We start from the raw sequence: 57,671 nt of genomic DNA, 5'->3' as shown, positions 1-57,671 counted from the left end.
CGGTCGAACTTATCTCTGGGTCGCACGAACCATCCGCAGTCGCAGCCGGTCCTACGGCGAGGTACCGCGCGAATTCGCCATCGGGCTCGGATGCGACCTCGATCAGGCCCCTAAACTGGTGTATTCACGTGGACTGGATCTCAGCCCGGACTCCGCGACCCCCATCGGTTCCGGCTGCCGCACCTGCCCCCGCGGGCATTGTCGGCAGAGAGCATTCCCCGCGACAGGACTCACCCTCGACATCGACGAACGCTATTCCCCCGATGAGCCCTACCGCGCCTTCACCCCCTCCGGAGAAAACCTGCGGAACTGCCGCCGCTGAGGAAGACCTGGGAAGTCAGCTCAGATCATCGTGAGCCACGAGCTGACGAGCCGCCTCCGTCACCGATCCGGAGAGCGTCGGGTACACCGAGAAGGTATTCGCGAGATCGTCGACCGTCAACCGATTGGTCACAGCAACCGCGATCGGCAGAATCAACTCAGACGCGGTCGGCGCGACGACGACACCACCAATGACGAGGCTGGAGTTCCTGCGGCAGAAGAGTTTGACGAAACCATGGCGTAGGGAACGCATCTTGGCCCGCGGGTTCGTCGTGAGCGGCAGCACGATGGTCCGGGCTGTGACCTCCCCGGATTCGATGTCACTCTGAGTGTGCCCGACCGCAGCGATCTCCGGACGGGTGAATACCGCGGTAGCCACTGTCTTCAGCCGGATCGGGCTCACTCCCTCACCGAGCGCGTGGTACATCGCCACACGCCCCTGCATGGCTGCGACTGAGGCCAACGGAAAAAGATCGGAGCAGTCACCCGCTGCGTAGATACCCGCCACGGAGGTGCGCGACACCCGATCAACGATGATGTGCCCAGACGGAGAGGTTTCGACACCGACGCTCTCCAACCCGAGATTCCGTGTGTTCGGCACAGAGCCAACGGTCATCAGAGCATGGGAACCGAAAATCTCGCGGCCGTCGGTTGTCCGCACGCAGACCCCACCGTCATCGGTGCGCGTCACGGACTCCACCCGGGCGTGCTTCTCCAGGGAGACACCGCGTTCAGCCAGCACGGTTTCCAGGACATCGGCAGCATCCGCGTCATCGTGCGGGAGAATCCGATCCCGGGAGGCAACCATGGTCACCTTCACCCCCAGCTCTGCAAAGGCGGAGACGAACTCGGCCCCCGTGACACCGGAGCCGACGACAATCAAGTGTTCCGGAAGCTCATCGATGTCATAGACCTGACGCCAGGTGAGGATCCGCTCCCCGTCAGGTTGAGCCCCCGGGAGAACACGCGGCGATGCACCTGTTGCGAGGAGAACGAGGTCACACTCGATAACCTGATCAGGGCCACCGTCATTCGGTGTGACAGCGATGTAGTGGGTGCTCTGCTTGGGCTTGTAATCATCGAAACGTGCACGCCCGTCAATCACCCGCACCCCGGCGGACACCATCTGCCTGCGCACGTCCGAAGACTGCGCTGACGCGAGGTTCTTCACACGTTCATTGATCTCGCTGACCTGGAGCAGGTTAAAGGTGTCCGTTCGCTCCAATCCCATGTCATCCGCACGACGGAGATCCGTCTGGATACCCGTCGCAGCGATGAAGGACTTCGAGGGAACACAGTCATGGATAACCGCGGACCCACCGAGCCCCTGGTCCTCGATCAGGGTGATGTCGGCGCCGTACTTCGAGCCTGCGAGCGCGGCTTCGTAGCCGGCGGGGCCACCGCCGATGATCACTATTCGTTTGGACACAGGTCTCCTCCAGATACGCTTCGGGTGTAGTCAGTGCGTCAGTTTCGGGCCACTCCACGTGCGCGCGGCAAAGCCGCCCCACGGGCTGTGTGGGCTGCCCTGGGAGCAGTGTAATGCACCGGCTGTGCAGGCTCCCCTGCACCCGCCCCTCTCGGGGTCACCTGGTGGGCAGAAAACCGTCCGGTCCGACAGGACGCTGGACGTCCTTGTTCATCTCGCGTGAATAACCATCCACAACGGCACCGAATAACCGCACCCCGACTCCGAGACACCGCTCATCCACCACGAAATCACCCTGGTGCAGATCGAACTGGCGGCCAGATCCGGACCAGCAGCCCAGTCTCGCCATCGATCCCGGAACATGTTCGAGGTACCAGGAGAAATCCTCACCACCCGACGACTGCGGAGCGGCAACGATGGAGTGGGCGTCGATACCGCGGGCGGCGTTCGCCATCAGCGCCGTCGCCACGTCATCATTGATCACCGGGGGCACACCCTTCGTGTAGACCACCTCATACGTGCACCCGGTCGGGGCGATGATCTGCCCGATCAGCTCCGTGATCAGTGGTTCCGCAGACCGCCATACCCCAATGTCCGCAGTCCGAAGAGTCCCGGAGATCCGGCCGTCCTCGGGGATCGCGTTCGCTGCATAACCGGCGTTGATCGAACCGAAAACGAGAACAGTCCCCGTTCGCGGATCAAGTCGACGGCTCAACAGCGCCGGAAGCTGGGTAACCACACTCGACAATGCGTAGACGACATCTGCGGTCATCTGTGGACGGGAGGTGTGCCCGCCCGGCCCGTGGACGTTAACCTCAAGGATATCCGCCGCCGAGGTAATCGCACCCGTGCGCAGACCGATCTTCCCGGTCCGCAACTTCGGCTCGACATGGACAGCGAAGATCGATGAGACGTCCTCAAGCCCGCCCCACTCGATCACATCCGGGGCGCCGCCGTCCATGACCTCCTCAGCGGGCTGAAAGATGATCCGGACCCCGTGATTGAGGTCGGCGGCATGCAGCGCGCACGCCGCCCCCATCACGATTGCAGTGTGCACGTCATGCCCGCAGGCATGCATGACACCGGTTGTCCTGGATGAGAAGGCTACCGGTGCCTTCTCCTCGATGGGGAGCGCATCAATGTCCGCACGTAGAGCGATCCGGTGCCCGGTGTCCGGCCCGATGTCGACCATGAGCCCGGTTCCCGGGAACAGCTTCGGTTCCATCCCGTATCCGGCAAGGGTCTCCGCGATCCACTCGGTGGTGCCATACTCCATGTGGCTCAGCTCGGGATACGTGTGCAGGTGCCTCCGCCACCGGGTCAGCTCATCGGTGTGCTCGGTCAGCCAACCGTCGACCTGTGCCCGGATACTCATCTGATCCTCTCACGCTTTCGGATATACGTAAATGTTCGACCACGCGGGCGAAACCCTGGAATGTGACGGAGTTACCACTCCCGTGGGAACCCTCCGTCGCACACTGCGGGAAACCGTCCGGCAGTTCCTCCGTAATTCTATATTTGACGGCTGAACCAGCCTGCACCGCCCCAACCACCCGGCGAACGGTGAACATCAGCGATGGCGCAGATGCCGTAAGGCACCGTACCTCGCCATGAGAACGGCCCACCCCCTCTGTTCGCGAGGTCACACCCCCGGCCGTGGTATCTCACTTGCACCAGGGGTCGGTACATCCTACAAGTGAATATTGCGCGGACCGTAGAGCCGATCCCCGGCGTCACCCAAGCCAGGGACGATGTAGGCGGCGGAGTTGAGATCCGGGTCGATGGTCGCGGTGACCAACCGGACCGGATACCCCGATTCCGCCAGCGCATCAACTCCGGGCTGTGCGGACACCATGCAAACGGCGGTGATGTCCGTTGCTCCGCGGTCACACAGGAGTTTCAGGGAATGCAGAAGAGACCCCCCGGTGGCAAGCATCGGATCGACGATGAACACCGTCTCCTCGGACATATCCTCGGGAAGAGCCTCCAGGTACGGCACCGGCTCGTGAGTCTCCTCATCTCGGGCGATGCCGATGAATCCCACTTGCGCGTCGGGGATCATTGAGAGCGCGGGGTCAATCATTCCGAGGCCCGCCCTGATCACCGGCACGATGATCGGAGGCTTACGGAGCCTGGTTCCGGTTGCGGTGGACACCGGGGTTTCGGTGTTGAACGTCTCCACCGCCAGATTCCGGGCTGCCTCGTAGATGAGCATCGCGCCCAAATCCCGCAGCGCCGCACGGAACACGGAGTTGTCGCTGCGGCGGTCCCGCATGATGGTCAGGCGGGCTGCCGCCAGAGGGTGGTCGACGATTGTGATGTCCATGAGCACAATCCTAAGCCACGCCAGGCACACCGGAAATCCGTCGGGAACCTCATTCACGCTACTTCCGGTCTCATGGTGCATGAACACTCTCAGACTCGATCCCGAACACGCCCGTGCTCTGGTGCGTGATCTTGCCCACCGTGCCGCCACAACCCCCAACTGCGAAACACGTGTTCCACCCCAGACTCCCGGGACCAGCGATCTGATCTCCGCGTTCACCGATGCATCCCGGACGCTGAACCGACGTCGAACCACCGTGACCGACCACATCCGTGCTCTCGTAGAGGTACACGGGGGTCCCGGTGGGCACATCGACGCAGCCGTGGAGGCAGACAGAGGGCTGGCGGCGGGGCTCAGGGCATGAACCCGATCCTCCCTACCCTCGACCCCCTGGCCGGTGTCTTCAGCGGACTGGACACCATCTCTTCACTACTGCCACCGGAACTCCACCCACCCGTACTCGATGTACCCGATGTTTCCTCGGCCTCCCCACTCGCCGAGATGTTCGGCACCGATGCGCAGCAGCTCGTGAGCGAAACCATGTCACTGACTGCGGACTGCGCTTCCTTCGCCACAACCACCGTCCGGGCGGCGGTGGTCCTCAATGCCGCCCGGCTGGACCTCACCGGGATCGCCACCGCGGCACTTCGTGACGTCCGACTCGTCGCGCCCCTCGTCCTCACCCCGAATCCGGCCACCGCCCTTTCTGCGGTAGTCCGCATCGCAACGATCACCGGGGCAGCGATCAGCGCGGCGGTGGCCCGAGTTCTCCGAATGGAGGCGGAACTTCGCCCGCATGTGTCCAGATTCCGTGAACTCGCTGCCACGGAAACACACCTGCCGCAGGTTGTCCCATCCGATGGTCCCGGATCCGCACCGGCCCCTGTGGGCAAAACGTTCCCCCTCCCACCGAACCCGGGCCGGGTTTCTCCCTCGGATTCGGGTGCAGGCCGACGTGCCGCAGAGGCGGCTCTCTCGATGGTGGGCACGCCCTACGTGTGGGGTGGATCTACCCCCGACGGTTTCGACTGTTCCGGTTTGACGAGCTGGGCATGGCGCCAGGCGGGAGTCGAGCTCCCACGTCTGGCCGAGCACCAGACCGTCGGCAGGCAGGTCAGCTCAGACGAGCTCACCGAAGGTGATCTGGTGGTGTGGAACGGGCACGTCGCGATGTACATCGGAAACGGAAGAATCGTTGAAGCCGGGAGCCCGGTAGAGATTTCACCGCTGCGCACCACCAACGGTGGGATGGATTTCTACGGATTCTGGCGGCCCACCGGGTGACGCATCCACTGCGGGGTGGGGTGGGTGACGGCGTAGGAAACGTCAGGCTAGGATTTACAGCCATGGCACTACAAGGCATCGTCCCGATCACCGTTTCCCTAACTGAGGGAGACTTCCTCACCCTCTGGGCTCCGAAGTGGAGGGAACACGGCCAGGAATGGCAGGCGTTCCTCGGCGACGGGGATGATGTCTATCTCTTCCGGTCCACGGGAGAACTCCTTGCATTCATCGAGTCCGACTCCCGGCACGATCTGCGGGATCACCCGAAGTGGTCCGCCTTCCAGCATGAGGATTCGACGCGGGTCGTTCCCGGCAAGCGGGGATACTGTGACATTATCGGCGTGCCCGAACTCCTCGCGGGGCGTCCTAGTCATGACAACGTCACCGGTGTCGAGCGCGCGTTCGCCGTTACACGTTCACTGGGCGATGTAACGGGCTCCACCACGATCGGTTCTTTCTTCTCCTCGTATTCGGTGCTCGCCAACGTCGAACGTGGTGCGGACCATTATGCGGTGGAGAACGGCGATTCTGAATGGTCCGCGGTCGGTCGTGCTGTTCTCAGCAACTGGGACCGGATCGTCGACGAACTTGACGGCTGCTACATCATCCCCGAGCAGGACTCCTCAGTGGTCGACGCCGCGCAGGCAAAAGTCGACGCCGCAGTGGAAGCCCGCGAACAGGCCCGCATCGAGGAAGAGTCGGCCGTCGAAAACGCAGCGGAGAAGGTCGATCCGTACGACGTCTCGTTGTGGGGTACAGCGGGCATCGACCCAGTGAAGATCGCCATCGAGGGACGGACACTCTACACCTTGCGCACCTACGTCGACGGGCAGCCAGTGTTCCTCGGACATTTCGGCCAGATCTATACCTTCAGCAATCGCAGGGCGATGCTTCGCTGGCTCGCAGAACACGACGAGCACGACCTGGCTGCGACCGCTACCTGGTCCGAGATCATGGACGGTGTCAATGGTGGAACACTTGACGTCACCGCACACGCCGACAACACCTATGTGTTCACCGGACTGACAGAAGACATCATGAAGGGGCCGAACGCGGTCGATACCGAGCAGATGCGCCAGGCCTACGAGCTCCTCGCGGACGCGGCGGACTGGGCCCGTGACGATGCCGTGAACTCCGTACTCGTAGCGAATCCCGCACTGCAGGAGTACATCTCCTACATGCTGGGGGGATCGTCCGGATACATCCCCTCAGCCCCGTACACTGCGGAAGCCGAAGGCTGGAGAAGCCTGGAAAACGGCCTCGTGGGCCGATTCAGCAGGTTCTGATCACCGCCCGCCGCTACGGGGGAGCGCTGACGATATCCTGCAGTGGCTCCGTGGCGGCGGTGGGTGGCACGGACGTCCTTCCCCGTGCCCAGCAAGTGACTAATCCAGATCTGTCGGGTCGATCCCGAGTTCCGCGAGCAGCCCGGGATCTATCCCCTCAAAAGCGGAAACAGAGCCGCTTCTCTCCGAGTCCATCGATCTGTCTGACTCCTCCTCATCACTGGCCGCATCGTCAATCGTCGTCTTCTCCCATCCCGGAACGATGAGTCCTTCAAGGATCTCCCGCCGTTGAAGTTCAGGGATGAAGGCCGAGGCGATCGCGGTGACGGTGAGGTCAAAGAGTTCGGGAATCCCATAGTCGAACGTCTCGACGAGTAACATCATCTCCTCCGTCATGGAGGTTCCGGAGACGAGTCTGTTGTCGGTGTTGACGGTGCAGGCGAATCCAAGTCCGTGCAGCAGGGGAAGTGGATGGTCCGTAATCTCGTCGATGACTCCCGTCTGGACATTGGAGCTCGGGCACAGCTCCAGGGCGATCCCACGGTCGCGAACATAGGATGAAACGCGGCCGGGATCTATACCGTCGATACCCGCGCTGAAATCCTCGAATAACCGTGCGCCGTGCCCGATCCGCCAGGTTCCCTGGGAAACTGCGTCCGCCAGTGAATCAATGCCTGCGGCTTCCCCGGCATGAATGGTGAAGGGAACGAGATCCTCCCGTAGTACGGCGAATGCTCCCGCGCAGCACGCGGGTGGGAAACCAGCTTCCGCTCCGGCGATGTCGAACCCGACGACGTACCCACGTCCGGGAGAGTCGGAACCTGTGTTGGAGGCGACAAGTTCGGCAATCTCCCGGGCCCGGTCCGCGTGCCGCATCGCGCACAGGATCACCCGTGCGTGAATCGTGTGCCCGGACAGATGGGAGGTCTTCTCCCCCTCCATGCACCCGTCGACGACTGCGTCAACGATCTCCTGCAGCCCGAGTCCCTGTTCCTGATGCTGTTCCGGGGCAAATCGCAGTTCCGCATAGACAACTCCATCTGCGGCGAGATCCTCCACTGCTTCCCGGGCCACCCGGTGCAGCGCAGCCGTGGTCTGCATCACCGCGCAGGTGTGTGCGAACGTCTCCAAATACGCGGGCAGTGACCCCGAGTCCGCGGAGTTGACGAACCAACGGGCGAGCTCCTCAGGATTCCCCGTGGGCAGACCTCTGTAATCACAGTCAGCGGCCAGGTCAATGACTGTGCCGGGACGTAGCCCTCCATCGAGATGATCGTGCAGAACGACCTTCGGTAGTGCGGCTATAGTCTCCCGACTGAGTCGCTTGTGCCGGGGGCTGTATTCGGGAGAACCTTGCGCGATCGAGTACATGGACACAATCTACCTGGCGTTCGGGGCGAGGAGTACTCGACCCGAACAGTGCCGTCCCCGGTTCGTGGGGAGTTTGAATCCGCATGGGAGCTGAACGGGACTATCGTGGCTAAGCATGTCTCCACATGTTCGCCGAGCTCCGGTCACCGTCGCCGTGACATCCTCGCTCCTGATCCTCGCCACCGGTTTCACAGGTGCAGCTCATGCGCAAGATGGCACCCTGGCGACACCGACCGCTCCTCCGCAGACCGCCCTCTCCGGACGTCTCACGGCACCGGTCACCGATGACTGCCCCTGGGCAACGACTCCGGCAGCACCAGTCGACGCCTCGGAAGTTCCCGCTGCAGGCGCTCCCCTACCGAGTCTCCTCCCGGTTCCCGCCACACACGCAGGCGGACCGCAGATGTCTGCATGCGGTGTCGTGGCGGCTCCGGCTTTCATCGTGCCGGAGGACCAGACTGCCACCTCCTGGATTGTGTTCGACCTCGATTCCGGCGATGTGCTCGCGGCCAAGGACCCGCACGGTCGCTATCGACCGGCATCAATCATCAAGGTTCTCCTTGCCCTCGTCGTTCTGGACCGCCTTGACCTGGACCGCGAAGTGACCATCGGACACGATTCCGCAGCGATGGAGGGCTCCCGCGTGGGAATCGTGGAAGGTGGCCGCTACACCGTCGAGCAACTCCTGCAGGGACTGCTCATGGCATCAGGAAATGATGCGGCACACGCCCTCGCTCAGGAGCTCGGTGGCGACGAGCGCACGCTAGAGCTCATCAATACGAAAACACTGGACCTGGGGACTCAGGACACCCGGGTCGCCACATATTCCGGTCTTGACGGACCCGGAATGTCGACCTCGGCGTTCGACATGGCTCTGGCTTATCGGGCTGCCTGGGAAAATGAGGTGTTCGCCCGCATTGTCCGCACCGATCATGTGGACTTCCCCGGAGCGCCCGACGGTGACAGCTACCAGGTGTGGAATGACAATCATCTGCTGCTCAACGATTCGGACTCCATCGGCGGAAAGACCGGTTTTACCGATGACGCCAGGCACACGTTCGTCGGTGCGATGGAGCGACACGGCCGACGTCTGGCGACGGTCGTGTTGGACACCACCACGGACAAGGGGCGCCCGTGGGAACAGGCACAGCGCCTTCTCAACGCCGGTTACGCCGTACCACCACAGCAGAGTGTCGGCGTCGTCGAGAAACTCGCCCCCGCTGCCCCGACGTCGACTGCCTCCACCATGACGTCACCGACACCGGAGCCCGCACCATCAACGTCCGGTGCGGAGACCGACCCCCGCACCGTGACCCTCCGACTTCCTGCATGGAAGGTGGCCGCGATGGCCGTCGGAGGTATCTTCCTCGGAGCTCTCCTGTTCGGGATCGCACTGAACCGTGTGCTATCAAAGAGGAACCGTGCACGCCGCACAGATCGTCGCCCTGGATCGGTGCCCCGGCGCTAAAATCGGAAAAGAGGCCGAAGGTCGCCATCACGCTGCACCTCCGCCCCGCCCCTAGGACGAACAGTGCCGGAAAACTATCGCCGCAGCATCTTCTTCACCACGGCAATTCCGACGGCACCGATCGCCGCACCGGCCCCCACCAGAGCAACGGACGCCTTTGTGTCCGGAATTGGGTCAACGTCGTTACGTACCCGGATGACCGCAGGTTCCGGGATCGGGGTCCGGGTCTTCTTCAGCGATTCCGCCGTCGTTGCTGCCCACGCCGAGCAGTAGAGCAGGATCCGCCAGACGAAGAACAGGAGGACCATCACGCCGATGATCGGACCGAAGGTAGCGCCTGCCGGGTTACTCAGTGCCTTGGAGAAAAACACCGAACCGATCTGTTTGAACGCCTCGAAGACCACGGCACCGATGAGCGCACCCTTGACCGCGGAAACCCTGGGGACGCCGGTGCGCGGCAGGAACTTGATGAGGCAGAAGAACACACAGAAGTTGGTGATCAGGCCCACGATGAGCGCGACGAGATAGACGATCACCGAGATACCGGGAATACCATCGAGATTCACTTTCTCCAAGAGCGTCACCGTTAGACCAGAAGCCCCCACCGCGGTCACACCGAACGCAAGGATCAGCGCCAGCAACAGCCCGATAAGCCCGGCGAGATCCCGTAGCTTGCGCTTCACGATGTTTCCTTCGGAAGGATCACACTTCCACATCTTGGAGACACCGTAGCGGAGGTGGTTCATCCAGTTCAGACCGGACCACAGTGCAGTCAGACCACCGATACCTGCGACAGTGGAGCGCTGACTAATGGCTGTCTCAAGGATCCGGTTCACGGGTTCTCCGACGTCACCGGACACCGACTCACTGATCCGTTGCTGCAATTGAACGACAGCATCCGGATTATTCGCCAGGATGAAACCGACCGTGGCAAAGAGAATCATCAGGATGGGAAACATCGAGAGCACCGAAAAATAGGTGATACCGGCGGCGTACTGGTTTCCGCCCATCTCCCCATACCGCTCCTGCATCCGCATGATGTGATCGAACCAGGGCCATTTGTCCCGGTACTGCTGTAGAAACCCTGGATCGTCCTGATTGACCCGCTCAATGCCAAACTCGTCGGTCTGCTTTGGAGCTGTCTTGGATGAGGCCACGGCGTATTGTCCTTCGCGGGGTTTTGGTTGTGGAGATGGAGCAACCCCAGCCTAGGCATAGGACCCGCTCAAGGAAAACCCGGGACTCACGGCCAACCATCAGATCGCACCGAACCCCTATATAGGGGAATACACAGGGGGGTCAGACAATGCACCCAGAACACAGCTCGCAACACTGAAGATAAACACCATCTAACCATGTAGCTAACAGTATTTCCATGGGATTAACGTGCCCTTTCAACGAGAGGAAGAGTGTATTCCGCCCCTAAATACTACTTTTATTCTATGTATAAGCGGGCATAATGACCACAATGACTCTGTCTCAGTTTCGTCTCCCTACCCAAGGACACTCACACATGCCACGGATCCCCCACCTCGCCACCGTTACAACTGTGTCTCTGGTCGGCAGCCTTCTACTCGCACCGGGTGCCTTCGCCGCGGAGAGCACGACCACAACGACAATCCCCCTCACATGCCAGGCAATCCCGAAGACCAGCCTCGCCGGAGCACAGGACTTCTCCACTGGTGCAGAAGGCGTGACCGTCGACATCATCGCCCCCGAATCCGTCGACATCGGGGAGGACTTCACGGCACAGATTTCTATCCGACCCGTACAGATCAACGTCAGCGGGCTCCCCGCGGGCGCCACGATCAACGAGCTCTCCCGCATCAAACTCGATGTAGCCATTCCCGATGGACTGACCTACCTGGACAACAGCCTGGACACCAGTGATTCCAACCTCACAGGCCTCCAGATCAAGCGGATCAACGAGCGGGGACGGGAGGACGAAAACGGACGGTTCCTTCGTGTAACCAGTGCAGACAACGCGACCATCGGTAATGGCCCCAACGCCAGCACAGATGCATCGGGTGGGGTCAAACATGTGGTGAAGAACGGCAAAATCGATATGAGGTTTCCCGTCGTAACGCTCAGGTTCCGCGCAGAGCAGGCCGGCACAGTACCCCTGGGGGTAAGGACTGCCGGAGCCGCACAAAATTATGGCTCCGACGAGAACTTCCTCACGATGCTCGCCAAGATCAATGTCCCAGTTCCCTTCGTAGGCGGCACCTTCTGGGCGCCGACACGCTGTACCCCGAGAGAGAACAAGGATGCCGCGATTGCACCCCAGGCTTCCGCGCTAGCGACAGTCCGGGTGGTCGACAGCGGACCCGCCGTCGACACGGGCCTGGCCGTATCCGCCTCCGAAGCCACGGCGGGCATTCCTACCACCGTCACCGCACAGGTGACTCCTGAACAGGCCAACGGAACAGTCACCTTCGCCATCGGAGGCTCCACGGTCCAGGCTCCGGTGGCGAACGGCACCGCCACCGCCGAGCTCACGTTCCCTTCCGTGGGCACCCATGAGCTCACCACCACATTCACCCCGGGCAAGCCCCGCCGGTTCAATCCCTCAACCTCCACCACACGGGTCCAGGTACAAGGACAGGACTCGAAACTCTCGATCGTGGCTCCCGATGCCGCCCGGGCGGACACCTCCATCACCGTGGCTGCCACAGTGGACCCCACCGCCAGCGGAACCATCGCCTTCCGCTTCGATGACAACGACGCGGTGACTGTCCCCGTGAAGAACGGCCGCGCCAGCACGTCACTGACTGTTCCGACTACGCCCGGTGAGAATGAACTCATCGCCACGTTCACCCCTGCCGAAGGATCACTGTTCGCAGAGGCAGAGATACGCTCGAACATCACCATCACCGACGCCACCTACACCGTCCTCACACTCGAAGGACCGGAGAGTACGGTCCGACCGGGCGAACAGACCACGATCATCGCGAAACTCCAGCCCGTCGACGGCACCACCACCGCAACCGGCACCGTCACCTTCACCGTTGACGGAACCAGCCGCAAGGTCGAGGTGAGCGACAACACCGCCACCTTCACCTTCACCCCGGACCGGGCGGATTCCTTCACCATCGCCGCGGCATTCGCTCCCGGCGACGACACGCAAACGGCAGCCACCTCGGAGTTCACGCTCACCGCGGCAGCGACGGAATCATCGTTCGCGCTTGAGGCACCGGATCTGGTCCGCCCCTTCGAGGAGGCATCATTCGGGGTCACCGTGACTCCCGCCGCCGACGGAACCCTCACCGCCACCCACGAGGGCCGCTCCACGTCCGTTCCGGTCACCGCCGGTACCGCGACGCTACCGCTGACGTTCACGCGCAGCGGTACCCAGCCGGTGTCTCTCAGCTTCACTCCGGCAGAAGGCTCCTCGACTAAGGGAGTCACGCAATCCATCACCGTCGAGGTCACGACGGTCAACTTCGAATCCGCCAGCGTCGGCATCGAGGCGCCATCGACGATCGAAGCCGACACCCCGCTCCCCCTCACCGTCACCGTCACCCCGGACAGCGGACCGGCGCAGGCGGTATCCGGTTCCCTCTCCTTCACGGTCGACGGTGAAGAGCTGGTCGACGGTGAGGGCCGGGCCATCACCATGCCGGTGTCCGGAGGGAAGTCCACGGTCAACCTGACCTTCGTCCACGGTGGTGAACGCACTGTCACGGTCACGTTCACCGGTGACAACGGTGTCACCGCGACCGGAACCCACACGGTCACCGTCACCGGAGGCACGCAGGCACCGGGCGGCAGCTCCGACATCACCATCAGCTCCGGGTCCCCCACCGGTGAGGAAGGGACGAACCCCTTCTCGGCGCTGCTCGCCCTCATCGCCCCCTTCTGGGCGTGGCTGCAGAGCCTCTTCGCGAAGCTCTTCGGCGGATCCTCCTAAAACACCCTCCATCATTCACACCACGCACTCCACGGGAGAACTGAGCAACAATGAACGCCATTATTCGCACCACCACAGCAGCGGGAGCTGCGCTGTGCCTGGTGCTGGGAATCAGTCAGGCCACGGCCGCAGCCGCCGAGCTCGAGAGCACCACGCGGCACACCGAGGTCACCTATTCCTGCGAGCATGATTTCGCCTTTTGGGGAAATAACAAGCAGGATGTGTCCCTGAGTCCTGAAATGATCAGCGCCACCTATCCGGAGATCGTCAAACCCGGAGAAACCTTCACCATCACACTGCAACCCGGGGAGTGGAGCACCGAGGAACAGCTCGGCCGCATCCGCTACGACATTGCGCTCCCCACCACCGGCACCATCCAGAAGGTGGAGCTTGCAGACCAGGGAAGCAATGTGCAGGGCACCAACGCCGAGATTTCCGTGATCCGGGTGAACCACAAGGGGGAGGAAACACCTGACGGCCGTTTCGCCCGCATCTCCGCCGGTAACCTCACCATCGACAACGGCCCCAAGGCGGACAACGGCAACAACGCGGCCACGGGACTCACCGCGGAGAAGGGCGCTCACTTCCGCCTGCCCGGCGTGATGATCACCATGACCGCCCCGGAGACCTCCGGTACAACCATCACCACGGGGCTCCGTAACGCGGGAGGCGGCGACAAGGTATCCACCCTCTCCCTGATCGAAGTCCGCCCGGGTTCGTGGTGGGGTTTCAACAATGACGGTATCAACTGCACGGCCGACGCCGCCGGTGCTGAGTTGGGCAACACGGTCGTCGGCCCAGTGGACTCCGCCGTTACCTTCATCAAGACCGATCCAATCGAACTTTTCTACGACAACCCCCACCTCATCTCAAATGACCTGTCTGTCAAGGTCAACCACCCGGACGGTTCAGCGATCTCACACGGTAAGGTGCGTTTCACCGTCGGCGATCAGAGTGAAGAGGTAGAGGTGGTTGACGGACGCGCCAGAATCACCGACATCCAACTCCCGGTCCCTGAAGGCAGGGAGCCTGCCGTTTATGAGGCAACGGCCACCTACCTCGGAGTGGATGGTATCTACCGCCCTTCCACCGCCTCTGAGACAGTCCCTGTCATTGTCGCTCCCAAAGCCCTGGATGAAGTTCAGGGCACCATCTCCCTCAACGCTGTTCCCGATTATGACGACCTGCTCATCTCGGACGTCACGAATATACCGGTAATACTCACTGCCACGGTCGGGTCCGATGACGGGTCTGCACTCCCTGATGGGCTCACCGTGAATTTCCGCATCGACGACATCAATCTCGGTAGTGTGAGAATCAACAATGGCACGGCTTCTTTCCTGGCGTTCGTGACCAACGAAGCGCACAGACATACCGTCTCCGCCACGGTCAACGACCACACGACAGACTCCGTACATTTCACGGGAGCCACCGCAGATACCCAGGTAGATATCGTCCCCGTCGCACAGGGTGACATCACGCTGAACCTTGAGCCAAAACAAGCATCACTCGGTGACACCGTGACGCTGCGGGCACAGTACACCGCGTTCGGAGGCACACCCGAGGGCGCCGAGGTGATCTTCCGCAGCAACGGTGTACGCATCGGGACCGCCACCACCGATGGAGACGGAATTGCCACGCTGACCCATCAGATCCGCCAGTCCGGTGACATCACCTTCACCGCTTTCTCCCCAGAACGTATCGCAGGGGACAACCGCCACTACAGCTCAGCGGAATCAGATGGTCGAACCCTGACCGTCGACGGCCCGGAAACCCGCACCTCCCAGACCACACTGACCCGCACCGTTCCCGTCGAGGGCAGCAAGCTCACCGCCGGTGACGAAGCAGAGTTCACGGCAACCGTCGACACCGGCAACGACACAATCAGCGGAACCGTGTCCTTCTACGCCGACGATGTCCTTCTCGGAACCGCAGATCTCGACCCCGCATCGAAAACCGCCGCCTTCCGGCATGTCTTCAGCAGCCCCGGCGACGTCACCGTCCATGCGCTATTCGGAGGTGGAGAGGTCCAGACCGATGGCATCACCACCGCGACCTACACGCCTTCTCAGTCTGAACCGCTGACCTTCACCGTGGAAGCCCGCAACGTCGTGGTCCCCGGGCCCGGCGCCCCCGGCGATCCCACCCTGCCCGGAGGATCCTCCGCCGGGGAATCAGGTTCCTTCCTTCAGAAACTGTTCGGTTTCCTGGGACTTGCATCGTTCACGGACACCCTCTCGAAGATCCTTGCCGCAATTCAGAGCTTCTTCGCCGGACTCGGTTTCGGAAAGGCTTGATACCTCTTCCTGACCGCTTCTCCGCTATGGCCCGGCACACATCGTGCCGGGCCATAGCTGTTGTTCCCACCGACATGAGACCCGATTCTCTCCCTTACACTGACCTCCATGAGAATCGCCGTGCTCTCCCCTGCCTTCGCCGTGCCCGCCGTGTTCCCCGACATCCATGAGCAGGCCATGTCCCGGATGCGAGGACTGGGCTGGGAACCCGTCGAGTACCCCACGACGAGGAGACTCAACGCAACGCCCGAGGACCGGGCCGCCGACATCCACGCGGCGTTCACCGATCCCTCGATCGACGCTATCTTCGCCACCATCGGCGGCAACGATCAGATCACCGTGATCCCGCATCTCGACGCCGACCTGATTGCGGCACACCCCACGCCGTTCTTCGGCTACAGCGACAACACCAACCTGCACAATTTCCTCCACAACCTGGGTATCCCCAGCATCTACGGTGGTTCCACACAGGTGCACCTGGGATCGGGCAGCGGTATCGACGACGCCCACCTCCGCACCCTGCGCGCCGCTCTTGCCGGGGAGAGCATCGAACTGACCGCCCCCTCGTGGGGAGCGAGCGTGGGGATCAGTTGGGAGGATCCCCGATCACTCACCGAGGACGGCCCACGCCACGCCCCGATCCCGTGGCAGTGGTCCGGCTCGGCGGAATGCGTCAGCGGCCGTACCTGGGGTGGGTGCATTGAGGTACTCAACCAGATCGCCATCGCCGGACGACTGCCAGAGCGTATCGACGGCACGGTGCTCCTGCTCGAGGCGTCCGAAGAGCTCACCCCCGCCGGGCGTATCAATGACATCGTGCGGGCGTTCGGCGAACGCGGTTTCCTCCGGCAGGTGGTGGGCGTCCTCGTTGCCGCGCCGCCCACCACCAATATCGAGGGGCACACTCTGGACCCGGACACCTGGCGCGATACCGTTCTCGGCACCATTGCCCACTATGCCCCGCACGCGGTGTGCTGCTTCGGGGTTCCCTTCGGGCACACCCTGCCACAACTGGTCGTACCCTACGGCGGGCGTATCACCCTCGACGGGCGACAACAGCGCATCTGGGCTCACTACGAGGTCGCCGGGAGCTAACCTCACTACGTGTCGACGGCCGCGAACCTCCGGGAGGCGCGGCCGTCGACACGTACAAACCGGGCTAGGTGCGGCGCAGGAACCCGATGTTCTCGTAGACGTCGGCGAGCGTGCGGGAGGCCACCTCACGCGCCCGATCTGCGCCCTGCGCAAGCACGCGCTCCAGCTCGGCGCGGTCCGACATGTACATGTCATACTTCGCGCGCAGCGGAGTGACGAACGCCTCCAGAGCCTCGGCGGTGTCCTTCTTCAACTCGCCATAGCCGGAGCCCTCGTAACCGGCGACGAGATCATCGATGCTCGTGCCCGTCAGACCAGACTGGATCACCAGGAGGTTGGACACGCCCGGCTTGTTCTCCTTGTCGAAGCGGATCTCCCCGTCATTGTCGGTGACGGCGCTGCGGATCCGCTTGGCGGAGACCTTCGGATCGTCGAGCAGATTGATCAGCCCCTTGGGATTGTCCCCTGACTTGCTCATCTTCGCGGTCGGTTCCTGCAGATCATAGATCTTCGACGCACCGGTGGGGATGAATCCCTCCGGCACGGGAAACGTCTTCTTGTACCTGCCGTTGAAGCGCTCCGCGAGGTTGCGGGTGAGCTCCAGGTGCTGCCGCTGATCCTCGCCCACGGGCACGAGCTGCGGACGGTAGAGCAGAATGTCAGCGGCCATGAGCATCGGGTAGGCGAACAGTCCTGCGGAGGTACGGTCCGCGCCACGTTTGGTGGACTTGTCCTTGAACTGCGTCATCCGCGACGCTTCACCGAATCCGGTGAGGCAGGTGAGCACCCAGGCGAGTTCGGCGTGCTCCGGTACGTGGGACTGAACGAAGAGTGCGGACTTCTCCGGGTCAATCCCGAGTGCGAGGAGCTGCGCGGCACCGCCGACAGTACGGGCGCGTAGTTCCTTCGGGTCCTGGTCGACGGTGATCGCGTGAAGATCAGGGATGAAATAGAACGCCTCGAACTCATCCTGCAGGTTGATCCACTGCTTCAGCGCACCCAGGTAATTACCCAGGTGGTAGGAGTCGGCGGTCGGCTGGATACCGGACAGCACGCGCTGCTTCTTCGTGGATCGGTTCTGCTCGGAAGGGTTCTGTTCACTCATGGACACCACTGTAGTCCGGGGCTGTTGGCGGAGTTCAACAGAAGGTGACCGCCAGTGTTCCCGCTGAGTCGAGGATCAGTTAGCCGTCACTTCGGGAGTAAGCCGGCGGCGCAGGGATGTGGTGAACCTCTGCGAGAGTTTGACCGACTGGGTCGGTAGCTGTCCATCGACTGATTTTGAGGCCACTAAGGTAGGGAACGATCACCACCCACCGCATCCACACGGAGCTGCACCACACATGACCACCACCATCGTCGCCTGGGGTTTCACCGGCCCGGCACTGCTCACCATCGGACGGGCCGCAGATGAACTGGCCCGGGAGCACGGTGTACGCCTGATCCGTGTGCCACTTGACGATGATCTTCCCCCGGAGGCCGACGTGGTGTGGGTCCAGGGTGCGATGAGCCCGATGCTCGGGGAGCGGGTTCTCGACGCCGTCGGTGAGCGCCCCCTCTTCTCTTCCCCGCCGGTGGCGCAGTCCCTCCAGATCGCCACGGCACACGGCACCGGGATGGGGCGTCCACCACGCGATCCTTCGCCGGAGGCGCGGATAGCGCTCGCGCTGCGTCTGGTCACACCGGGCCGACTGGTGTACGCGGGCCAATTGTCCGCGCTGGTCGCAGGCCACACTGATTTCGATCCGGGGTCGATGCCCGACGACATCCCACGCGGGCTCTTCGACACCGGTCGCGGGCCAGAGCACCCGGTGGGCACCTGCGGGATCATCGGAACCGGCTTGAACGTCGCCGCGGGTGACGACAGCTACCTGCGCACGGTCGCGGAAGCCCTGCACCGGCGGGGCGTCGGCACCCACACGTGGCTCGGCTCCCCGGAGGACATGCCGAAGGACATGAAGGACCGGGTAGACGTGTGGCTGAATCTCACCGGCTTCACCGCCTGCGGTAATCACGGGACACCCGCCACCGACAGAGGCGTGGCGCTCGCCGAGGAGACGGACGCACCGTTGCTCACCCCGGTCCCCCTGCAGCGTGGCACGCTATCGGACTGGCACGCGGACCCCGGGCCGGTCGGCTTGTGGCCCGCGGCGGTGAGCATGAACATCGCCGTGCCCGAGTTGGAGGGAGCCACCGTGCCGTGGGTGTTCATGGGCCGCGACGCAGACACGAACCACCTCACCCCGGACGACACGGCGGTCACGCGCCTGGCGGAACGGGTACGCCGCACTATCGACCTACGCCGGGCGCGGCCCGCCGACCGGAAGGTGTCGGTGACGATCTTCGGCTACGACGGCGACGGCACCATCGGCACCGCCGCGCAGCTCGACGTCTTCGCCTCCCTCCACGCATTCCTGCATCGCCTGAAGGACGAGGGCTACACCGTCGAGGTACCGGACACCATCGAGGAACTGACGGACATCCTCGTTGGCGACGGCGCAGGCGGAGCACGCTCGCAGGCCAGCGAACTCGCTCGCTGGCGGGCCACCGAGTACGCGAGGGTACTGGGTGAGCACGCCGCGCGCATCGACGCCCCCTGGGGACGGCTGCCCGGGACCGTGGACACCGACGGGCGTGACCTGATCATCCGAGGCGCCCGCTTCGGCAACGTCATCGTTGGCGTGCAGCCGCAGTTCGGGGACGTTTCCGACCCGGCTGAGCTGCTCATGGCGAACGACTCCACGCCGTCGCACAGTTTTGCCGCCTACTACCTGTGGTTGGAACACGTCTTCGGCCACGACGTGATGCTGCACTTCGGCACCCACGGCGCGCTCGAGTTCATGCCCGGCCGCCAGACCGGGCTCGCCGCCGCCGACTGGCCGGTCCTGCTCACCGGCTCCGTTCCGCACCACTACCTGTATGTGATGGCGAATCCGGGCGAGGGCACCATCGCGAAACGACGCGCCGCGGCGAGCCTCATCACCTACCTCACCCCGCCGCTGGCGGACGCCGGACTGTACGGCGCACTGGACGAACTGGCCGAACTTCTCGACACCCACCTGTACTCCAACACGGGACCGGGACCAGTGCCGCAGGAGATCATCGACGCCGCGCTCCGCGCCGACTTCACCGAGGACCAAGCACAGGATCCGGTCGCGCTGCGGCGCGAACTGGAACGGGTACGCCGCTCCCCCATCGCCCTCGGCCTGCACACCGTGGGTCGTCCGATGGAGCAGCGGCAGACGGCCCGCTCCCTGGAACTCGCCGCCACGTACCTCGCGGACACCGGCGAGGCGGAGCGCACCGCGATCCTCGCCGACCTGGAGGAGAAACTGCAGTCCAACACCGAACTGGACGCCCTGGTCCGGGCACTCGCGGGCGGCTACACCCCACCGGTCGTCGGCGGTGACCCGGCACGCCGCCCCGACGCCCTGCCCACGGGGCGGAACCTGCACGCCATCGACCCTGTCTCCGTCCCCTCCGCTTCCGCCATCGCGCGAGGCAGGAAGACCGCAGAGAAGCTCATCACAGCGCACGTCGACACACACGGGAGCTTTCCGGAGTCGGTGGCGATCGTGCTGTGGGGCATCGACAACATCAAGACCGGCGGCGAGGGCCTCGCCCAGGCCTTCGCGCTACTCGGCGTGGAACCGATCGCCGGACCCCGGGGCCGCGTGGACACCTTCCGCATCCTTTCCCCCGAGGAGCTGGGGCGCCCCCGCGTGGATGTGGTGTGCACCCTGTCCGGCGTGTGCCGCGACGTGCTGCCGCAGCCGGTGCAGCTCCTCGACGAGGCGGTGCGCGCCGTCGCGGCACTCGACGAACCCGATGAACTCAACCCCCTGGCCGCCCACGCCCGCGCCCACGCCGAGGAGATGGACACCACGGCGGTGGAGGCCGCGACCCGGATCTTCTCCGCGGCGGCCGGGTCCTACGGCACCGGGGTGAACAAGCTGGTGCAGGCCAGCGACTGGGACGGCGAGGAGGATCTCGCCGAGATGTACCTGACCCGCATGGGCCACGCCTGGGGCACCGGCGCCGACGGCGCGGACGCGGGCACTGTTCTGCGCAAGGTGCTCGGCACCGTCGACGCGACCTTCCAGAACATCGACTCGGCAGAGACTTCCATCGCCGGAATCGACCACTGCTTCGAGTTCCTCGGCGGGGTGACCAGTGCCATCACCCAACTCCGGGGCGACGCCCCAGCATCCTTCGTCTCCCAGTCGTGGGCAGCCGACGTCAACGTCGGCACGCTCCGGGACGCGATGCAGCTCGAGTCACGCACCCGGCTGCTCAACCCGAAGTGGGTCGAGGGGCAGCTCGCCCACGGCTACGCCGGTGTCGCACAGGTTCGGACCAGGCTCGAGAACACCTTCGGCATGCAGGCCACCACCGGCACCGTCGACGGCTGGGTCTTCGACCGCGCCGCCGAGAACCTCCTCCTCGACGAGGACGTGCGCGCGCGCATGCAGCAGGCCAACCCAGCGGCGGTGAACTCCATGACCAACCGCCTGCTCGAGGCCGCCGACCGGGGACTCTGGGACGCCGACCCGGACACCCTCGACCAGTTGGAGGACATCGCCGACCAGTTGGATGGGGTGCTGGAGGGTATCGAGGAGATGTGAGCGGGGACGGAGTGCCCCGGGACACGACGCTGGGAGACCGTCACGGCTTGGCGTCAAGTATCTCCCGCACCCTGGACCGGTAACTCAGGACCGTGTGCAGATCTCGGTTGAGTATCGCGGCCAGGCGCATGGTGTCCTCATGCGCCGCCTTCGCGTACACACGGATCCGCTGCCCCGGCAGGGGAAACCCGTTGATCAACGGCTCGTGGTGGGCGACCCTATTACGGAGTTCGTTGACCCTGCTGACAACGGCGAAGGCGTACTCCCGGTTCCAGCGTTGGTTCTCGGCCCCTCGCCAGGGAACGGCACCGAGAAAGCCTTGACGAGGACACCACGCCACAGCACCTCGTAGTCGCATTTGATCCGCCGTGGTTTCTTTCCCGTGTAGCTCCCTGCGTCGGACAATCCACGCCAGAAACCGAACATGCACTGTGCGACGAGCCTGTCCGCGGCCTTTTCCGTGATTCTCCGTCAGCGTACTGGGGGGTGTTCAGGGACCGGTCATCGAGTGGCATGTCTGGGTTCCTGTACCACTCACAGCCCCATCCATCCTTTCAGTCGGGCAGACATCGCGGTGCGCAACGCCACCTCGAGAATCGCGAGGTCCGCGAAGAAGGCCGCCGCCAGCTCACGGTCCCACAGATACAGTGCACGTACCCGATCACCGTCCCCCTGGGCGGCAGCCAGGTAGATTCCCATCCGCGCCGGTGTGATCGACCGTTCCCGCGCGGTACCCCGGGGACCGCGCCTGCGATTCTCATCCTCGCAGACCACGGACAGTACCCTGCAACGTCGGGTGCGCCGGGTACCGCATTCGCCGGAGCCACGGCCCCGGCAAGGTACCCTGATGCCGTACATTGCTGTCCCCCGACTAGGAGCCCCTGACCAGTGCCCACTTACCCGTTCACCGGAATCGTCGGCCAGGACGAGATGAAGTCCGCCCTGCTGCTGTGTGCCGTGGATCCACTGATCGGCGGCGTGCTAGCGCTCGGCGACCGGGGCACCGGGAAGACCACCACGGTGCGTGCCCTCGGTGCCCTTCTGGAAGGGGCGGGGCTGAGCACTCCGGTGGTGGACATGCCGCTGGGTGTGACGGAGGACCGGGTAATCGGTTCCCTCGACATCGATGCCGCCCTCGCCCGCGGGGAGACGAAGTTCCGCCCGGGGCTGTTGGCTGACGCGCACGGCGGTTTCCTCTACATCGACGAGATCAATCTGTTGGACGATCACCTGGTGGACGTGCTCCTCGATGTCGCGGCATCCGGGGTGAACATCGTGGAGCGTGAGGGCGTGTCGCACACCCACCCGGCGCGGTTCGTGCTCGTGGGGTCGGGTAACCCGGAGGAGGGTGATCTGCGGCCGCAGTTGCAGGACCGGTTCGGATTGGCGACGTGGGTCACCACCATCACCGATCCCGCGGTCCGCCTGGAAATCGTGCGCAACCGTCTGGCCTTCGACCGTGACCCGGATTCCTTCCTGGAGTCCGTGTCCACCCGGCAGGGTGACCTGGGTGAGCGGGTGGTGTCCGCCCGCGACCTGCTGCCCGAGGTGACACTCGATGACGGACTACTGGCACGGATCATCGAGGTTTGTGCCGCCGCGGGCACCGTCGGGCACCGGGCTGAACTCGTGGTCAGCCGGGCCGCCGCGGCGCACGCCGCACTCGATGCCAGGACCTCGGTCGAGGATCGGGACGTGCATGCCGTCGCGAAGCTGTGTCTGCGGCATCGTATCGCCCGCGAGGCCTTCGAGACGCCCGCGGACGTGGAGGAACGGCTGGATTCGGTGCTGGCGTGATCTCCTCCGAACTGCGCCGCTGGTTGGATGCCTGGGCTCGTGCACTGCGGGTGGGGCTGGTGGTCACCGGGGACCCGGCCCTCGTCGACGCTGCCTGGCCGACGCTCCGGGAACTGTCCGGGGGTGTGTCGATCACGCCCGGGATGGAGCTTCCGGAGATCAACCGGACCACCGGGTCCACGCCGACGGCGGTGGTGGCACACGGTGACGTGCTCGCTGCAGAGCAGGCCGCCGCGATCACGAGCCCCCGGGTGCTCGTCCGCGCCACCGACCTGAATGAGGTGCCAGGCGCGCTGCTGGACCGCTGCCACCTGATCCTTCCGTTGACGGACCACGCTGGCGATGAATCGGTCACGGTGCTCCGCTCGCTTCTCGACGGCCCCCCTACCCGCGGCGTCATCAGTAACAAAGCCGACACCACGACTCCCAGTGCGGAAGTCCCTGTCGAGCGGATCGTGGACCTTCTCACCGCCTCCGGCCTCGCGGCCCACTGCCTCGACGTCCCCGCCGCACGTTTCGCCACGGCACTCGCCCGGACCGGTGCCGGTGCCGATGAAATCCTCGCCGCGGTGCACGCGCTGATCATCGCACCCCGGGTGCCGGACTCCCCACCACCAGCACAGCAACCGCCGCCACCTGACGAGCCCACAGAGGAACCGGAGCCTCCGGAGGACACAGAGCCGGGTCAGGAACCGGAAGAGAAACCGGAACCGCCGCGTCCCCGGGACGTGGAGGAACCGCCACAGGACGCCGACGGGGAGGAGTCCCCTCCCCAGCCACCGCGACTCGGCCGGGGGCGGGCCCGTGGGCCACGCTGGCCGGGCGACGGGGGCGCACTCGAGCCTTCCCGAACACGCGGGCGACCGCGCCGCTCCGTGGCGATGCGGAACCCGGGTGAATCACTCGCACTGTTGCCGACGCTCGCGACCGCGGCCCCCTGGCAGCCGGTCCGGCGACGCGCGAACCCGGACGATCCCCGCGGTGTACTCCTGGAACGGGACGATCTGCGCACCCAGGTGCGCCTGTCCCGGGGCGGCGAGCTGGTCGTCATCGTCGTCGACGCCTCTGGCTCGATGGGCGTCGGGGCGATCCGCACGGCGAAGGCCGTGGCACTGGGAGTACTCGAACAGGGCTACCGTCAGCGGAACCGGGTGGCGATCGTCATCGCCCGCGGCCGGGAGGCCTACGTCGGGCTCCCGCCGACGAAGTCCGTTTCCCGTGCCCGTGACTGCGTGCGTTCCCTGCCCACCGGCGGCGGTACACCACTGGCCTCGGCGCTGCTGCTGGCGGCCCAGATCGCCGGAAGGCAGGATCCCGGACGGGTCCGCGGACTGATCCTCACGGACGGCGCCGCGAACGTCGGTCTCCACGCCACGGGAAAAGAGGCCGCCCGCGCCGATGCCGTGCGGGCCATGCGTCAACTCTCATCGAACGTCCACAGCGTGGATGTCGTTCCACTGAACGCGGGCCGGGGACGAGGTCGGCGACGCGGCCCGGGGCACCGTGGCCGTCCGGGAGGAGATGTCGACTGGCTCCGGACTGCGGCGATGTGATGAGGCGGAACAGTTGGTCGAGACGGTGACGGAGATTCATCCCGGCGCTCCCGACCAACGGATACCGCATCAGTTCCCGGGGTCGTGATCAGATACCTGTGACGTCGGTGATCCACTGACGTTCTGCGTCCGAGATGGACATGAACGTGTTGGTGTTTGAGTTCGGCCAGTACGCGACGGTCACACCTGACAGCACACCGTTGCAGATGAGAGATCCCCCGGAGTCACCTGTGTTGAGGAATCCACCGTTCTGCCCTTTTCCACGGAGCTGGGAAGCGTTCGCACTCGTGATGTTGGTGTGTGCTCTGGTGATCCGGAAGTTCAGTCCACGCTGGTGCTTTGCGTACGCCCCGTCTGCGTAGAAGTCATCTTGCCAGAGCCCGTATCCGTAGGCGGTGCAGTTGGCGTTCTGCAGTCCTTCGGCTTGTCCACCCCACCGCAGGTTGTATCTGGGTGCCCACCATTGGTCCAGTCCGGGGACATGGACCAGTGCGAGGTCCTTCTTCGGGTCGGGACTGGTCACGATCTCATCGACCGAGGAACTCGGTCCGGAGTAGTAATCGGTGTCCCAGTTGATGTTGGGGTTGCCCCACACGACCTGCGTGGAATCCGTGTTGACTCCAATGTCGTCCACGCAGTGTTTCGCGGTGAGTACCCACCCCTGGCCGATATGGCTGCCGCTGCACAACAGATCAGCGGCCTTGTATCCGTAGGCCCATAGCTTCACGGTGGCGGCCTGATTCGAGTTGAATCCACCGACAACCGCTTGTGCTGGAATAACGGAAGACACGAGGACCGCAGTTCCGACTGCGGTGGACAGGGCGGCACGTCGGAACTTCTTCAGGAAACTGCTCATGGTGGGCTTCCCTTCACAAAGATATAGGGGCGAAGTCACAGTGAATAATGACTTATAACGCAGATCACTCTGGATAGTACAGCGATGCCCATTGCTTTGTTATGCCTAGTTGACACTTACCGATGTCCCCGCCCGGAACATCCGAAAGACCGGGGTGGGCCGACCGTAGGAATCTGGTGGTTCACACGCTCCGGACACCTACCCCCTCCCCGCGCGATGGAGTCTCCCGGCCCTCCGGATAACCGAATCCCTACGGCGTATAATTGTTTCTGCGCCCAGTTGGATCATCGGACTTGTTTCTTGCATGCGGTTGAGACAGGTCCCACCATCTCCGGGTGCCCCGCCCGACAACCCGGGCGATATGTGGACCTGTCCGGATCACACCTGGTGATCCAGAAAGTTGGAAAGAAACCATGACACACAGAATGATCTTCAACCAGACGTCCTACTTCGGGCGTGGCGCGATCTCGAATCTCGTTCCCGAGCTGCGTTCCCGCAATCTGAACAAGGTTCTGCTGATCACAGACGCCATTCTCCTGGAGACGGGTGTCACGGCAAAGATCACAGATCTGCTCGACGAGGCCGGATTCCCCTACGAGATCTTCAGTGACGTCCGCCCCAATCCTCCGGTGGAGAACGTCAAGGCCGCGGTCGAGGTGTTCAAGCAGTGCGGTGCCGACGCCTTAATCGGTCTCGGTGGTGGTTCCCCGCAGGACACCGCGAAAGCGGTCGGTATCATCGCGGCGAACCCTGAGTTCTCCGATGTTCTTTCCCTTGAGGGCGTGGCGGACACGAAGAATCCGTCCATCCCGATCATCGGTATCCCGACCACGGCAGGTACCGCTTCGGAGACGACGATCAACTACGTCATCACCGACACGGAGAATCAGCGGAAGTTCGTGTGCGTTGACCCTCACGATATTCCGGTCCTCGCCATCGTCGACCCGGACCTGACCGATTCGATGCCCCGTGGCCTCAAGGCAGCCACCGGCCTCGACGCCCTTACGCACGCCATCGAGGGGTACATCACCAAGGGGGCCTGGGAGTTGTCCGACTCCGTCCATATGACCGCCATCCGGATGGTTGCGGCAAATCTGGAGAAGTCTCTCGACGGCGATGCTGAGGCCGGCGAGAAGATGGCCTACGCCAGTTACATCGCAGGTATGGGATACTCCAACGTCGGGCTCGGACTCGTCCACGGCATGGCACATCCACTCGGCGGGCGCTATCACGCACCGCACGGGGTGGCCAACGGAATTCTTCTCGCTCCGGTCATGCGGTACAACGCGGAGTACACCGGAGAAAAGTACCGGGACATCGCGGACGCATTCGGTGTGAAGAACGCCTACGACATGCCTCTCGACGAGGCACGCACTGCTGCATGCGACGCGGTGGCTGATCTAACCGTTCGGGTCGGCAATCCGACCACGGTCTCCGCGGTCGGGGTCGACGAAACAGGTCTCGACGCGCTCGCTGACGACGCCTTTGCTGACGTCTGCACCCCCGGCAATCCGCGGGAAGCCACCCGGGATGAGATCCGGGAGATCTACGCGTCGCTGCTCTGATCCCAATTCTCTTCATCCGCTGACGGAGGAAGTAAAACGAAGGACCGCCCCGGGACATGAACCCGGGGCGGTCCTTCGTTTTAAACATTTTACGGCAACCGCTCCCTCAGTCGCTTCGAGGGAACGCACCGTTAACTCCTACAGCTTCGGAAGGTTGAAGTGTGCGTGGAGTCCGGCCTGGACCGCGTGGAACAGCCCGCCGATGAGTGCACCGAGGGCGGCGAGCACACCGAGGATGGCGAACAGTCCACCACCTGCGAAGCCGACGCTGGAACTCTTCACGTCAGAGGAGCCGACGGGAGCCTCCGACGAACCCTTGATGTCGGTTGAACCATTTCCTTCGCGACCGACGGTGACCTTGTAGATGGTGTCGTTCTCTCCGAAGTCTCGCGACGGCTTGGTGGTGATGAACACGTTGCCGTTGCCGTCGGTGGAGAGCTGGTTGGGCAGGTAGTCGATCCGACGGGTCGCGGTGACCTTGAAGGTCTCCGGATCGATCAGGTTCACGGTAGCGCCGAGGCGGTTGATGGAGTAAACCACATCATTGACTGAATCGTAGAGCACATCCAGCGGGCTAGCTCCGGTGGTGATCGTGGAGATAACCGTTCCGGTGTTCAGGTCGATGACCTTGACCCAGGAAGGCGCCTGCGTGGCGACGTAGAGGCGGTTGCGCTTGCTGTCGTAGGCGACACCAGCACCACGATCCCCCTGGACCTCCGGGTTGCCAAGGTCATAGGTGGTGACCTTGTTGTCGGCGCCAAGCTCGATCTTCGCGGCCGTCTTTCCGGTGAAGTCAACAGTGTAGATCGTGCGGCTGGCCTGATCGAGATTCAGCTCCATCGGCCCCTTCTGGAAGTTCGGGATCGAGATCGAACCCTTCTCCTCCAGAGTTTTACCGTCGAAGATGCGAATGTTGTTCTCGGAGACATCTGACGTGTTCTTGGAGGTCACATCACCGACATAGACGAGGCTGGTCGTTTCATCAACAACGATGTCACGCGGGTGGGACATACCCGACACGTTGACGGGGAAGGCCTTCTTCAAGTCTCCGGTGGTGGCATCGTACGCGGTGACAGAACCACCGAGGGTACGCCCGACCCACAGGGTGTTGTTCTTCTCGTCAACGGCAATACCGAACGCCCTGTCCTCACGGGGAGTGACCTCACCTTCGCGGGTGACGATCGGGTTGAAGGTCGGATCAACCTCGAGGGTATCGGGATTCAGCTTGAGGATCTGGGAGTGCTCATCGAGGTTGAACGGCGCGCGGGTGACGAACAGAGCATTGAGCCCCTTCGAATACACGGACTGGTAGAGGCCGGGGCTGACCTTCTTCTCCGCGAGGACGTTGATCCTGCTCTCATTCATCGCGTCAACAGCCGGGGTCACACCGTTGCGGCGGGCGACGAGGGTCTTCTCGGTACCGTTGATGAGCCGCAGCGTAGCACCAATACCCTTGCCGATGAGCGACTCATCGTTGGGGATATTGACCTCGGGGACGACGATAGCGCCGTCATCATCAGCGGTGTACGTGACCCCGTCCGGAAGCCAGTTCTGGCCTTCGACACCGACGGCGACCAGAGTCGCACCGGGTTCAAGGTTCTGCAACGTCGCGGTGACAGTGCTTCCGAGGGAGGTGTACTCGATGGCGGGAGCCTCGGTGCGTCCGAAGAGGACGGACTGACGGGCCGCACGGCCACCGACGAATTCAACATCAACGTTACGGGTCACCTCACCTGCGGTGAACACGACAGGAAGAGTTTTGCCGTCAGTGTCCTTGGATGCCGGCGTGATCACCACGGCATCCAACGCACCGGTCTCGGATGCCTTCACAGAATCAACTGCGGTGCCCTTGCCGTCGACAACGACGAAGAACTGTGCGGCTTTTCCGGCGACGGTCACGGTCACATCAGCATCCTTGGGGAAGGCACCTTCACCTGCAGAAACTTTCGCTACGGCAACAGTTCCACGATTGATTCCGGTAGCGGTGACCGTGGCAGTTTCCGAGGCAGCCGTGGTCTCAACGGCGGCGGTCTCCTGTGCCAGGGCGCTCGGTCCGGCGACGGCGATACCACCCGCGAGAAGTGTGGTGGTAACCAGTGCGGCAAGGGCCCGCCGACCGGAACGATGATGCGGCATTACGCTCACGAAAAACTCCTAATAGAGGTTGTCTTCAAAAAAGGGGGAGTGCTTGGAGAAGGGACACCACGGTACAGAATCCATTCACCATCAGCACAGGCTAAGCTAACTCTACCACCAAATCGGGGCAACCCCAGCCCCACGAGAGTGTCAGGAATCACGTAAACCTACGGTTTCCCCCTACACCGCTCAACGCACCCACACCGCCATCCCGCAGATCCCGAAAACCGGTCCCCGACTTCCACTTGCTACGCTTGAGCACCATGAAACGGAAAACGGGCATCACCAAGGTCGAATTGACGGTCGCAAGTATCGCATTCGCACTTGTCCTGTCATGGTCGGCAGGTTTCATCGACACCGCCCACCCGTTCACATCTCTCGGCTACGTGGTATTCACCTCGGCACTCTCAATCCTCGTGTTCGCACTGGTCACCAAGGGCTATAATCGTTTCTTCCGATACCGGGAGAAGTAGTTCACACCGTCCGCACACCCGGACACCGCAACCCCACGAGACGCGATTCTGCCGTGTCCAGACCCCGTGGGCGCACAGCCTCCCCGCGCCCGGAGTCCCGAACCGAATCTGACTGCATTCGATAAGCCACCGGGAGCTAGGCCGCACGGCACGATCGGGACACACCCCACCGAATGCAACGGCGATCCCCTGAGCCAGGAGCCGGAATCGGCAAATCCCCGAAAATGCCGCACCTTGCAGGCCGAAAAAGATCAAACCGCGGGACCGGGGAATAGCCTGCTCACCCCACTCCCGCAGCCACCACCGGCTTGGACAGCCCTCACCGGGTCCCGACCCAGGTGCAACCACACCCCAGAGACATCCCCATATCGATCCACGCAGTACGCGTTGACGTGGAGTGCGCAGAAGATCAATTGTTATCGCTATCAGTTTGTTTTCAAAACCTACTATTTTGCATAGAAATCCCCTGGTAAATCAACTCCACCTGCATCAATGATCAAGTGATACCCATCACCCTTGACAGGGTGCCCCAATAAACGTCACACTTGCACTAAGAACGTTCACACAAGTGAACGGCAGCGGCAAGTAGACACATTAAGACCTGTTCAATGCGATTGCTGGCCGTGAGATCGTTCACACACTCTGGAAAGGATCAATCATGATCAACCATCCGGCAATCGGTATCCGACCCCTCATCGACGGTCGTCTCGGCGGCGTCCGGGAGTCCCTCGAAGAGCAGACGATGGAACTCGCCCAGAACGTCGCGAAGCTCCTGCGCGAGAACGTCCGCTACACCGACGGAGAGCCTGTCGAGGTCGTCATCGCGGACACCACGATCGGTGGCGCCGCAGAAGCTGCCGCCTGCAAGCGGAAGTTCGCCGCCCACAACGTCGGCGCCGACCTGACCGTCACCTCGTCCTGGAACTACGTCACCGAGGTCATGGACCTCGATCCCTCAATCCCCCACGCCATCTGGGGATTCAACGGAACCGAGCGTCCCGGCGCGGTGACCCTGGCTGCGGCACTCGCCGCCTACACCCAGCTCGGAATCCCCGCCTTCGGCATCTACGGCCACGATGTCCAGGACGCCTCCGATGACGGACTGACCGATGACGTCGTCGCGCAGATCCTCAAATTCGCCCGCGCCGCCATCGCCGTCGGCCAGATGAAGGGCCGCAGCTACCTCGCCATGGGCACGGTATCCATGGGTATCGCGGGCTGCCGCGTCCCCGAGGTCGACATCCTCAAGTACCTGGGCCTGAAGTCCGAGTACATCGACATGATCGAGTTCGACCGCCGCATCACCCAGGGCATCTACGACAAAGACGAGTACGAGATCGCCCGCAAGTGGGTGCGGGAAAATCTCGTCGAGGGCGAGAACCCCAACCCCGAGGACAAGCGTCTCACCGACGCCGAGTACGAGGAGCAGTGGGACTACATCACCAAGATGACCCTCGTCGCCAACGACCTCATGAACGGCAATCCGAAGCTCGCCGAGATGGGCTTCACCGAGGAGTCCCACGGCCATGACGCCATTGCCGCCGGTTTCCAGGGACAGCGCCAGTGGACCGACTACAAGCCCAATGGCGACCTGCTGGAGACCATCCTCAACACCAGTTTCGACTGGAACGGAAAACGTCAACCGTCCATCCTCGCCACCGAGGGCGACGTCCTCAACGGCCTGGCCATGCTGCTCAACAACCTGCTGACCAACCGCGCGCAGCTCTTCAGCGACGTCCGTACCTACTGGTCACCCGAGGCAGTCAAGCGGGTCACCGGATACGAGCTGACCGGCCATGCGGCCCACGGTTTCGTGGATCTGCGGAACTCCGGTGCCACCGCGCTGGACGGTGCCTGCGGTGCCAAGGACGCCGACGGCAATCCCACCATCAAGCCCTGGTGGGAGATGACCGAGGAAGACATCGAGGCTGACATCAAGGCGAGCACCTTCCACGCCGCGATCAAGGAATACTTCCCGGGCGGCGGCTTCTCCACCCACTTCAACACCCCGGGTGACCTCCCGGTCACGGCGTCACGCCTGGTGATGGTCGACGGCCTGGGTCTCGCACTCCAGGTCTCCGAGGGTTGGACGGTCATGGTTCCCGACGAGGTCCGCGACACCATCGCCGACCGCACCAACCCGACCTGGCCGACCACCTTCTTCGCCCCGCGTCTCACGGGCGAGGGCGCACACCGCAGCGTCTACGACTGGATGGACAACTGGGGCGCCAACCATACGGCGACCGGCTACGGCCACTTCGGCGATGAGCTGCTGACCCTGGCATCGATGCTCCGCATCCCGGTGTTCATGCACAACATCGAACCCGAGCGCATCTTCCGCCCGCGGGCATGGTCCAGCTTCGGCACCACCGATCTGGAGAGCGCGGACTTCCGGGCCTGCGCGAACTTCGGACCCCTGTACCGCTGATCCCCCGTCCATCCAACTGAAGTAAGGAAGACTGTCATGTCCCCGAGCCAGTACGCCGCAGTTGCCCTCGATCTCGGGTCCTCCAACGGCCGCGCGATCGTCGGAGTGCTCAACGGCGGCACCCTCAAGATGCAGGAGGCACACCGCTTCCCGCACAAGGTGGACACCGTTGACGGCGCGCTGGCCTGGGACATCGACCGTCTGCTCGACGGCGCGATCGCAGGCATCACCATCGCCCGCACCCGCGTCCCGATCCCGATCAGTTCCATCGGCGTAGATAGCTGGGGTGTCGATTACGCGCTCGTCAAAAAGGACGGGCAGGTCGCACTGCCGGTCAGGTCCTACCGAGACACCCGAATGGCGAAACACCGGGAGAAGTTCGAACAGGCACTGCCCGCCCGGCGCGCATTCGAGCTCACCGGCATCCAGCCTGCGGACATCAATACGGCAAATCAGCTCTTCGCCGACCTTCAGCAGCACCCGGAGCTCGTCGACTCAGTCGAACGTGTTCAGTTGCTCCCCGACTACTTCGCGTCCCTGCTGTGCGGGGAACAGGCCTACGGCCGCGCGATCTGCTCCACCACGGGCCTGGCCACTCCGGGGGCCACCACGTGGTCGGATGAGGTACTTGACGCACTCGGAATCCCGGCGCACTGGTTCTCGGACATTGCCCGCGACTCCGTGGTGCTGGGTCCGGAAACGATCACGGGCATCCCCATGGTTCGCCCGGGTGGTCATGACACCGCCTGTGCCGTCCATGCGATCCCCCACGAGGAGGCGACGGACACCGAATCGGTGTTCATCTCGTGTGGCTCCTGGACCTTGGTGGGTGCCTACACCGATGAACCCGTACTTAGCGACACTTGCTTCACCAGTGGCTTCACCAACGAGGTGCGTATCGACGGCGGAGTTCGATTACTCAAGAACATCACCGGATTGTGGATCTTCCAGGACTGCATGCGCGCATGGCAGCAGGCCGGAAAGAACACCGACCTCCCCGCACTGCTGGTCGCCGCTGAAGCATCGCCCAGCATGGGGTTGGTCTTCGACCCCAATGACGAAGCGTTCACCACCCCCGGGAACATGCCCGAGAAGATCCACATGCGGATGCGTGAGCTTTACGGACGTGAGCCGGAATCCACCGGCCAACTCATCCGGTTGATCCTCGAATCCCTCGCCATCGCCCACGCTAACGCCGTCTCAGAAGTGTCTGAACTGACCGGGGTCAGGCCCCGAGTGGTCAACATCGTCGGTGGCGGATCCAGGAATGGTCTGCTCTGCCAGATGACGGCGTCTGCCACCGGGCTACCGGTCCTCAGCGGCCCCGCCGAAGCTTCCGCCGCAGGCAACCTACTGAGCCAGTTCGAAGCGATCGGTGCGATAGAACCGGGCGAACGCGACGGCATCATCCAACGGTCATTCACTCCCCTGCGTTTCGAACCCCATGACCCCACCCGCTGGAACGACATGCGCCACCGGCTCGCTGCGACGCATGATCACGCACACCCCAGTGTCGCCACGCGGTGACACCACGACTCAACCCGACAGATTGAAAGGAACATCTCATGTCCAACTCCGAGTACTCCCACCAGGAACTGCGTGACGCCATCTGCAAGGTGGGATACATGCTCTGGTCGCGGACCATGGTCGCCGCCAACGACGGCAACATCACCGCGAAGGTCGATGACAACCTGATCCTGAGCACACCGACCGGCGTCTCCAAGGGCCAGTTGACCCCCGACAAACTGATCGTCATGAACCTGGACGGCGATATCATCGAGCCAGCTCCCAGCGGTATCCACAAGCCCACCAGCGAAGTGAAGATGCACCTGCGGATGTACCGGGTGAATCCCGACATCAAGGCATGCGTACACGCCCATCCGCTGCACGGCACCGCTTTCGCCATCAAAGGTGAGGCATTGACCAAGAAGATGATGCCGGAATCGGTCATCGCCATGCCGGAGATCCCGCTGGCTCCCTACGGAACTCCGTCCACCGAAGCCGTCCCGGATTCCGTGGAGCCCTTCGCATTCACCCACAAGGTCGCACTCCTTGAACAGCACGGCGCCCTGAGCTGGGGTTCCGACGTGTGGGACGCCTACTTCCAGATGGAACGCCTCGAATACACCGCCCAGTTGACTTTCCTCACCCGCATGATCAACGGCGAACGCGAACTTCCCGCCGATGAGATCGAGAAGCTCATCGGTATGCGCGCCCAGTACGGACTCTAAGGTCCACTCTCCCCCCTCCACTCCAGGTCGTTGAAGGACAAGACCATGACGCATTCATCTCCTCCCACAGCACGTACCGCGGACACCACACCGCCGCGGACGAAGCCGATCGTCTACGTGTTCGCCGTTCTCGGCGGCCTCGCAGGTCTGCTGTACGGCTACGACTCCGGCGCCATCTCACTGGCGCTGCCGGACATCACTCGCCAATTCGGACTGAATCCGACCGCCGAAGGCCTGATTGTCTCCTTCCTGCTCTTCGGTGCACTCCCCTCGATCGCGGTTGCCACGGCCTTCGAGAAGAAGATCGAGCGCCGTAATCTCCTGGTCATCGGTGCCGCAATCTTCGGAGTCGGCTCACTGGGCTGTGCATTGGCCCCCAACCCCGAAACCTTGATGGCGTTCCGCTTCATGCTCGGCATGGCGGCAGGTATCGCCAACATGTTCGGCCTGATCTACCTCTCGGAGATCGCTCCGGCGCATCTGCGCGGCATGATGGCCTCGTTGTACCAGCTCTCCGTGAACTTCGGTATTCTGACCTCCTACGCCGTCGGCCACTACTTTTCACTCACCGACCGCTGGCAGTGGACCCTTGGCCTCGGCCTCGTCCCGGCACTCATCTTCGGTATCGGGATGGCCCTGTCACCGCAGTCCCCGAGGTGGCTGATCCGGGACGGGCAGATCGAACGTGCCCGTAAGACCCTCTCCCGGGTCCGGGAGACAAAGGAAGAGGTCGACCGCGAGGTCGCCGACATCCAGAAGTCCCTGGAGCAACAGAGCGCCGGGATAAAAGAACTGTTCGGTACCTTCCGTCCCGTCGTCATCCTCGCCTTCGTCCTCGTGATCTTCCAGGTGTTCACCGGCATCAACGCGGCCGTCTACTACGCACCGAAGATCTTCGAGCACCTGGACATGGGTGCGAACGCCGGTATCGCCGCAAACTACGGCGTCGGTATCGCGCTAGTCGTCTCCACCTTCGTGTCCCTGGCATTCATCGACCGGTGGGGACGAAAGAAGCTGCTGACGGTATCCCTGGCCGGACAGATCCCGCCGCTGCTGATCCTCACGTTCTTCGCGGAATCCAACGCCACGCTCGCCGTCATCGCGGTCTTCCTCTTCGTGTTCTCCTTCGGGTTCGGACTCGGCCCGGTGTTCTGGACCTACGTCCCCGAGATCTTCCCGCTGCGCGCACGCGCGCTGGGCGTCGGCATCATAACCTTCGCGCAGTACACGATGAACGCCCTACTGTCGCTCATCTTCCCCGATCTCATCGCGGCAATCGGTACCTGGGTGTTCTTCCTCTTCGCCATCATGAGTGGCCTCGCCGTCTGGTTCATCCTGACCCAGGTCATCGAGACCAAGGGCAAGTCCCTGGAAGAGATCGAGGAGTACTGGCAGGAACGCGCGGACATCCCGGCTGAAGCACTCGCCACCAAGTAACTCCCGCTCAACGGAGAATCCCAGACCAATCACAGACGCAGACAAGGAGCAACCATCATGCTGCGCAAGATCCCCAAGATACTGAGCCCGGATCTGGTCCATGTCCTGATGGACATGGGGCACGGCGAAGAGATCGTCGTCGCCGACGCCAATTTCCCCGGAGCCGAGTTCAACGACAACGTCCTTCGTGCCGACGGCCACGGAATCCCGGAAATCCTCGAGGCTATTCTCGAACTGATGCCGCTCGACCCGTACAACGACTGGCAGTTCGCGCTGATGAACACCCTGGGCGATGATCCGACCCCAGAAATCTGGCCGACCTACCGCGAGATCATCGAACGCGCCGAACCCGAGAACCACACGGAAGGACACTTCGACCGTTTCGACTTCTACGACCAGGCCCGCAAGGCACGGGTCGTGCTCATCACCGGCGAGACAGCCCTCTACGGCAACATCATCCTGAAGAAGGGTGTCGTCGTCTGACGACGGCATCAGTCCTCATGCAGCACCCCATGTTCTCTAACGTAGGGTGCTGCATATCTGTTTTAACTACAGGACTAAAATAGGCACCCCCAGGGCACCGAGGCACCACGGAGACGATCAACGTGACAACCGCATCCAACCGCGCGACCATGCGCGACGTTGCCGCTCTCGCGGGAGTCAGCGTCCAGACGGTCTCGCGAGTTCTCAACAACTCTGGCCCAGCATCCGAGACTACGCGGAAACAGGTCCAGGACGCGGCAGCAATGCTCAAATATGAGGTCAACCTCGCCGCACGAGCACTCGCGTCAAAACAATCGAAGACCACGGGACTTCTCGTCACCGGTGAGATCCGGCACGGTGTCGCCAGGTTATTTTCCGCACTGGAGTCGGAGCTGGCGGCCCGCGGCAGGCACATCGTCATCGCAACCTCCCCCACCGATAACCCCAGCTCACTGCGGCGGGCGATCTCCTACCTGCACGGAACCAATCCCGATGGCCTCGTGGTCCTGGCCCGCACCTCCAACATTCTCCCCGTGATCGCGGCAAAGGCCCAGGTTCCCTGCGCCGTGATCATCGCTGGCAGACACGAGACGAATCGGGTGTCCACCGTCTCCATCGACCAGTACGACGGCGCCATCGCCGCGAGCCAGTACATCTTCGACATCGGTTGTTCGGCCCCGGTGTATCTGACCGGTGATCTCCGCTGGCAGGATGCACAGGTCCGGCTCCGTGGGTTCCAGACGGTATGCACAGCAAACGATACCGAAGCGGACTGGCTGATCGGCGACAGTTGGTCGAGCGCGAGCGGCTACGCGATGGGCGAGGAACTTCTCTCCCGGGGGCTACCCGACGCCATCGTCGCCGGAAACGATGACATCGCCATCGGAGCAATGCACGCCCTCTACAAAGCGGGTGTCCGCGTCCCTGACGACGTCTCCGTCGTCGGCTTCGATGACATCCCCCAGGCCAAGTTCCAGAATCCGTCCCTGACCACGGTCCGGCAGGATTTCACCGCCCTCGGAAGAACAGCACTGGAGGAACTCGACAGGATCATCGCCGGGGAACCCCGCCGGCACCGCCAACTCCCCGCCGAACTCGTCATCCGAAAATCAACGCGCCCGCGCCCCTGGTGAGCTCGGAGGGAGTTAGATTGTTTCACCGGCGGTGAAATACCGGTGAAATATGCCGACTTGTTCTCTCACCGGTACGTGACATTCAGGGGCGAGTGGTCGGACCAGCGCAGTGCATAATCCTCCGCCTTGTCCACCCAGCTCTTCTCGGCCCGGTCCAGGAGCGCCTTCGTCGCCGCCTGATAGTCGATGCGCCACCCGGCGTCGGTGTCGAAGGCTTTCCCCCGGTAGGTCCACCAGGTGTAGGGGCCGTCGCCTTCCGGCTGCAGCCGACGCGCCACGTCGAACCACTGCGGCTCATCGGGGATTCGGCGCTCTGGGAGTACCGCATCACGAACGTAATCGACGGCTCCGGCAAAGCTACCCGCGCCTTCGACCTGGGTGGCATCATCGGGGAAGGTGCCGAAGACGGAATCCATGAACGCGCGTTCGTCCGGCAGGAAGCCGGACTTCTTCCTGTTCGTCTTCCAGTTTTTCAGATCCTCGCGGCGATGGCAGATGTTCCAGTCCCCGCCGATCACCATCTGCTCGTGGGTGGCTGCTTGCTCCGCGAGAACACCCGTGAACTCATCGAGGAAAAGATATTTCTCATCCTGCTTGGCTGTGTCCGCCGAACCGGAGGGAAGATAGAGCGACGCCACCCGGACATCGTGATCCTCGATGTTCGCCGCAATCCATCGGCCGGAATCGGCGAAGGAACCGAAACCGATCTCCACGTCCGTCAGAGGAGTCCGAGAGAGAATTCCGACTCCGGCGCGCCCCTTAGCTGCCGACTCCGCACCGATCCAGTGCCAACCGGCGTCGAGCGCCGGAGCGAGGGCGTCGCGGGCCTGCTTGTCGCTGGCTCGAACCTCCTGCATGAGAACCACATCGGCATTCGAATGATCCAACCAGGCATGCAGTCCCAGATTTTCCTCACTGCGTTTCTTCACTGCAGCTCGGATGCCGTTGACGTTGACGGTGGTAACGGTGAAAGACATGCCCACCACGATAGTCAGCGACCGGCCCCGGGGACAGATGCCCCGCCTGTTGAGGAGGCCTGTGTTTCCGCGGACACTGGTTCACGACACCACGAGATTTCCACCCGGAAGGACAGCCATGACCTACACCGCGGATTGTCCAGATCGCTGGCCGCTACCCGTCATCATCACCACCGCAGGCCTCAGTATCGTGTTCCCCTGGATCATCGGTTTCACCAGTTTCAGCGGACCACTCGCGGACCATTCCATCACGATCAGCATTGTGCTCGGGGCTGTCAGTGTCCTGGTCAGTACCGTCACAAAACGGTACCGGTGGATCCCACTCGGGGTCCTCGGCGTACTGTCGCCGTTTCTCACCGTACTTCTGGTGACCGTATTCTACGGCTTCACCCGGTGAATGGACCGGGGCCGTGGCACCATCTTCATAGACGCTCCTACTTGCACCGAAGAGCGCGGCGTCGCAACAGATACGCAGGCCCCCACACTCCGAGCCCGATGACAGCCAGAGCTGCACCAGCGAGCGCCGGGGCGGAGTAACCGAGACCGCAGGCGATGACTGCACCACCGATCGCAGCCCCGGAGGCATTCGCTGCATTGAGCGCCGAGTGGTTGAGCGCCGCCGCGAGCGTCTGCGCCCGACCCGCGACATCCATCAACCGAATCTGCAGGGCAGGCACCAGCGTGGATCCACAAAATCCGACCACCCCGAAGCTGATCGTGCCGAGCCACGGGTCGGATGAGGCGACAGAGAAAATGAGTAGAGCCACCGCGATGGACACGAGTGACACGGCGATACCGAGTTCCAGATTCCGGTCCGCCAGCCGACCACCGACGATGTTTCCGAACACCATCCCGATACCGTAGGTGGCGAGCACCAGCCAGACCAGGTCAGAGCGCATCCCGGCGTGTTCCGTCATGGTCCAAGTAATGTAGGTGTAGATGGCGAACATGCCACCAAAACCGACGGTTCCGATCGCCAGAGTGAGCCATACCTGGGCATTTGTGAGAGCACCAAGTTCCGTTGCCGGATGGGTCGCAGGCATCCTGGTCATGTGCGGCATGAGACGCCACAACGCGGCGAGAGTTCCCGTGCCGATAGCCGCAACGAGCGCGTAGGCGAATTGCCACCCCAACTGTTCCCCGAGTGCCTGGGCGGCAGGTACACCGACAACTGTGGCGACGGACAATCCGAGGCCGATAAAAGCCACGGCACGGCCACGTTGTCCTTCCGGAGCCAGCGATGCCGCAGCCAGGCCCGACACAGAGAAGTACGCACCGTGCGGCAGCCCCGCTATGAACCTGGCGACGAGCAACAGGTGGTAATTTTCCCCCAGCATCGACAGGCCGTTGCCGACGGTGAAGGCGAGCATCAGAAGGAGCAGGAGCCGCCGTCGCGGGATCATTCCGGTTACCGCCGTGATCAGCGGAGCGCCGACGACAACCCCGAGCGCATAGGCGGAGATGATCCGACCTGCGGAATCCTCCCCGATCTGGAAGTCGGCGGCAATGAGATTCAGCAGTCCCATCGACACGAACTCGGTGGTACCAATACCGAAGGCACCTGCGGCAAGGGCGAGCATCGTCCATCGGCGTCGAGCTTCCGAAATCTCCGTCTGGACGGGAATCGGGCGGCGTCTGGGTTCTGTGAGTTCGCGGATTATTCTCAGTTGCACGGTCGCACACTACTCCGGAGCAGTTTGACACGCTGCACCGTGGAAGGTGATCGTGACTAATTCAATGTCCGGGAGGGCGGTGTGCACCGAACCGGGTCAAACCCCCGAACCGGGTTAGTGGCACCACTTCCGCGCCATCGCGGTCGTTTGCCTTGGACGGCGATGAATCCTGATTTCCACCCTTTTCAAGGGTAAGAACACCACCGACCGAATGTTGAACAGGTATTCTGGACAGTTGAACCCTGTCCGATAATTTTGGGAGAACCTCTTGGCTAAGATCATCTACACCCGCACCGATGAAGCACCTCTGCTCGCGACTTATTCGCTGAAGCCGATCATCGAAGCCTTCGCCTCCACCGCAGGCATCGACGTCGAGACCCGCGACATCTCCCTCGCAGGCCGCATCCTGGCGCAGTTCCCGGATCGTCTGTCCGAGGATCAGCGCGTCGATGACGCTCTCGCCGAACTCGGCGAACTGGCGAAGACGCCAGAGGCCAACATCATCAAGCTCCCCAACATCTCGGCGTCGGTGCCGCAACTGAAGGCCGCGATCGCCGAGCTGCAGTCCCAGGGCTACGATCTGCCCGACTACCCGGACAAGGTCGAGACCAACGAGGACGCCGACGTCCGCGCACGCTACGACGCCGTCAAGGGTTCCGCCGTCAATCCGGTCCTGCGTGAGGGCAACTCCGATCGCCGCGCGCCGGAGGCCGTGAAGAACTTCGTCCGTAAATTCCCGCACCGGATGGGCACCTGGACCGCCGACTCCAAGACGAACGTCGCCACCATGGAGGACGGCGACTTCCGCCACAACGAGAAGTCGGTCATCATGCCTGCCGCCGACACCCTCACCATCACGCACGTCGCAACCGACGGCAGTGAGACGGTCCTGAAGGACAATCTCAAGGTCCTCGAGGGCGAGGTCATCGACGGCACCGTCATGCGCGCCGCCGCGCTGCAGGAATTCCTCGCCGCCCAGGTCGCGCGCGCCAAGGATGAGGGCGTCCTGTTCTCCGTGCACCTCAAGGCCACGATGATGAAGGTCTCCGACCCGATCATCTTCGGCTACGTCGTGCGCACCTTCTTCGCAGACGTCTACGCCACCTACGGTGAGCAGCTCATGGCCGCAGGTCTGGACGGCGAGTCCGGTCTGGCCGCGATCTACTCCGGCCTGGAGAACCTGGACAACGGCGCCGAGATCAAGGCCGCCTTCGACAAGGCGCTGGCTGAGGGCCCGTCACTCGCGATGGTCAACAGCCACAAGGGGATCACCAACCTGCACGTCCCGTCCGACGTGATCGTCGACGCCTCCATGCCCGCCATGATCCGCACCTCCGGCCACATGTGGAACGCGGATGACCAGGAAGAGGACACCCTCGCGGTGCTGCCCGACTCCTCCTACGCCGGTGTCTACCAGGCCGTGATCGAGGACTGCCGCGCCAACGGCGCCTTCGATCCGACCACCATGGGCACCGTCCCGAACGTCGGACTGATGGCACAGAAGGCCGAGGAGTACGGCTCCCACGACAAGACCTTCAAGATCGCCACCGACGGCGTCGTCAAGGTCACCAACTCCGCAGGTGAAACTCTCATCGAGCACGAGGTCGCCACCGGCGACATCTGGCGCGCCTGCCAGGCCAAGGACGCCCCGATCCGTGACTGGGTCAAGCTTGCCGTGGACCGTGCCCGCCAGTCCGGCATGCCCGCCGTGTTCTGGCTCGACCCGGAGCGCGCGCACGACCGCAACCTCACCCAACTCGTCGAGAAGTACCTCGGCGAGCACGACACCGAGGGCTTGGACATCCGCATCATGAGCCCGGTTGAGGCCACCAAGTTCTCCGTCGAGCGCATCCGCCGTGGCGAGGACACCATCTCCGTCACCGGCAACGTCCTGCGTGACTACCTCACCGACCTCTTCCCGATCCTCGAGCTCGGCACCTCCGCCAAGATGCTCTCCGTCGTGCCGCTCATGGCCGGCGGCGGCCTGTTCGAGACCGGTGCCGGTGGTTCCGCCCCGAAGCACGTCCAGCAGCTCCAGGCCGAGAACCACCTCCGCTGGGACTCTCTCGGTGAGTTCCTCGCACTCGCTGAATCACTGCGCCACTTCGCCCGCAGTGGCTACGAGCGCGCCAACGTGCTCGCTGGTGCCCTGGACCGCGCCACCGAGCGCGTCCTGAACGACGGCAAGTCCCCCTCGCGCAAGGTCGGCGAGATCGACAACCGTGGCTCGCACTTCTACCTCGCTACCTACTGGGCGGACGAGCTGGCCAAGCAGACCGAGGACACCGAACTCGCCGAACTGTTCACCACCGTCGCCGGCGAACTGAAAGACGCGATCGACGAGATCGACGCCACTCTCATCGAGGTCCAGGGCGCGCCCGTCGACCTCGGCGGCTACTACCAGCCGAACGATGAGAAGACCTCCGGCGTCATGCGCCCGAGTGAGAAGTTCAACAGCATCATCGATGGTTTGAAGAAGTAACCGTCTTCAAGCCCCCATAGAACAACAACCCGCCACCCCGTCGATTCGGAGTGGCGGGTTTCTCGTACCCCTGTGCAGGAGTAACCGCCCTGGATCCCGGGAAACGGACACAGAGGCCCACAACCCCTCATCGAATCCCGCAGACCCGGGAGTGTGTGAGCGCCGGGTCACTTACCGATCAGGATCACCCGAAGATGAGCGGCAGCACGAGAACGGTGGTGGATGCGACCAGGGCCGCACATGGAAGAGTGATCACCCAGGCGAGGGCGATGGGCTTCATGAGTTTCCAGTTAGCAGCCCTGTTGACGACGCCGACACCAAGCACCGCACCAATGAGGATGTGCGTGGAGGAAACCGGGAGTCCGAGAACCGAGGCACCCATCACGACGCCCGCAGCGGCGAGTTCCGCAGAGAATCCGGAAGCTGGGTGCATCTTCGTCAGGTCGGAGCCGACCGTCTTGATCACGTAACGGCCGATGAACCAGAGGCCCGTAATCAAGGCGACGCCCATGGCTACCATCGCCTGCGGCGGAACCGCGGCTTTGGAGTTGATCGTCTCAGTTTTCAACACGTCGATAACCGCAGCAAACGGACCGATGGCGTTTGCAATGTCGTTAGAACCGTGGGAGAACGCGAATGCGGCGGCAGTGAATACCTGCATCCAGGAGAACAACAGGAATGTGGACCGGGAGAGATTTGTCCGTTGCAGAGTCTTGGCGAAGATGAAAACCGCCATCCAGACGGCTGCAGCAACCATCCCGAGGATGAGGTAGTTGCCGACCGATGAAATACCGAGGTGCAGGTTCTTCAGCCCCTTGAACAGCAACATGGATCCAATAACTAGGGATCCGAGGGCAGCAAGGATCGGAACCCAGGTCACCAATGCCTTATGCGCCTCAACATCATCCGCTTGGGAATTGATGCGATGCAGTTCGCGGTAGTATTCGGACTCCAACTCCTCAGGATCGTACTCACCTTGTTCGATGAGTGCGGAGTCCCGCACCATCGCATTGGTGTACGAGATTTGCTGGAGTTCGCTCAATCGCTGGAAAGAGGTTTTGTGCCGTTCACGGAGTTCCGCACGCTCCTTTTTAACCTCCCGAAGTCGCTGGTCGGCTCGCTCATTGTAGGAGAGGATATGCTTTTTGACCAGCCAGAAAAGTCCAAACGCAACGACCCCTCCAAGGAGAGGAGAGAGTACCCACGACAGGGCGATAAGACCGATCTGAGACCACTGCACCATCTCCCAACCCGCTACACCGGTGGTAAATCCAAGGGTCAGTGAAGCGCCGACGATACCACCGATGATGGAGTGAGTAGTGGAAACCGGCAGCCCCATCCTGGTTGCGATGAGCAGCCAGATTGCAGCACCGAGCAGTGCCGACATCATTATCCATACGAACTGCATCGGCTCCAGTTCGATGCCGTTCAGGTTGACGATTCCCTTTCGCACGGTGTCAGTGACCTGACCACCAGCGATAACCGCACCGCCGACCTCAAAGATGGCGGCAACGATGAGTGCCTGCTTGATCGACAGAGTTCCGGCGCCAACGGACGTACCAAAAGAGTTGGCAACATCGTTACCACCAATGTTGAACGCCATGAACATGGCGAACACGATGGCGGTCAACAGAACAATCGTGTTCGCACCCTCACCGACGTACCCATGGGACCAGAGAGTAAAAGTGACGAAGGCGATGGCAAGCATTGAGCCGAATCCGATGTGCCACCACTTATCCGCCCGGGTATCGGCCTGTACGACCTTTGAGACGGCTTCTAGCGTGCCTGTCGACATATGATATTCTCTTTCATTTCTCATTATTCCGGGAGGAGAGTGCCAGGGAGACCTTAGAGTTGAAGACTGAACAAATGGTGAACAAAATGGATACGTGACATGTCCTGATCGAGAATACTTAGGCGCATCACTACCGTAGCCAGAAACTCGCCACACAGAGTCCACCGATGCCCAGATCAGGAATTGGACGGATAATGGTCACATGCCCCGACGCACGTCCCCCATAACCACACCACCACCCCTCCCACCCCGAGTGTCGATCCTCGCCGGAACAACTATCGCAACATGCACATTCACACTGTGTACACCATGGATAACGCCCGCAGGAGCCTACACCGTCACAGCGGACACCACCCGCATGGTCTGCACAGTGGATCCAGAAGAGGAGAACTCCGACGTTGTACGGTTCTGGACGACGCTCGAAGAGGAAGCCCGAAATAAGCGACTGAACGAGCTGGACGCACTCGACCCGGGACTACGCTCCGCGATCGAGAAATACGATTCCTCAACCGACGCACCTGATATCCCGAGTCCCACCGACCTTCAACGGAGAATAGGCGCAGTCGGCGGAGCAGAAGGCCTCGGAATGCTAACCACCACAACCGCCGAAGATGCGGGCGTGGAGAGTTCCGCTGCCGATCATAAGACCGAATACACGGAGCAGGAGACTCGCGCCGCAGCCGCAGCGATTGCCACAGATCCAGCAGCACAGATCAGGGATGCGCTGCGGAGCCAGGCTGCAACAGGAACCCGCCTCGATGAGATCAAAGCGGAACTCTTCAATGACAGGGCCGCAGAGTACAACCGAACCCAGGAACACCTGAGGAACAGCCTGCTCGACTGCGCGGACGAGTTGAAGAAGGCGACTCCTCTCCCCACATGGATTTGGATTGTAGGGGCCATCACGCTGACAGCACTCCTCGCGACCGTCCTAACGGCAATAAAGAACGCCCGCAGAAAAAACCGGCACTCACGTGACTGAGCAAACGCTCCAAAACGCCCCAACAAAGAACCGATCTGTCTATTTTTTTCACCCCATCTACCTTTATCTTTGCCAAAAAATAGACCAAGCTGTTTACTTTTTCTCCGTTCCTGAACTACGGTGATCACCAGCGCAAAACAACGCCGAAAACACCTCCGATTCTGACGAAGGACACCGATCACCATGACCCAGTACGACAACAGCATCGCCGATTCCTGGGGCTTCGATACCCGCTCCGTCCACGCCGGACAGCCGGTCGATTCAGAAACCGCAGCCAGGAATCTGCCGATCTACCAGACCTCCTCATACGTCTTCCGCTCAGCGGAACACGCCAAGCAGCGCTTCGCCCTCGAGGACCTGGGACCGGTGTACACCCGCCTCACGAACCCGACCGTGGAAGCGGTTGAGAACCGTCTCAACTCTCTCGAAGGTGGGGTACACGCCGTACTGTTCGCCTCCGGACAGGCAGCCGAGACCGCGGCAATTCTCAATATTGCCCGGGCAGGTTCCCACATCGTGGCCTCACCACGCCTGTACGGCGGAACGCTCACCCTTTTGGGCGTAACTCTTCCCAGACTGGGGATTGAGACAACATTCGTCGACGATCCAGATGACCCGGCCTCCTGGCAGTCCGCGGTACAAGACAACACTGTCGCCTTCTACGGCGAGACCTTCGCCAATCCACAAGCCGACGTCCTGGATATCCCCGCCATCGCCGAGGTCGCACACAACAACCACGTCCCGCTGATCGTCGATAACACCCTCGCCACCGCAGCTCTCGTCCGGCCACTAGACCTCGGCGCCGATATCGTCGTCGCATCAACGACGAAGTTCTACACCGGAAACGGATCAGCACTCGGTGGAATCCTGGTCGACGGAGGTAAATTCGACTGGACCGTCGAACGCAATGGCGAACCCATCTTCCCCGACTTCGTCACCCCCGATCCGGCCTACCACGGCCTGAAATACACGGATCTGGGCGCAGCAGCGTTTGGATTGAAGGCGCGTGTCGGTCTCCTCCGCGACACCGGGGCTGCCCCCTCCCCGTTCAACGCATGGATCACTGCACAGGGCTTGGACACGCTGTCGCTGCGTCTTGAGCGTCACAACGAAAATGCGGCGAAAGTCGCCGAATTCCTCGCCAAAAATGAGAACGTCACTGCAGTCAACTACGCGGGCCTCCCCGAGTCCCCATGGAACAAGGTGAAGGAAAAGCTCGAACTGAAATACACAGGTTCTGTCCTCTCCTTCACCATCAACGGAGGCCGCGAAGAGGCCTGGGCGTTCATCGACGCCCTCAAGCTGCACTCCAACGTCGCCAATGTCGGCGACGTCCGTTCACTGGTTGTCCACCCGGCATCCACCACTCACTCCCAGTCCGATGAAGCCGAGCTGCTGCGCGCCGGAATCACGGAGGGAACAATCCGACTTTCCGTCGGAATCGAAGACATCAATGACATCCTCTCCGATCTGAAGCGCGGTTTCGACGCGATCAAATAGATCCCGAACCCCAGTCCTAGAACACCCCGGCTCCACACCAAACGGACCCGGGGCCACGTTCTGAAACCACTACGTTCAAAAAGACACTGCCAGACGCCCGATAACGTGTTGTTTCTCCATCCGTGCAGTAACTAGTTTTCACCGTCTCGCCGAATCCCTCCACATGACCCCTCCTGCCCCGGTCAGCGCCTTGAAACCAGGAACGGGACAATGACGGGTACCCCTCAGAGGTTGATATCGAATCAGGTATCGACGAACAGCCTTCTCCACCGCGAAGAACCACCAGAGAGTTGTTCCACACCTACCGACGACGAAGTAGCGGCGAGCCACTCGAGTCCTCGCCGATCCGCCCTGTCCCGCAAAATGATGTAACCCGGAGAAGATGAAAGTGGCCCCGGAATTATCCCGGGGCCACTTTTCACTGCGTCGTCATACTCTCAGAGAAAATCTCCGGATCAACGGTGCATCATCATGTTGATATGGTGTGCGATTGCCGCGATGGCGGCGATTGCAGCACCAATACCAAGCGCAGCCACAACCCCGTTGTTCTTGAAGAGCTTGTTGAGCATGTCCTTCAGATTGTCCACGACCTGATTGAAGCCGTCGCCACCGACGCTCGATCCACCTCGGTCGGACGGATCCTTGGGGTCGGACGGATCCTTGGGGTCGGACGGATCCTTCGGATCCTCGCACTGTTCGCTGAGTTTCGTCTTGACCTGCAGCGGAGCCATCTCCATATCCTTCTGATAGAAACCAGAGAACAACTCGGCAGCAGCCTTCTCCGTCAACAGCACCTTCGCACCGGACAGATCAACATCACCAGCAACAAGATTCGGCGCCGCATCCCAGGTCACGTTCGCAATCACCGCATCATCAGCAACGAACGGCGCATCCCCCTCCCGATTCGGATACTTCACAGAAGAATAATCAGCGATGATCTGCCCCGACTTACCGTCAACCGCAACCTTCACATCCGAGATCTTCTGATCCAGTTCCCACTTATCACCATTCTTGTGACCGTGAATCACAATCGTGCCATTGAGCCCGAACACCGCCTTCGACGCCGACTCAACCGACGAACGCTCAGCATCCACCCCAAAAACGAACGGCCCCTTCCCCGGATCATCAATAGTCACACCATCAGAAACAATCACCTCACCGTTGGTCGCGGGAGACTTCAAGTACCTGAGATAACTATCCTTGATCGACCACGACGCAGAACCCTCATCGACCGAAACGACGCATTTCGGCTGCTCAGCGGCCACCGCGATCCCGGCAGGCACGAGAAGGGAACCAGCGGCCATGGACACTACGAAAGCGCCAGCGCTAAAACGAACAGTGTTTTTCAAAGGAAACTCCTGGAGATACATGCCAACCAGAGTGATCGACAGATTTTTAGATTAGGCTAACCGTACTTAGGGGATCCAGGATGGTCAACAGTAAAACACTGATTTTCCGAATTCACCCCCGCTTGTGGCAGGTCAACCCCGGAAGTCTGCGGCAACGGAGTCGGATACCCCATCAACAACATCTTTCCGGAGCCGGAAGGTTGCCCCTCTTCGGGGTTCCACCAATCACCCTCGATCATCTTCTAAGCAGCGCCACCAGATGCTGCAGCACGACACCGAAGACTGCTGCCGCTCCGATCATCACGAAAATACTCATGACTCCATTGACGGGATTGGTGAGGAGTGTCTTGAAAAGCTCCGGACCAATGGACGAGCCCCGCATCCCGCCGTCCCCTTCATCGATCACCGGGGGTGTCGGTTCTGGGTGTGCAGGCTCTGGGACTGCCCCGGGTGTCGCACACGTTCCGCTGAGTTTCGTCTTGACCTGCAGCGGAGCCATCTCCATATCCTTCTGATAGAAACCAGAGAACAACTCGGCAGCAGCCTTCTCCGTCAACAGCACCTTCGCACCGGACAGATCAACATCACCAGCAACAAGATTCGGCGCCGCATCCCAGGTCACGTTCGCAATCACCGCATCATCAGCAACGAACGGCGCATCCCCCTCCCGATTCGGATACTTCACAGAAGAATAATCAGCGATGATCTGCCCCGACTTACCGTCAACCGCAACCTTCACATCCGAGATCTTCTGATCCAGTTCCCACTTATCACCATTCTTGTGACCGTGAATCACAATCGTGCCATTGAGCCCGAACACCGCCTTCGACGCCGACTCAACCGACGAACGCTCAGCATCCACCCCAAAAACGAACGGCCCCTTCCCCGGATCATCAATAGTCACACCATCAGAAACAATCACCTCACCGTTGGTCGCGGGAGACTTCAAGTACCTGAGATAACTATCCTTGATCGACCACGACGCAGAACCCGCCGTCACGACGCACTCCGGTTCCACCGCCTCTGAAACCGCACCGGGAGCAGTCAGTGTCAGAACACCCATGGCGACTCCGGTAATTGCAGCCACGGACCTTTTTCCGATGATGTTCATTGTTCTCTCCATTTTTCGGTAGTTCCTGGTGTGGGTGATCAGGTATTCATGAGGTCGAGTAACTCATCGACGGCGGCACCGATTTTCTTTCCCATTCCACGCTCTGGAACAACCTGGAACTGGTCTGCCGTCGGGCGAAGGACCTGGATCGGCCAGTCGTAGACATCACTGAGGATCTCTTCGGTGTACACCTCTCCGACGGTGCCTTGTGCAACCACACCGCCTTTGGCGAGGCAGGCAATTCGGTCACAGTAAGCTCCGGCTGCATTGAGGTCGTGCAGGACGATCACGACCGCAGCCCCCGCTCTGGCCATCCCCCGCGCGAGACCGAGCGCCTGTTCCTGGTGCCCGATATCGAGCGCGGCGGTGGGTTCATCGAGAAGGACCAAGGGAGTCTGTTGAGCGAGCACCCGGGACAGCGCCACACGTGCCCGTTCTCCACCGGAAAGCGTCATGATGTCACGTTCAGCGAGGTGTTCCACCTCTGTGGCTTTCAGTGCCGCATCAATGAATGCCTCATCGTTGCGGGCCCGTTTCGTACGCGCCCACGGACGGCGCCCCATGGCGACGACATCGCGGACGAGAAAAGCGAAGGACACCGAGACGTCCTGGAGCATGACCGATCGGGTTCTGGCCAACTCGAGAGGAGTGGCTGTTGATGGGTCGAGACCGTTGACGGAGATACGTCCACCGCATATAGGAATATCACCGCTGATGGCGGAGAGCAGCGTCGACTTGCCGGCCCCGTTTGGGCCGATCAGGCCGAGCACCTCCCCGGCATTGGCGGTGATCGAGACATCACGCAACAGAACTCGTTCCCCGAATGCGATGCTCACATCGCGGGTTTCCAGGATGCTCATGTCATGCCCTTCCTCGGCGCATCATCCGGCGAAGCAGAATGAAGAAGGTGGGGCCTCCGACGATCGCCGTGAAAATACCGATCGGGAGATCTGCGAAGGGGATCAGTGTCCGTGCCGCGATGTCCGAGAGCCCGATGAGTACCGCTCCAGCCAGGGCGGAGGCAGGCATGAGGATCTTGTTCGACGGGCCGGTGATCCCACGGAGGAGGTGTGGAATGATCAGCCCGACAAACCCGATGAGGCCTGCATAGGCCACGGCACCGGCTGTCAGGAGAGTCGATGCTCCGATCGCCGCGATCCGGACGGTGTGTACATTGACGCCGATGTGCCCGGCAGCTTTATCCCCGAGCGCGAGGATGTCCAGGGCACCACCGAGAAACAGTGAGATAAGGATTCCCGTGATGATGATGGGAAATACTACGGTGACGTACTTCCACTGGGCCCCATTGAGGGAACCCATCTGCCAGAAGATGATCTGTTCCCTGGATGTCGCCGGAGCAATGTAGACCAGCAGTGAAATAGCGGCCCCACAAACGGCGTTGACCGCAATTCCGGTCAGGATGAGGTTGAGGACGTGCACCCGACCGTCGTGTCTGGCCAGTTGATAGACCACAACCGTGGTGATCACTGCCGTGACGAATGCCGCCGCAGGCACTGTCGAGGTACCAAACCACGTCCAGTTGAAGACGATCACCACGGCGGCGCCGACACCAGCACCCGAAGTGACCCCGATGACGCTCGGCTCGGCGAGCGGGTTGGCGAACACCGCCTGCATCAGTGCCCCGGCAACCCCCAGAGCAGCCCCGACGATGATTCCCAGAACAAGCCTGGGCAACCTGATGTTCCACAGGACCGACTGCTGGATCGAATCCTGCCCGGGGCCTGCGGCGAAAAGACCCGGGAGCTCAGAGGCTTTCAGCGTGTACTGCCCAACCATAACGGAAAACACCGTGGTCCCGAGCAGCAAGAGCACGAGAATCACGAAGAGGATGATTCGGTTGCGTCTCCTTGCCTGGAATGCGTCACCGCGAACGGGTGCCCCGGTTTCACCTCGCCCGGCGGATTTGACCGGTGCCGCCATCTACCTCGACTCCGGCGCATAAAGTTCGAGAGCGAGACGCTGGAGAAGATCACCGGTCTGTGGACCGAACGCGAGGGCCTGACCATCCGGGACGGTGACCACACGACGGTTCTGTCCGGCAATGGTCTGGGCGACACCGGGCCGTTCCAGCAGACCGTCAATGCCGTTTGTCGATTCGAGTCCTTTCTCCATCATGATGAACACATCAGGGTTGAGCTTCGCGAGAGCCTCAGCGTTCGCGGGGGACGCAGTACGGATTCCATTCTCGGTTGCAACATCGATACCACCGACACCTGTAATCAACTCGTTGACTCCGTCTTCTTCACCGAGGATGAAGAAGACTCCCCCGGTGCCACGGGCGTAGAGAAACGCCATGCGCAGAGGATCCTCCGGAGCGATCGTGCGAATGTTCTCGACCGCGCGTTCATATTCCCTGACGGAACGCTCCGCGAGCACCTCCGCGTCATCGGGTAAGCCGATAACCGACCCAAGATTCTGGATGTCCTCACGGATACCATCAACAGTGTGCAGCGGTTCCATGACGACAACGGGAACTCCGACGTCGCGGATCTGATCAATGGCTTCACGCGGTCCGATGGAGTGATCGACGATGACGAGGCTGGGGTTTAGCTCAAGCACCGCTTCGACGTTGATGTTGTGCCCACCCTGGGTGACCACCGGAAGGTTCGCCAGCGAGGGCTCATCGGAGCTCACGGTACGTCCGATGATGGCGTCACGCATACCCAGTCCGATGAGGGTTTTTGTATACGCACCGTAAATGTCCAGTGCAAGGATCCGGGAAACATCATCCACCACGACGTCGTAACCGTCTGCATCGGTCAACTCAACAGGTAATGAAGGCTGTGGATTATCAGTAACAGGAAGGGGTTCCCCTATGCCGGTCACAGCGTTAACCCCGGTAAGGGCCCGCGGATCAGGCAGGTCCGCCGGGTCAGGCAACGGAGGTAGCTCGGCACTGATACCGGGCTCAGCGGCTCCACCAGCCACTCTGGGTCCGCTATCAGGGCCCGAACAACCGACCAGAGCGGTCGCCGTGCACGCCACCATGACGAGCATCACGCGGGCTTTTCCGAAGAACTGTGATCGGAAGCTGAGTCGTGTTCGTGAGGTCAACACGTGGGGCCTTTCGCTGGGATTGGTGGAACGGATACCCGCCGCCATGGCGGACTGATTTCTGCGCTATCCGGCGGGATTCCGGGAGACAAATGAGGTCAGGGTACTGCCTGCAACGATGAAGGCCGCGAGGATGAGCAGGAGCGGAGTGGTCAATGTACCGGTCTCACTACTCGCGGCCACATTCTCCGTATCATGGGACCCGGAACCGGAGGACTTGATCTTGAACCGTCCGGTCCCCTCCTTCCCGGCAGTGAAGCCGTCATTGTTCTCACCACTCACCGAACTCCCCAAACCGGAACGACCCAGTTTCGTTGCCGGTGAAACGGACGTTCCATCTTTTTTCGCTCCGGCCCGCGGAGCTCCCCCGCTGGCCCCACCGGTTCCCCCGGACGCCGTAGTGCTGCCCCCCTGACCTGCCGCACAACTGGCGGATCCGCCCAGTGCCGCAGCAAAACTCAGTGGCGCCATTTCCTGCCCAACCGGATAGAAATCGGCGAAGGCGGAGGCCCCCGCCTGGGTGAGGGTGACGGAACTGGTCTGGCCCTCGACAGCCGTCGAAGAGACATCCAACTGGCTGAACGCCAGGTTGGCCACCGCGATGCGGCCGTAGTTGTTGGAGGCGCCTTCCATGTCATTGGAGCTCACATTCGCGATGAGAACACCCGAGTTTCCGTTCCACTGGATTTCCAGATCCGTGATGGTGAGATCCAGGATTCCACCATGGCCGGTGAAATGGACCGAGCCAGGCATGAGGAGTGAGCCGGTCCCGGCAGTCGGGTTCACCGCACCGGAGTTACCCGAGAAAAGGAACTGACCGTTGCTATGCCCGACACCGTTGAGATCCCAGCCCCCTTTGGCGATCGCGCCCGAAATGTAAGTCTGGAATGACGTCTTGACGGCCCATGCGGCCTGCGCCTCAACGACCCCGAGTGAGCCATCGTCCGTGCAGACGTCTCCGCTCCCCGTGTTGGCCCCGGCGCCCGAAGTTGCACCTCCGTTTCCCGAGGTTCCGCGTGCTGCGGTAACGGAGGTTCCCCCTCTGGATCCGGTACCTGTGCCGACTCCCGTCATCGCGCCACCACCGGCGCCGGTTTTCCCGCCGGCCCCCGGAGAAGCGCCGGTTCCGGTCGCACCGGTTCCGCTCCCACGGCCACCGGTCAGGGAGTTCCGGTCCTCCGTGAAACGCTTGTACAGCTTGTCGCTGTTCCCCATGAACTTGTCGGCGGTCCCCATGAGGTTGTTCAGGGCGTCAAGGTGATCGTTGACGGAATTGACAACATTGATACCGACGGACTTGGTCCCGGTGTTCTTTCCACCGCTGGTCCCGCCCCCTGGGGCGGGTTGCTTTCCGCAGACCTTCTCCAGTTTCGCGTTCAGTGCGAGATCATCGAACTCCTGACCGGCATCGTAGAACCCGCCGAAGATTCCCGCACCGTCAGTAGAGAGATTCACGCTTCCGGTGAGATCCAGTGAATCGGAAGTGAAGTCCGGGGTTTTCGAGAGCTGGATATCCATGAAATTCGCGTCATCCGCGCTGATTTCACCCTTAACCTGTGTGGTGCCATCTTCGAGTTCGAGGCCCCTGTAGTCGACGACGAGTGTCGCTGCGGATCCGTCGACGACGAGTTTCATGTCGGAGAGCGTAAAATCGAGGGCATACTCACCGGGGCCACGCCCGCCTTCTCCTTCATGGCCGAAGAATCGGAGGGAACCCTGCAACGGAATTGTCGCGGTGTCCGCGTCAACGACCCTCATTCCGTTCGGGTCCGGAGTGAAGATGAACTGCCCCGCCCCATCCTCATATCCGACGCCGTTCAGGTCCCAACCTCCCCGGGTACCTCCGGATTTGATGTAGCTACGGAAGGACTGCTTGAATCCCCACCGCATTGCACCGTCGATCTTCGTGTAGGACTCGGAGCAGTCCTGGGCATCGGCGGACAGAACCGGGAAGACCATGAACCCCGCTGCCGCCGCGGCGGCTATCACGGCGGTGGTACGCCGTCCGGGGCGGGTGAATGGCGAACGCAGGATCATGCGCCGTCCTTTCTGGATGGTGAACTCTCGGAGGGATGGTCAGGGAAGACGTCCGAGAGAAAAGTCTTTTACGAAATGCGGCACCGGGCCTCCACTATCGGAGTATCCGTCATGAAAGGTGAGCACACTTCACATTGCACCAGGCTAGACTAACCTAACGCATTTACTTTGCACATCGACCACCACACCCCGTCCCCCTGCACCAAGGATAGTCACACAAGCCATGACCGACCCCACCTTTGACCGGCTCTACCCCGACATCGACCCAACCGTTCCGCTACCTCCGACCAGGGGAGAACGATTCGGCATGACGGTGTCTGCCGCACTATTCGCGTTCGGGGCCGCGGCCGGGGATCTCATCGTGGCGGGAACCGGATTCGGCCTGTTGATGTTCTGCCTCGTGGCGAACAGTCTGAAAATACACCGGAAGATCCGAAACGAAGCGCGATCAAGGTTCCCCGCGGAAGATTGGGCGGAGTACACGGTAGTCCGAAATCTACGCCTTGACCTGTTGGTACCTGTGCTCTGGGCGATTTCGGTGGTCATCTGTGGGCTGGTGTTCTTCTTCACCCCGGGCAGTTGGTTCCCCTGGGCGCCGGGAGGAGCGGCGACCCTGGTCGCGGCGATCGTCTGGTTCATGCCCGGCATGTCCCCAGCCTGGTCGAGCCGGACTCCGGAAAACGATTCCCGCGACGATGACTCCACCACGGTCTTTCCCTCGCACCCCGCCCCCGACCAGGAACAGACCGCTTAGTTCACAAGAGGAGCCGCCACGCTCCACCATCCCGCCAAACACCCGTCAAACAGCGAAAATACCCGACCTTTCAGAACTCCCCGAGAGATATTGAACTAGACAGAGCGGTACATCTAGGATGGGCGCATGCGTCGTCTATCCAACGGAGGCCCCCAATGAACAGCGCACACGTGGAACAGTCCACGTCGTCACCGGGACCGTTACCTCTGCCCACACCGGGAGAAGTGGCGCTGTACCCGGTCGGGGACGTCCGTACCGAGGCGGGTGGCTTGATCCAGGACGCCATGATTGCCGTCCAACGGTGGGGCGATCTACACCGGAAACCCGACGGATCAACGAACATCATCCTCGTCGAGCATGCGCTCACCGGTGACTCTGACGCCGTGAACTGGTGGAACGGACTGATCGGCCCTGGACAGTCCCTGGACACGGATCGGTTCTGCGTCGTATGCACGAATGCCCTCGGAGGCTGCTCCGGATCGACAGGTCCATCGTCACTCCATCCGGACGGCCAACCCTGGGGTTCCCGCTTTCCGGCTCTGTCCATCCGCGACCTGGTGACTGCGGAACGTCAGCTTCTCGATATTCTGGGTATTGACAGGGTTGCTGCGGTCGTGGGCGGTTCCATGGGCGGGGCACGCGCACTGGAGTGGTCCCTCATGCACCCGGAGCGGATCGGGGCCGCCGCGGTTCTGGCAGTTTCGGCACGAGCCAGCGCCTGGCAGATCGGCATCCAATCGGCGCAGATATCCGCGATAACGAACGATTCGGAATGGCTGAACGGCGATTATCATTCATCCGACGGATACCCCCACCAGGGGCTGGCCGCGGCACGTCGGATAGCGCACCTGACGTATCGCGGTGAGCAGGAGATTGATGAACGTTTCGGAGCGGATGCCCAACGCGGCGAAAATCCTCTGGGAGAATTCCGTAGTCCGGAGCAGCGTTTCGCGGTCCAGAGCTATCTTGACCACCAGGCACGGAAACTTGTCGAACGTTTCGACGCCGGATCATACGTCGCACTGACCGAGGCCCTCAATCGGCATGACATCGGCCGTGGACGGGGCGGGTTGAACAAGGCTCTCTCGGGAATTATCGTTCCCACTTTCGTCGCAGGCGTGGACACCGACATCCTCTACCCCTACCACCAGCAGGAACACATCTCCCGGAATGTCGGGAACCTACTGGGAATGGCGAAGATCGTCTCACCTGTGGGACACGACGCATTTCTGACGGAAACCCGTCAAGTCGCGCGGATACTACGACGCTTCCTTCTCCTCATGGACGACGTGGAGGACAGCCAGTAGCTGGACCAATGGATTCAACTACCGAGCGGATCGACGGACACCGCCAGAAACACCATGACGCCACCGACAAACAAGGTGAAAAAACCATCGAAACGCCGTGATCGAACGGCGAGAACCCCAAGTACCCGGGAATCGCAGAGAGAACGCAGGAGGCTGAGCCAGATCAGCGCACCGCCGAGGAGAAAAGTCGCGCGGCGCCAATGCTCAGTCACCGCGAAGCCAACGGCGATCAAGAGTGCACTCAGAAATACGACCAGAAAAGTCCACTGGATGACACGCGGAAGCCTGGACGGGGGCAAACCGACGTCATGCGGATTATCCACACCCGGTATGTAGGGAGAGGTCATCATTGACCTACTTCCGGGATCCCTCTACTCCAGCCAGGAGTTCAGCACGCTCCACGACATTACGTACGAGAAACGCTCGGGTCAACGGCCCGACTCCACCGGGGTTCGGGGATACTGCCCCTGCCACCTCCCAGACATCCGGATGGACGTCACCAGCAAGTTTCCCATCCTTTCGGGAAACTCCGACGTCGAGAATCGCAGCACCGGGTTTGACCATGTCCGGCGTGAGCATGTGCGGTACCCCCGCTGCGGCTACGATGACATCGGCGGCACGTGTCTCCGCCGCGAGATCCTTCGTCCCTGTATGACAGAGCGTGGTAGTTGAGTTTTCACTGCGCCTGGTGAGCATCAGGCCTATCGGCCGACCAACGGTCACACCACGGCCGATCACCACGACCTTGGCACCGTTAAGTTCCACGCCAAACCTCCGGAGCAGGTGGATCGCTCCGTTCGGGGTACAGGGCAGTGGTGCAGGTTCGTTGAGCACCAACTTGCCCAGGTTCACGGGATGGAGGCCATCCGCGTCCTTGACCGGGTCGATGCGCTCAAGAACCGCATTCTCATCGAGATGCTTCGGCAACGGCAACTGGACGATGTACCCGGTACACGCATCATCGGCGTTGAGTTCGTCGATAACGGCGTTGAGTTCTTCCTGGCTCACATCAGCGGGGAGATCGCGCCGGATGGAGTTCACACCGATCTGTTCACAGTCCCGGTGCTTCATCTTGACGTAGCTGTGGCTCGCCGGATCATCGCCGACCAGCACGGTGGCAAGTCC

Annotated in this window: 46 protein-coding genes (2 of these 46 cut by a window edge); 25 read left to right on the top strand and 21 right to left on the bottom strand. The window is 62.0% G+C overall.

Features of this window, described 5'->3' with window-relative positions; genetic code table 11:
- Window positions 1–322, top strand: the final stretch of a protein-coding gene (locus QWU43_RS08010) for a short-chain fatty acyl-CoA regulator family protein (RefSeq protein ID WP_370914438.1). 1,133 nt of this gene lie to the left of the window's left edge; only the last 322 of its 1,455 coding nucleotides appear in the window; the start codon falls outside the window, past its left edge; it ends in the stop codon at window positions 320–322.
- A 15-nt stretch (window positions 323–337) separates the two neighbouring features.
- On the opposite strand, the gene QWU43_RS08005 is transcribed toward QWU43_RS08010, so the two are convergent.
- The 3 genes from QWU43_RS08005 to upp form a co-directional block, all read right to left on the bottom strand.
- Entirely contained in the window at window positions 338–1,750 is a 1,413-nt protein-coding gene (locus QWU43_RS08005; RefSeq protein ID WP_370914439.1) for an NAD(P)H-quinone dehydrogenase, read from the bottom strand.
- Window positions 1,751–1,907: 157 nt separating this feature from the next.
- A complete protein-coding gene (locus QWU43_RS08000) occupies window positions 1,908–3,125 on the bottom strand; it encodes a M20 family metallopeptidase (protein WP_370914440.1) in 1,218 nt (405 codons plus the stop codon).
- Window positions 3,126–3,440: 315 nt separating this feature from the next.
- Window positions 3,441–4,076: a uracil phosphoribosyltransferase gene (upp, locus tag QWU43_RS07995; RefSeq protein WP_370914441.1), complete on the bottom strand. Its 636-nt coding sequence runs from the start codon at window positions 4,074–4,076 to the stop codon at window positions 3,441–3,443.
- Between the two features lie 79 nt (window positions 4,077–4,155).
- Between upp and QWU43_RS07990 the strand changes: the two genes are divergently transcribed.
- The 3 genes from QWU43_RS07990 (at window position 4,156) to QWU43_RS07980 (ending at window position 6,646) form a co-directional block, all read left to right on the top strand.
- Entirely contained in the window at window positions 4,156–4,440 is a 285-nt protein-coding gene (locus tag QWU43_RS07990) for a hypothetical protein (protein WP_370914442.1), read from the top strand.
- Entirely contained in the window at window positions 4,437–5,360 is a 924-nt protein-coding gene (locus tag QWU43_RS07985) for an NlpC/P60 family protein (protein ID WP_370917550.1), read from the top strand. Before QWU43_RS07990 ends, QWU43_RS07985 begins: the two co-directional genes overlap by 4 nt.
- Window positions 5,361–5,422: 62 nt before the next feature.
- Window positions 5,423–6,646, top strand: coding sequence for a hypothetical protein (locus tag QWU43_RS07980; RefSeq protein WP_370914444.1), 1,224 nt, complete (start codon window positions 5,423–5,425; stop codon window positions 6,644–6,646).
- Window positions 6,647–6,745: 99 nt separating this feature from the next.
- Here the strand turns inward: QWU43_RS07980 and QWU43_RS07975 are convergent, their stop codons facing one another.
- Window positions 6,746–8,017 (bottom strand): adenosine deaminase, encoded by a 1,272-nt coding sequence (locus tag QWU43_RS07975; RefSeq protein WP_370917549.1) that lies wholly within the window; start codon window positions 8,015–8,017, stop codon window positions 6,746–6,748.
- A 115-nt stretch (window positions 8,018–8,132) separates the two neighbouring features.
- On the opposite strand from QWU43_RS07975, the gene QWU43_RS07970 reads away from it, so the two are divergent.
- The gene (locus QWU43_RS07970) at window positions 8,133–9,485 is read left to right on the top strand and encodes a D-alanyl-D-alanine carboxypeptidase family protein (protein WP_370914446.1); all 1,353 of its coding nucleotides are present in this window, start codon (window positions 8,133–8,135) and stop codon (window positions 9,483–9,485) included.
- A gap of 74 nt (window positions 9,486–9,559) precedes the next feature.
- Here QWU43_RS07970 and yhjD read toward each other — a convergent pair whose 3' ends face one another.
- Window positions 9,560–10,642 (bottom strand): inner membrane protein YhjD, encoded by a 1,083-nt coding sequence (gene yhjD / locus QWU43_RS07965; RefSeq protein WP_370914447.1) that lies wholly within the window; start codon window positions 10,640–10,642, stop codon window positions 9,560–9,562.
- Between the two features lie 356 nt (window positions 10,643–10,998).
- Here yhjD and QWU43_RS07960 point away from each other — a divergent pair, with 356 nt between their 5' ends.
- From QWU43_RS07960 to QWU43_RS07950, 3 genes are all read left to right on the top strand, one after another.
- The gene (locus tag QWU43_RS07960) at window positions 10,999–13,395 is read left to right on the top strand and encodes an Ig-like domain-containing protein (protein ID WP_370917548.1); all 2,397 of its coding nucleotides are present in this window, start codon (window positions 10,999–11,001) and stop codon (window positions 13,393–13,395) included.
- Window positions 13,396–13,445: 50 nt separating this feature from the next.
- A complete protein-coding gene (locus tag QWU43_RS07955; protein WP_370917547.1) occupies window positions 13,446–15,692 on the top strand; it encodes an Ig-like domain-containing protein in 2,247 nt (748 codons plus the stop codon).
- A 108-nt stretch (window positions 15,693–15,800) separates the two neighbouring features.
- Complete coding sequence (locus tag QWU43_RS07950) at window positions 15,801–16,787, top strand: S66 peptidase family protein (RefSeq protein WP_370917546.1); 987 nt, start codon at window positions 15,801–15,803, stop codon at window positions 16,785–16,787.
- Between the two features lie 64 nt (window positions 16,788–16,851).
- Here QWU43_RS07950 and trpS read toward each other — a convergent pair whose 3' ends face one another.
- The gene (gene trpS, locus QWU43_RS07945; protein ID WP_370917545.1) at window positions 16,852–17,892 is read right to left on the bottom strand and encodes a tryptophan--tRNA ligase; all 1,041 of its coding nucleotides are present in this window, start codon (window positions 17,890–17,892) and stop codon (window positions 16,852–16,854) included.
- A 238-nt stretch (window positions 17,893–18,130) separates the two neighbouring features.
- Between trpS and QWU43_RS07940 the strand changes: the two genes are divergently transcribed.
- On the top strand, window positions 18,131–21,412 hold the full coding sequence (locus QWU43_RS07940; RefSeq protein ID WP_370917544.1) for a cobaltochelatase subunit CobN: 3,282 nt from the start codon (window positions 18,131–18,133) through the stop codon (window positions 21,410–21,412).
- Window positions 21,413–21,452: 40 nt separating this feature from the next.
- On the opposite strand, the gene QWU43_RS07935 is transcribed toward QWU43_RS07940, so the two are convergent.
- Window positions 21,453–21,770, bottom strand: coding sequence for a hypothetical protein (locus tag QWU43_RS07935; protein ID WP_370917543.1), 318 nt, complete (start codon window positions 21,768–21,770; stop codon window positions 21,453–21,455).
- A gap of 176 nt (window positions 21,771–21,946) precedes the next feature.
- A complete protein-coding gene (locus tag QWU43_RS07930) occupies window positions 21,947–22,186 on the bottom strand; it encodes a hypothetical protein (protein WP_370917542.1) in 240 nt (79 codons plus the stop codon).
- A 114-nt stretch (window positions 22,187–22,300) separates the two neighbouring features.
- Here QWU43_RS07930 and QWU43_RS07925 point away from each other — a divergent pair, with 114 nt between their 5' ends.
- Both QWU43_RS07925 and QWU43_RS07920 read left to right on the top strand, forming a co-directional pair.
- The gene (locus tag QWU43_RS07925) at window positions 22,301–23,209 is read left to right on the top strand and encodes an ATP-binding protein (RefSeq protein WP_370917541.1); all 909 of its coding nucleotides are present in this window, start codon (window positions 22,301–22,303) and stop codon (window positions 23,207–23,209) included.
- Entirely contained in the window at window positions 23,206–24,762 is a 1,557-nt protein-coding gene (locus QWU43_RS07920; RefSeq protein WP_370917540.1) for a VWA domain-containing protein, read from the top strand. The genes QWU43_RS07925 and QWU43_RS07920 overlap by 4 nt, the downstream gene beginning before the upstream one ends.
- An 88-nt stretch (window positions 24,763–24,850) precedes the next feature.
- Here the strand turns inward: QWU43_RS07920 and QWU43_RS07915 are convergent, their stop codons facing one another.
- Window positions 24,851–25,618: a trypsin-like serine protease gene (locus QWU43_RS07915; RefSeq protein ID WP_370917539.1), complete on the bottom strand. Its 768-nt coding sequence runs from the start codon at window positions 25,616–25,618 to the stop codon at window positions 24,851–24,853.
- A gap of 413 nt (window positions 25,619–26,031) precedes the next feature.
- Here QWU43_RS07915 and fucO point away from each other — a divergent pair, with 413 nt between their 5' ends.
- Complete coding sequence (gene fucO / locus QWU43_RS07910; RefSeq protein ID WP_370914458.1) at window positions 26,032–27,183, top strand: lactaldehyde reductase; 1,152 nt, start codon at window positions 26,032–26,034, stop codon at window positions 27,181–27,183.
- Window positions 27,184–27,321: 138 nt separating this feature from the next.
- On the opposite strand, the gene QWU43_RS07905 is transcribed toward fucO, so the two are convergent.
- The gene (locus QWU43_RS07905) at window positions 27,322–29,328 is read right to left on the bottom strand and encodes a hypothetical protein (protein ID WP_370917538.1); all 2,007 of its coding nucleotides are present in this window, start codon (window positions 29,326–29,328) and stop codon (window positions 27,322–27,324) included.
- Window positions 29,329–29,582: 254 nt separating this feature from the next.
- Here QWU43_RS07905 and QWU43_RS07900 point away from each other — a divergent pair, with 254 nt between their 5' ends.
- The 7 genes from QWU43_RS07900 (at window position 29,583) to QWU43_RS07870 (ending at window position 37,504) form a co-directional block, all read left to right on the top strand.
- Window positions 29,583–29,792: a hypothetical protein gene (locus tag QWU43_RS07900; protein ID WP_370914460.1), complete on the top strand. Its 210-nt coding sequence runs from the start codon at window positions 29,583–29,585 to the stop codon at window positions 29,790–29,792.
- A gap of 658 nt (window positions 29,793–30,450) precedes the next feature.
- Complete coding sequence (locus QWU43_RS07895; RefSeq protein ID WP_370914461.1) at window positions 30,451–32,220, top strand: L-fucose isomerase; 1,770 nt, start codon at window positions 30,451–30,453, stop codon at window positions 32,218–32,220.
- A 36-nt stretch (window positions 32,221–32,256) separates the two neighbouring features.
- Window positions 32,257–33,747, top strand: coding sequence for a rhamnulokinase family protein (locus QWU43_RS07890; RefSeq protein WP_370917537.1), 1,491 nt, complete (start codon window positions 32,257–32,259; stop codon window positions 33,745–33,747).
- A 38-nt stretch (window positions 33,748–33,785) separates the two neighbouring features.
- Window positions 33,786–34,451 (top strand): class II aldolase/adducin family protein, encoded by a 666-nt coding sequence (locus tag QWU43_RS07885; RefSeq protein WP_370914463.1) that lies wholly within the window; start codon window positions 33,786–33,788, stop codon window positions 34,449–34,451.
- Between the two features lie 45 nt (window positions 34,452–34,496).
- Complete coding sequence (locus QWU43_RS07880; RefSeq protein WP_370914464.1) at window positions 34,497–35,888, top strand: sugar porter family MFS transporter; 1,392 nt, start codon at window positions 34,497–34,499, stop codon at window positions 35,886–35,888.
- Window positions 35,889–35,945: 57 nt separating this feature from the next.
- Window positions 35,946–36,371 carry an RbsD/FucU family protein gene (locus QWU43_RS07875; RefSeq protein ID WP_370914465.1) on the top strand — a complete coding sequence of 142 codons (426 nt, stop codon included), beginning with the start codon at window positions 35,946–35,948 and terminating at the stop codon, window positions 36,369–36,371.
- Window positions 36,372–36,493: 122 nt separating this feature from the next.
- Window positions 36,494–37,504, top strand: a complete 1,011-nt coding sequence (locus QWU43_RS07870) for a LacI family DNA-binding transcriptional regulator (protein WP_370914466.1) — start codon at window positions 36,494–36,496, stop codon at window positions 37,502–37,504.
- 65 nt (window positions 37,505–37,569) lie between these two features.
- On the opposite strand, the gene QWU43_RS07865 is transcribed toward QWU43_RS07870, so the two are convergent.
- Window positions 37,570–38,481, bottom strand: a complete 912-nt coding sequence (locus tag QWU43_RS07865) for an exodeoxyribonuclease III (protein ID WP_370917536.1) — start codon at window positions 38,479–38,481, stop codon at window positions 37,570–37,572.
- Between the two features lie 118 nt (window positions 38,482–38,599).
- On the opposite strand from QWU43_RS07865, the gene QWU43_RS07860 reads away from it, so the two are divergent.
- Window positions 38,600–38,878: a hypothetical protein gene (locus QWU43_RS07860; RefSeq protein WP_370914468.1), complete on the top strand. Its 279-nt coding sequence runs from the start codon at window positions 38,600–38,602 to the stop codon at window positions 38,876–38,878.
- A gap of 37 nt (window positions 38,879–38,915) precedes the next feature.
- Here QWU43_RS07860 and QWU43_RS07855 read toward each other — a convergent pair whose 3' ends face one another.
- A complete protein-coding gene (locus QWU43_RS07855) occupies window positions 38,916–40,154 on the bottom strand; it encodes an MFS transporter (protein WP_370914469.1) in 1,239 nt (412 codons plus the stop codon).
- A 268-nt stretch (window positions 40,155–40,422) separates the two neighbouring features.
- On the opposite strand from QWU43_RS07855, the gene QWU43_RS07850 reads away from it, so the two are divergent.
- Window positions 40,423–42,636: an NADP-dependent isocitrate dehydrogenase gene (locus tag QWU43_RS07850; RefSeq protein ID WP_370917535.1), complete on the top strand. Its 2,214-nt coding sequence runs from the start codon at window positions 40,423–40,425 to the stop codon at window positions 42,634–42,636.
- 184 nt (window positions 42,637–42,820) lie between these two features.
- On the opposite strand, the gene QWU43_RS07845 is transcribed toward QWU43_RS07850, so the two are convergent.
- Window positions 42,821–44,431, bottom strand: coding sequence for an inorganic phosphate transporter (locus tag QWU43_RS07845; protein WP_370914471.1), 1,611 nt, complete (start codon window positions 44,429–44,431; stop codon window positions 42,821–42,823).
- A 358-nt stretch (window positions 44,432–44,789) separates the two neighbouring features.
- Here QWU43_RS07845 and QWU43_RS07840 point away from each other — a divergent pair, with 358 nt between their 5' ends.
- Window positions 44,790–45,413: a hypothetical protein gene (locus QWU43_RS07840; RefSeq protein ID WP_370914472.1), complete on the top strand. Its 624-nt coding sequence runs from the start codon at window positions 44,790–44,792 to the stop codon at window positions 45,411–45,413.
- Between the two features lie 183 nt (window positions 45,414–45,596).
- Window positions 45,597–46,913, top strand: coding sequence for an O-acetylhomoserine/O-acetylserine sulfhydrylase (locus QWU43_RS07835; protein ID WP_370914473.1), 1,317 nt, complete (start codon window positions 45,597–45,599; stop codon window positions 46,911–46,913).
- 455 nt (window positions 46,914–47,368) lie between these two features.
- Here the strand turns inward: QWU43_RS07835 and QWU43_RS07830 are convergent, their stop codons facing one another.
- The 6 genes from QWU43_RS07830 to QWU43_RS07805 form a co-directional block, all read right to left on the bottom strand.
- Entirely contained in the window at window positions 47,369–48,217 is an 849-nt protein-coding gene (locus QWU43_RS07830; RefSeq protein ID WP_370914474.1) for an HtaA domain-containing protein, read from the bottom strand.
- A gap of 280 nt (window positions 48,218–48,497) precedes the next feature.
- A complete protein-coding gene (locus QWU43_RS07825; RefSeq protein WP_370917534.1) occupies window positions 48,498–49,373 on the bottom strand; it encodes an HtaA domain-containing protein in 876 nt (291 codons plus the stop codon).
- 38 nt (window positions 49,374–49,411) lie between these two features.
- Window positions 49,412–50,233 carry a heme ABC transporter ATP-binding protein gene (locus QWU43_RS07820; RefSeq protein ID WP_370914476.1) on the bottom strand — a complete coding sequence of 274 codons (822 nt, stop codon included), beginning with the start codon at window positions 50,231–50,233 and terminating at the stop codon, window positions 49,412–49,414.
- Window position 50,234: 1 nt separating this feature from the next.
- Window positions 50,235–51,314, bottom strand: a complete 1,080-nt coding sequence (locus QWU43_RS07815; protein WP_370914477.1) for a FecCD family ABC transporter permease — start codon at window positions 51,312–51,314, stop codon at window positions 50,235–50,237.
- Complete coding sequence (locus QWU43_RS07810) at window positions 51,315–52,391, bottom strand: hemin ABC transporter substrate-binding protein (RefSeq protein WP_370917634.1); 1,077 nt, start codon at window positions 52,389–52,391, stop codon at window positions 51,315–51,317. It lies immediately after the preceding gene.
- Window positions 52,392–52,514: 123 nt separating this feature from the next.
- Window positions 52,515–54,485 carry an HtaA domain-containing protein gene (locus QWU43_RS07805; RefSeq protein WP_370917533.1) on the bottom strand — a complete coding sequence of 657 codons (1,971 nt, stop codon included), beginning with the start codon at window positions 54,483–54,485 and terminating at the stop codon, window positions 52,515–52,517.
- A gap of 223 nt (window positions 54,486–54,708) precedes the next feature.
- Here QWU43_RS07805 and QWU43_RS07800 point away from each other — a divergent pair, with 223 nt between their 5' ends.
- On the top strand, window positions 54,709–55,239 hold the full coding sequence (locus tag QWU43_RS07800; RefSeq protein ID WP_370917532.1) for a hypothetical protein: 531 nt from the start codon (window positions 54,709–54,711) through the stop codon (window positions 55,237–55,239).
- 155 nt (window positions 55,240–55,394) lie between these two features.
- Window positions 55,395–56,546 carry a homoserine O-acetyltransferase gene (locus tag QWU43_RS07795; RefSeq protein ID WP_370917531.1) on the top strand — a complete coding sequence of 384 codons (1,152 nt, stop codon included), beginning with the start codon at window positions 55,395–55,397 and terminating at the stop codon, window positions 56,544–56,546.
- A 14-nt stretch (window positions 56,547–56,560) separates the two neighbouring features.
- Here QWU43_RS07795 and QWU43_RS07790 read toward each other — a convergent pair whose 3' ends face one another.
- Both QWU43_RS07790 and QWU43_RS07785 read right to left on the bottom strand, forming a co-directional pair.
- Complete coding sequence (locus QWU43_RS07790; protein WP_370914481.1) at window positions 56,561–56,893, bottom strand: DUF3017 domain-containing protein; 333 nt, start codon at window positions 56,891–56,893, stop codon at window positions 56,561–56,563.
- Between the two features lie 7 nt (window positions 56,894–56,900).
- A protein-coding gene (locus QWU43_RS07785; protein ID WP_370917530.1) for a bifunctional methylenetetrahydrofolate dehydrogenase/methenyltetrahydrofolate cyclohydrolase crosses the window boundary here: on the bottom strand, window positions 56,901–57,671 show its 3' portion. It continues 99 nt past the right edge of the window; the window shows 771 of its 870 coding nt (coding positions 100–870); its start codon lies beyond the right edge, outside the window — the gene reads right to left on this strand; its stop codon occupies window positions 56,901–56,903.

It is taken from the genome of Corynebacterium sp. CCM 9204, from assembly GCF_041357695.1.
In the GTDB taxonomy this organism is placed as follows: Bacteria; Actinomycetota; Actinomycetes; order Mycobacteriales; family Mycobacteriaceae; genus Corynebacterium.
Note: the sequence above shows the minus strand (reverse complement) of the source record. Positions and strands in the feature narration are given on the sequence as shown.

Excerpts from the sequence above, each read along its gene's own strand:
- QWU43_RS08000 (WP_370914440.1), bottom strand. The coding sequence starts at position 3,125 with ATGAGTATCCGGGCACAGGTCGACGGTTGGCTGACCGAGCACACCGAT.
- upp (WP_370914441.1), bottom strand. The coding sequence starts at position 4,076 with ATGGACATCACAATCGTCGACCACCCTCTGGCGGCAGCCCGCCTGACC.
- QWU43_RS07990 (WP_370914442.1), top strand. The coding sequence starts at position 4,156 with ATGAACACTCTCAGACTCGATCCCGAACACGCCCGTGCTCTGGTGCGT.
- QWU43_RS07985 (WP_370917550.1), top strand. The coding sequence starts at position 4,437 with ATGAACCCGATCCTCCCTACCCTCGACCCCCTGGCCGGTGTCTTCAGC.
- QWU43_RS07980 (WP_370914444.1), top strand. The coding sequence starts at position 5,423 with ATGGCACTACAAGGCATCGTCCCGATCACCGTTTCCCTAACTGAGGGA.
- QWU43_RS07975 (WP_370917549.1), bottom strand. The coding sequence starts at position 8,017 with ATGTACTCGATCGCGCAAGGTTCTCCCGAATACAGCCCCCGGCACAAG.
- QWU43_RS07970 (WP_370914446.1), top strand. The coding sequence starts at position 8,133 with ATGTCTCCACATGTTCGCCGAGCTCCGGTCACCGTCGCCGTGACATCC.
- QWU43_RS07960 (WP_370917548.1), top strand. The coding sequence starts at position 10,999 with ATGCCACGGATCCCCCACCTCGCCACCGTTACAACTGTGTCTCTGGTC.
- QWU43_RS07955 (WP_370917547.1), top strand. The coding sequence starts at position 13,446 with ATGAACGCCATTATTCGCACCACCACAGCAGCGGGAGCTGCGCTGTGC.
- QWU43_RS07950 (WP_370917546.1), top strand. The coding sequence starts at position 15,801 with ATGAGAATCGCCGTGCTCTCCCCTGCCTTCGCCGTGCCCGCCGTGTTC.
- trpS (WP_370917545.1), bottom strand. The coding sequence starts at position 17,892 with ATGAGTGAACAGAACCCTTCCGAGCAGAACCGATCCACGAAGAAGCAG.
- QWU43_RS07940 (WP_370917544.1), top strand. The coding sequence starts at position 18,131 with ATGACCACCACCATCGTCGCCTGGGGTTTCACCGGCCCGGCACTGCTC.
- QWU43_RS07935 (WP_370917543.1), bottom strand. The coding sequence starts at position 21,770 with ATGCGACTACGAGGTGCTGTGGCGTGGTGTCCTCGTCAAGGCTTTCTC.
- QWU43_RS07915 (WP_370917539.1), bottom strand. The coding sequence starts at position 25,618 with ATGAGCAGTTTCCTGAAGAAGTTCCGACGTGCCGCCCTGTCCACCGCA.
- fucO (WP_370914458.1), top strand. The coding sequence starts at position 26,032 with ATGACACACAGAATGATCTTCAACCAGACGTCCTACTTCGGGCGTGGC.
- QWU43_RS07900 (WP_370914460.1), top strand. The coding sequence starts at position 29,583 with ATGAAACGGAAAACGGGCATCACCAAGGTCGAATTGACGGTCGCAAGT.
- QWU43_RS07895 (WP_370914461.1), top strand. The coding sequence starts at position 30,451 with ATGATCAACCATCCGGCAATCGGTATCCGACCCCTCATCGACGGTCGT.
- QWU43_RS07890 (WP_370917537.1), top strand. The coding sequence starts at position 32,257 with ATGTCCCCGAGCCAGTACGCCGCAGTTGCCCTCGATCTCGGGTCCTCC.
- QWU43_RS07885 (WP_370914463.1), top strand. The coding sequence starts at position 33,786 with ATGTCCAACTCCGAGTACTCCCACCAGGAACTGCGTGACGCCATCTGC.
- QWU43_RS07880 (WP_370914464.1), top strand. The coding sequence starts at position 34,497 with ATGACGCATTCATCTCCTCCCACAGCACGTACCGCGGACACCACACCG.
- QWU43_RS07875 (WP_370914465.1), top strand. The coding sequence starts at position 35,946 with ATGCTGCGCAAGATCCCCAAGATACTGAGCCCGGATCTGGTCCATGTC.
- QWU43_RS07865 (WP_370917536.1), bottom strand. The coding sequence starts at position 38,481 with ATGTCTTTCACCGTTACCACCGTCAACGTCAACGGCATCCGAGCTGCA.
- QWU43_RS07860 (WP_370914468.1), top strand. The coding sequence starts at position 38,600 with ATGACCTACACCGCGGATTGTCCAGATCGCTGGCCGCTACCCGTCATC.
- QWU43_RS07845 (WP_370914471.1), bottom strand. The coding sequence starts at position 44,431 with ATGTCGACAGGCACGCTAGAAGCCGTCTCAAAGGTCGTACAGGCCGAT.
- QWU43_RS07840 (WP_370914472.1), top strand. The coding sequence starts at position 44,790 with ATGGTCTGCACAGTGGATCCAGAAGAGGAGAACTCCGACGTTGTACGG.
- QWU43_RS07835 (WP_370914473.1), top strand. The coding sequence starts at position 45,597 with ATGACCCAGTACGACAACAGCATCGCCGATTCCTGGGGCTTCGATACC.
- QWU43_RS07830 (WP_370914474.1), bottom strand. The coding sequence starts at position 48,217 with ATGGCCGCTGGTTCCCTTCTCGTGCCTGCCGGGATCGCGGTGGCCGCT.
- QWU43_RS07825 (WP_370917534.1), bottom strand. The coding sequence starts at position 49,373 with ATGAACATCATCGGAAAAAGGTCCGTGGCTGCAATTACCGGAGTCGCC.
- QWU43_RS07820 (WP_370914476.1), bottom strand. The coding sequence starts at position 50,233 with ATGAGCATCCTGGAAACCCGCGATGTGAGCATCGCATTCGGGGAACGA.
- QWU43_RS07815 (WP_370914477.1), bottom strand. The coding sequence starts at position 51,314 with ATGGCGGCACCGGTCAAATCCGCCGGGCGAGGTGAAACCGGGGCACCC.
- QWU43_RS07810 (WP_370917634.1), bottom strand. The coding sequence starts at position 52,391 with ATGCTCGTCATGGTGGCGTGCACGGCGACCGCTCTGGTCGGTTGTTCG.
- QWU43_RS07805 (WP_370917533.1), bottom strand. The coding sequence starts at position 54,485 with ATGATCCTGCGTTCGCCATTCACCCGCCCCGGACGGCGTACCACCGCC.
- QWU43_RS07800 (WP_370917532.1), top strand. The coding sequence starts at position 54,709 with ATGACCGACCCCACCTTTGACCGGCTCTACCCCGACATCGACCCAACC.
- QWU43_RS07795 (WP_370917531.1), top strand. The coding sequence starts at position 55,395 with ATGAACAGCGCACACGTGGAACAGTCCACGTCGTCACCGGGACCGTTA.
- QWU43_RS07790 (WP_370914481.1), bottom strand. The coding sequence starts at position 56,893 with ATGACCTCTCCCTACATACCGGGTGTGGATAATCCGCATGACGTCGGT.